The organism is Kitasatospora sp. NPDC001660, assembly GCF_053596725.1.
In genome coordinates, this window is record NZ_JBSFGU010000021.1 from 55,068 (window position 1) to 112,738 (window position 57,671).

Consider the following 57,671-nt stretch of genomic DNA (forward strand, 5'->3'; position numbering starts at 1 on the left):
CGCCGCTCACCCCGCGACGACATGCTCTCCGCGATGGCCGCCGGCCACGGACCGGACGGCCGGATGTCACCGGTCGAAATGGTCAGCACCTCGATCCTGCTGCTGATCGCCGGCCACGAGACCACGGTCAACCTCATCACCAACGGGATGCTCACCCTGCTGCGCAACCCCGACGTCCTCCAGCGGCTGCGTGACGACCCCGACCTGGTCGTGCCGCTGGTGGAAGAGCTGCTGCGCTACGAGCCGCCCGTGCACCTGCTGCCGCAGAAGACCACGCTGGCCGACATCGAGATCGCCGGGACCACCATCCCCAAGGGCGCTTCCCTCTGGCTGGTGCTCGCCTCCGGCAACCGGGACCCCCAGAGGTTCCTCGACCCCGACCGCTTCATCCCCGACCGTCCCGACAACCAGCACCTCGGTTTCAGCAGTGGCGTGCACAGCTGCTTCGGCGCTCCCCTCGCCCGGCTGGAGGCCCAGCTCGCCCTGGCCGAACTCGTCCGCCGACTCGACAACCCCCGCCTGGTCGAGGACCCGCCCCCGTACCGCCGCAACGCGGTCCTCAGGGGCCCCCAGCACCTGGGCATCGCCTTCGACGGCGTCCGGCAGTAGTCCGACCCCACTCCGTCACGCCTCGGCCCGCCGCACGTGAGCGGCGGGCCGAGACGCACGGGACCTCCGGTCAGCGGTCGCGCTGCCGGTCGAGGGCGTCGTCGAGGGTGGTGGCCGCCATGATCAGCGACAGATGGGTGAACGCCTGCGGGAAGTTGCCCAACTGCTCGCCGCTGGGGCCGATCTCCTCGGCGAAGAGGCCGACGTGGTTGGCATACGTCTGCATCTTCTCGAAGGCGTAGCGCGCCGGGCGCAGGCGCCCGGCGCGGGCGAGGGCGTCCACGTAGAGGAAGGTGCAGAGGCTGAAGGTGCCCTCCGAGCCACGCAGACCGTCGGGAGAAGCCTCGGGGTCGTAGCGGTAGACGAGGCTGTCGGAGACGAGGGTGCGCTCCATCGCGTCCAGGGTCGACAGCCAGCTCTCCGTCCGGGGGGCCATGAACCCGACCCGGGGGATCAGCAGCAGCGAGGCGTCGAGGACATCGCCTCCGTAGTACTGGACGAGGGCCTGCTCCTTCGCGTTCCAGCCGCGCTGCATCACCTGTTCGAGGATGGTGTCGCGAGCGGCGGTCCAGCGGACGGTGTCGGCAGGACGGCTGAACTCGGCTGCCAGGCGCAGGCCACGGTCGAAGGCCACCCAGGACATGATCCGGCTGAAGGTGAAGTCGTTGCGTCCGCCGCGGGTCTCCCATATACCCTCGTCGGGGCGGTCCCAGGAGTCGGCGAGCCAGTCCAGCGTCCGGGCGAGGTTCTTCCAGCCGTGGTAGCCGGCCCGCATGCCGATCTCGCGGCCCTCCGCCAGGGCGTACAGCGCCTCGCCGTAGATGTCGAGCTGGAGCTGATCGGCGGCGGCGTTCCCGGCCCGCACCGGGTACGAGCCGCGGTAGCCCTCCAGGTGTTCGAGGACCTCCTCCGTCAGCTCGGGGTCTCCGTCGACCCGGTACATGATCTGGAGCGGTTCGCCACCGGCGCCCTCGTGGCTCCACAGGCGGTCCCCCAGCCAGCGGGTGAACTGCGCCGCCTCCTCGGTGAACCCGAGGTCCAGCAGTGCCCGTACGGACAGTGAGCCGTCGCGGACCCAGGTGTACCGGTAGTCCCAGTTCCGCTCGCCGCCGACCTGCTCGGGCAGACCCATGGTGGCCGCGGCGATGGGGGCACCCGTAGGAGCGTAGGTGAGCAGTTTGAGCGTGATGGCGGAGCGGTTCACCGCGCCCGGCCACCGGCCTCGATACCGGGAACCGCGTACCCACTGCTGCCAGAAGTCCACGGTCTGCCACAGCAGCTCGGTCACGCCGTCCGGGGTCGGGGGCGGCGGCAGTTCCCCGTCCGGTCCGTCGACGGTGAAGACGGCGCCGGCCACCTCCCCGGCGTTCAGGGTGACCGCACCCCGTATGTCGGCGGCGTCCCGGCCGTCCACCTGCAGGGGAAAGGTGCTCTGCAAATGGGCGGTGACCCCCGGCGCCCGGAAGACGGCGGTGCCGTCCCGCAGGTCGAGTTCATGGGTGGCCCGGCCGTAGTCGAACCGCGGCCGGCACTCCAGGGCGAAGCGGACCGTTCCGCGTACGACCCGCACCCCGCGGACCAGAACGTGCCGTTCGGAGGGTGTTCCCATCCGGTCCGTCGGCATGAAGTCGAAGACCTCGCCGACCCCCTCCGGCGACATGAACCGCGTCACCAACACCGCCGTGTCCGGATAGTAGAGCTGTTTGCAGACGGTGGACCGGTCCTCGGGGGCGAGGAGGAAATAGCCGCCGCGATCGTGGCTCAGCAAGGCGGCGAAGACACTGGGCGAGTCGAACCGGGGAGCCGCGAACCAGTCGACAACCCCCTGGGACGAGACCAGGGCCGCAGTCTGCAGGTCGCCGACGAGCCCGTGGTCAGCGATGGGCGGATACCGATCCATGACCATCACGCCTCCCTTGAAGCCCTCCTATCCACTTTCCGCCCGGTCCGACGGCATCGCGAGAGGGAGACGAGTGTCCTGCGCCACCGTCACGAGGAGGTGAGGACCGCGATGCCGTCCCCCAACAGCTCAAGGCGACCGGGCTGACCTCCCGGGCGGTCGCGGCCGCCTTGAGCGGGCGTCGAGGAGGCTTCCCCCGGTCGGCGAGCGGGCCCATCATGGGGCTCCCCAGGAGAGCCCCCCAGGAGGCAGAGATGACGATTCCACTCCCCGTCCGGATCCAGGCCGCCGTCGTCCGGGGCGCGTACGCGCTGCCGGAGGGGGTGCGGCGGGCGATCGCGGGGGCGCCGGTCGTGCGGGACGGGCAGACGCTCGCGCTGGACGCGCAGCTGATCCTCAAGCTGCAGCGGCTGTCGAAGGCGACCCTGGTGATGCCGGGTGGGGTCGGGCCGTCGCGGGTGGCGATGGAGTACGCGCGGTACCTGGTGGGCGGGCCGGCGATCGGGCCGGTGGCCGTCCGGGAGGTCGAAATCCCGTCGGATCAAGGGGAGTTGGCGTCGACGCTGTACACCCCGGCCGGGCTGGGGGAGCGGTCCGGGCTGCTCGTGTACTTCCACGGCGGCGGCTGGGTGGTGGGCTCCCGGGCGAGCCACGACCACGTCTCGCGGTTCCTGGCGAAGCAGGCCGGGGTGCGGGTGCTGTCGGTGGAGTACCGCCTCGCGCCCGAGCACACGTACCCGGCGGCGGCCGACGACGCCCTGGCCGCAGTGGACTTCGCGCTCGCCAAGGCGGGCGACCTGGGCGCGGACCCGGAGCGGATCGCCGTCGGCGGCGACAGCGCGGGCGGCAACGTCGCCGCCGTCGCCGCCCGGCGGGCCGTGCGCAGGGGCGGTCCCGCGCCCGTCTTCCAGCTGCTGCTGTACCCCGCGACGGACGCGTCCGTGCGCCGGCCGTCCCGGGACCTCTTCGCCGACGGGTTCTTCCTCACCAGCGCCGACATGGACTGGTTCTTGGACCGCTACGCCCCCGAGCCGGTCGACCGGACCGACCCGGGCGTTTCGCCGCTGCTCGCCGAGGACCTGGCCGGCCTGCCACCCGCGTACGTCGGCACGGCGGGCTTCGACCCGCTGCGGGACGAGGGCGAGGCGTACGCGGAGGCGCTGCGGGCGGCGGGGGTCGCGGTGGAGCTGAGCCGGCAGTCGGACCTGATCCACGGGTACGCCAACTACATCGGGATCGGGCACCGGTTCCGCGAGGCGATGGCGGAGGCGGCGCAGGCGTTGCGGGCGGCACTCCGGTAGGTGCTTCGGCAGGCACTCCGGTAGAAGACGCATCGCGCCATGGGCCCGCGGCCCCGGGATCCGCTCCCGGGGGCGCGGGCCTTTCGCTGTGCGCCCCCACCGTCGCACGGGGGGTTCTCGGGGGCGGGCTCTTATTGTACTGTCCGTCTAATAAGCGGGTGAGCGGGAACCCGCAGGAGCAGGCACCTGGAGGCAGCCATGGCTCTCACCGGTCCGGTGGCCCGGAGACACGACCGCGGCGACCGTCACCCCCACGGCCACACGGCGGCGGACGACGACGTCTCGAAGCGGCTGCTGGAGTCGGCCGCCATGCTCTCCTACGATCCGTCGACCGAGATCGACTGGGACGCCCCCCTCCCCGACGGCCACTACGGCCTCAACCCCGAGTGGAGCACCCTCTACGGCACCCGGCTGTGGGACGAGATGACCGAGCGGCAGCGGGTGACCCTCACCCGGCACGAGGTCTGCTCGATCATGAACACCGGGATCTGGTTCGAGCTGATCCTCCAGCAGATGGTGCTCCGCGACCAGTACCTCAAGAACCCCGCCGGCGCCGAGTTCCAGTTCGCGCTCACCGAGATCGCCGACGAGTGCCGGCACTCGATCATGTTCGCGCGCGCCTGCCAGAAGATGGGCGTCCCGGCGTACCGCCCGAACAAGCTGATCGCACACGCCGGCCGGGCCTTCAAGTCGCTCGCGAAGGGCGAACTCGCCTACGGCGGCATCCTCGTGGCCGAGGAGGTGCTCGACGTCATGCAGCGCGACTGGATGCGCGGCGAGAACGTCCTGGACATCGTCCGCGGCACCTCCCGGATCCACGTCGTCGAGGAGTCCCGGCACATGAAGTTCGCCCGGCAGGAGATCCGCGAACGGATGCGGCACGCGGGCCCCGTCCGCCGGCGCACCTCCGCGACGGGCATCGCCATGGGCGCGTACGTCATCGTCACCAGCATGGTGCACCCCGGGGTGTACAAGGCCGCCGGGCTCGACGTCGCGCGGGCGCTCGCCGAAGTGCGGGGCAACGAGCACCGCAAGGCCATGATGCGCACCAGCTCCCGGCACCTGATGGCCTTCCTCGCCGAGACCGGGCTGCTCACGCAGCGCTCGGCGGCCGTCTACCGCCGCGTCGACATGCTCTGACGTCCCTTCCTCAGACCTCTCCCGTCCAGTGAGGACCCACCCCCGGCCATGGCCTACGCGATCACCCGTACCTGCTGCAACGACGCCTCGTGCGTGTCCGTCTGCCCGGTCAACTGCATCCACCCGACCCCGGACGAACCGGAGTTCGGCACGACCGACATGCTGTACATCGACCCGGCGGCGTGCATCGACTGCGGCGCGTGCGCGGACGCCTGCCCGGTGGACGCGGTCTTCCCGGTCGACCGGCTGCGCGGGCCCGACACCGTGTTCGGCGAGCTCAACCGGGACTGGTACCGCGAGCACCCGAGCGACCACGCCTGGGGCGCGCCCAGCTTCCCGCGCAGCCTGCCCGACGGCCTCGGGCCGCTGCGGGTCGCCGTGGTCGGCACCGGGCCGTCCGCCGGGTACACCGCGCAGGAACTGCTGCGCACCACCGGCGCCGAGATCACCATGATCGACCGGCTGCCCGTCACCGGCGGCCTGCTGCGGCACGGCGTCGCGCCCGACCACCAGTCGACCAAGCGCATCGCGGAGAGCTTCGCCGGCGTCTTCCACGACCCGCGACTGCGGATGTACCTCAACGTGGAGGTCGGGACGGACGTCACGCACGACGAACTCGCCGCCCACCACCACGCGGTGGTGTACGCGGTCGGCGCGGCGGCCGACCGGCGGCTCGGCGTACCCGGCGAGGACCTGCCCGGCAGCCTGCCCGCCACGACCTTCGTGGGCTGGTACAACGCCGAACCGACCGTGCCGGCCGACGCGGTGTCGCCGGCCTCCGCCGGCGGGCGGGTGGTCGTGGTCGGGAACGGGAACGTCGCCCTCGACATCGCGCGGATCCTGCTGACGGACCCCGACCGGCTCGCCGCCACCGACATCGCCGACCACGCGCTGGCGGCACTGCGCGGGAGCGGTGTCCGCGAGGTCGTGCTGCTCGCGCGGCGCGGGCCGGCGCAGGCGGCGTGGACGCGACCGGAATTCCTCGCGCTGCGCCGACTGCCGGGCGTGGACGTGGTGGTGGACGACCACCCGCAGGTGCGGGCCGCGCTGGACTCGCCGCACTCGCCGCATGCATCGCTGCTCGCCGGACTCCCGCTGGAACGGCTCGACGGCGAGACGGAACCGGGGGGCTCGGGGCGGCGGATCGTGCTGCGCTTCTTCTCGTCCCCCGTGGCGCTGACGGGGGACGGCGACGGCGTGACGGCGATGTCCGTCCGGCGGACGACCGGGGAGGAGGACGTGATCCGGACCGGCCTGGTCGTGCGCTCCATCGGCCACCGGGGCGTCCCCGTGCCCGGCCTCCCGTTCGACGAGGCGGCGCAGACGGTCGCCCACCACGGCAGCCGCGTCGACGGCCTGCCCGGCACGTACGTGGTCGGCTGGGCCAAGCGCGGCCCGTCCGGCGGCATCGGCGCCAACCGCGCCTGCGCCCGCGAGACCGTCGACGCCCTCCTGGACGACGCCACCGCCCGCACCCTGCCCGCCCCGTCCGCGACCCGCAAGGACTTCGACCGCCTCGTCCACCGCCGCCGCCCCGACGCGGTGGGCCTGAAGGAACTACGGGCGGTCGACCGCACCGAACGCACCCGGGGCGAAGCCGAAGGCCGGCCCCGGGTCAAGCTCGCCACCGTCCCGGACCTGCTGGCCGCCGGCCGGCGAAAGGCGTAGGCGACAAGCGGACAATCCCCTGTGGCCGTGGCCTCGCGCAGGAGATCGACCAGGTCGACTTCCTGCGCGACGTGGGGTGGGGGCGTGACGGAGGCTCACCTCGGCGGCTTGACGGCGGTGTGGACGTACCAGGCGACGTATTCCCGCACGGCGTACATCTCCACGGTGGAGCGGAGGTTGAGCCACCGGGCCGGATCGCCGAGCCGGCGCAGCAGCGCCCACGGCAGCCGGAAGTACGCGTGCACGGCCTCCGTCGTGGGCGTGTAGTACGGGGTCGCGTCCAGCGCCTCCTCGACCTCGAACCCGGCCTCGGCGAGCATGCGCGGGAGGTTCCGGGCGTGGTACACCTTCGCGCCCGTCATCACCATCGCGTCCAGGTACGGTTCGAGCAACGCCCTTGCGTCCGCGGCCATTTCGTCCAGCGGAACGGTGCTCATCGGGCCGAGCAGCACCAGCCGTCCGCCCGGGCGCAGCACCCGGTGGAACTCGGCGAGGGCGCGCGCCGGGTCGTAGGAGTGGACGAGCGTCTCCATCGAGTAGGCGCCGTCGAACGTGTCCTCGTGGAACGGGAGTCGGTGGTAGTCGCCCCGTGAGAAGGAGGTGCGGTCCGCCAGCCCCGCGCGGGCGCTCAGCCGGTTCGCCGCGTCGACGTGGAAGTCCAGCACGTCGACGCCGGTGACCGCGAGCCCGAACCGGGCGGCCATCGCCCGCGCCACCACGCCCGCCCCGGAGCCCGCGTCGAGCACCCGGGAGCCGGGCGGGAGCGCCAGCTTGCGGCCGAGCACGTCCTCCAGCTGCCGCTGCGCCCGCCAGAGGCGCCACTTCGACTGCCCGGGCTCGGTCCACCCCCAGTGCCGGGCGTTGCGGGCCACCCGGGTGTAGAACAGCCGGCTTCCCCTGCGGCCGTAGACCCGGCGCAGCCCGGTGAGGTCGAGTTCCTGAGCGCCCATGCGGACAAGCTAGCTCCGGGCGTGAGGCGCCGACTCGCGCGCCACGCACGGGGCTTGGTCGTAGGACAACCCGATCGGTCGACCGGCGTGTTCCGCCGCCAGGCCGTGACGGGCCCCGTCGCGTCGCCGAGCCGCGGGATCGCGCGGTGGCCGGTTCCGGGGCCGGGTGCACCTCGGCGACCGGGAGCCTTGCGCCCGCACCCTTGTCCGGGTTCGCCTCACGGCCCGCACGGTCGCGGTGCGTCCGGCCCCGGCTCGCGGAAGTGCAGGACGAACCGGGCGCTGCTGCCGTCGATCCGCCGCCGCACGTACAGCGCCGGGGCGCCGTCCGGGGTGCAACTGACGCCCTCGCGCACCAGCAGTGGCGTGCCCGCGGGGACGCCCAGCAGCTCGGCGTCCGCGAGGTCCGCGCCGATCGCGCCGAACGCCCGCCAGTCGTACTCCAGCTCCACCCCGGCCGCCCGGGCGAGGTCCAGCACCAGGTTGCCGGGGCGGCCCGGGCGTACCAGCTCCGCCGGCAGCGGCCCGAACGCCACCCAGTAGCTGCACGCCGCCCGCGCCCGCCCGCCGAGGCGGATCACCGTGTCGACCCGCGACAGCTCGCCCGGCCCGCGGCCCAGCTGCCGGGCCGCCTCCTCGTCCTGCGCCGAGCCGGCCACCGGCGGCGCGCCCACGACGAACTCGCCGTCGGACCCGCCCCCCGGCAGGGCGCCGTGCACGCTGCCCAGGTCGAACCGCTGGCTGCGCGGGTCCACCGCGATCGAGACGCGCACCGCCGGCGGCCGGACGAACGTGCCCACCCCGCGCCGGATCTCCACCACGGCCGCGCGCTCCAGCTCCGCCACCGCCTGCCGCACCGTGAGCCGGTTCACACCGAACTCGGCGCTCAGCTCCGGCTCGCTCGGCAGTCGCGCGCCCGCCGGGTACGCGCCGGAGTCGATCCGCTCCTGGAGCTGCCGCGCCAGGCGGCGGTAGACGGGGGTGTCGGGAGGGTTGGTCGCCACAGGCTCGATCCTACGAAGGCTTCCGGGTCGACGATTCCCGTCCGCAGCGGTGCCATGGAAGGAAGCACAGGAGGCGGCGGCTTGCCCGCGACCCCCCGGAGCGGCTAGACATCCGGACGACACATCTAGACGTCTAGATGTCCTGCACAGCCGCTCGAAAGGCCTCGCATGTCCCTGCTCAACTTCCGCGACTCCGCCGTCCTCGGCGACCCCGAGGGCCGGCGGGTGCGCCCCGGTGTGCTCTACCGCTCCGCCCAGCCGTTCCCGGCCGCCGACGCCGCCACCGTCGAGCAGCTGCGGACCCGCGACATCCGCACCATCGTCGACCTGCGCGACGGCTTCGAGACCGACCCGGCCGACTGGGCCGCCGCCGGGTCCGCCGGGATAGCCGTCGTCGCCGCCCCAGTGAACCCCGCCACCGACGGCCTCGCCGAGCGCATGCGCACCATGACCACCGCCGCCGACCTCGGCCACTTCTACGTGCTGATGGCCGAGTCCGCCCCCGCGGCCGTCGTCGCCGCCGTCGAGGCCGCCGCCCGTCCGGGCGCCGTCCTGCTGCACTGCGCCGCCGGCAAGGACCGCACCGGCCTGCTCACCGCGCTGCTGCTCGACCTGCTGGACGTCCCGGCCGAGCGCATCGTCGCCGACTACGTCCGCACCGCCGACGCCCTGCCGCAGATCTTCGCGGGCCTCGCCGAGCGCCACCGCACCGCCCTCAACGACCGCCGCGACCTGCACATCCCGGCCCCGCTGCTGCAGGCCCCGGCCGAGGCGATGGCCGTCTTCCTCGACCTCGTCCGCACCCGCCACGGCGGCGCCGCCGCCTTCCTCCCCGCCTGCGGCGTCACCCCGGAGACCCTCGCCGCCTTCCGGGCCAAGGCCGCCGCCGCCCGCTGACCCGCCGTCGGCCCGCCAATTCGGTTGCCGCCGGACCACCCGCCCTGGCAACGTCCCCCGGTATGACCGCGCTGCGCGAGATCCGGGCCGACCACGACGAGCGGACGATCGTCCTCTACCAGGCGTACGCCCCCGCCGTCGCCGAACCGGCGCTGGCGGCGGGCCGGTTCACGGCGCCGTTCTCGTTCCACCGGATGACGTGGATCAAGCCGTCGTTCCGCTGGCTCATGCACCGCAGCAACTGGGCGCGCAAGCCCGGCCAGACACGGGTGCTGGCGGTCCGGATCACCCGGGCCGGCTGGGAGGAGGCGCTGTCCCGGGCCGTCCTGACGACGGCGCACCCGGACGAGGTCGCGGGTGCGGACGTGCACGTCCAGTGGGACCCGGAGCGGACGCTGCGCGGGGGAGCGCTCAACCACTACAGCATCCAGGTGGGCGTCGGCCGTTCGCTGATCCGGACCTTCGCCGAGGAGTGGGTGGTCGGCCTCACCGACCTCACCCCGCAGGTGCACCGGATCGCCGACCTGGTCCGCGCAGGCCGGGCGGCGCAGGCCCAGCGCCTGCTGCCGCCCGAGCGTCCGTACCCGCTGCCGGCCGCGATCGCGCGCCGTCTCGACCCTTGCCGGCGCCGTTGAGGCCGAGGAAGCCGGTGACGGTGCCCGCCCGGACGGTGCAGGACAGGTCGTCGACGGCGAGCTTGTCGCCGTACCAGTTGTTGAGCCGCTCGATCTCGATCACGGGGACAACGGTGGCGGTCGGGCCCGCACCCGGGCATCGGGCGACGGGACACAACGCGCGGTCACCGCACTGGCCCCGGGGCTTAGGCCCGCGGACCAATGTGCCGCCGGGCGGGTGATCGATACGATCGGGCGATGATCACCGAACCCCGCCCGCCCCTGCTCCGGCGCCTGCCCCCGGGCGTGTGGGTGGCGGCGTTCTGGGTGTCCGTCGTCGTCTTCCGGTTCTTCACCCGCGACGACGAACTGCGCCACCTCCTCACCTACAACGGCAACCCCGAGGACATGCCGCTGGTGGTCACGGCGGTGGTCACCACGGCCGTCGCGGCGTTGCTGGTCCGCCTGCCGCCGGCCGCCATCGCGGTGGCGCTCGCGGGCAGCCTCTTCTCGCTCGGGATGTGGCGGGTCCCCGAGGCGACGGTCGTGCAGTTCCTGATCGCCGACGCGGTCGTCGGCTACTGCGCGGCCACCCGCTCCCGGCTCGTCTCCGTGTGCGCCGCGGGGATGCCGGTCGCCATGCTCGTCGGCCTGTTCCTCTGGGGCGCCCTCAACGGCTACCCCGTCAACCCGATGGCCTACGGCGGCCTCGCCGCGACCGTCGCGATCGCCTGGCTCGTCGGCAACACCGTCCACCAGAGCCGCAGCCACGCCGAGGCTCTGCGCGGGCGCGCCACCGAACAGGCCGTCACCGCCGAACGGCTGCGCATTGCCCGCGAGCTGCACGACATGGTCGCCCACAGCATCGGCATCATCGCGATCCAGGCCGGCATGGGCAGCCGGGTCATGGACACCCAGCCCGCCGAGACCCGCAACGCGCTCGACGCCATCGAGGCCACCAGCCGCGAGACCCTCGCCGGGCTGCGCCGGATGCTCGGCGCGCTGCGGCAGGGCGAGGGCGAGTCCGCACCGCTCGAAGTCGCCCCCGGGCTGGCCGAGCTGGACCGGCTCGTGGAGAAGACCGCGGGCGCCGGCGTCCGCGTCGTGCTCACCCGCACCGGCGAGCAGCGCCACCTGCCCGCCGACGTCGACCTCGCCGCCTTCCGGATCGTCCAGGAGGCCGTGACCAACGTGGTCAAGCACTCCGGCACCCGGGACTGCCACGTCACCGTCGCGTACGAGCCGGACTCCGTCACCGTCACCGTCGTCGACCTGGGCTCCGGCGCCGGTCCGGACACCGGGTCCGGCTACGGCATCGCCGGCATGCGCGAGCGGGTCGGCCTGCTGCACGGCGAGTTCAGCGCCGGCCCGCGCCCCGAAGGCGGCTTCCGCGTCGCCGCCCGACTGCCGCTCCCCGTGGAGGTGGGACCGTGATCCGTGTCGTCCTGGTCGACGACCAGCCGCTCATCCGCACCGGCCTGCGCGTGCTCATCGCCGACACCCCCGACCTGGAGGTGGTCGGCGAGGCCGGCGACGGCGCCGAGGCCGTCGAACTGGTCACCCGGCTGCGCCCGGACGTCGCCGTCATGGACATCCGCATGCCCGGCGTCGACGGCATCGAGGCCACCCGCCGCATCGTCGCCGACCCCGGCACGGCCACCCACGTGCTCGTCCTCACCACCTTCGACGACGACGACTACGTGTACGGCGCGCTGCGCGCCGGCGCGAGCGGCTTCCTCGTCAAGGACCTCGCCCTGGAGACCATCCTCGACGGCATCCGCGTGGTCGCCGCCGGGGACGCCCTGATCGCGCCGAGCATCACCCGCCGCCTGATCGGCGAGTTCGCCGCCCGCCCGCAGTCCGCGCCGTCGCGCCGCCCGGTCGCGCAGAACATCACCGAGCGCGAGCGCGAGGTGCTGACGCTGGTCGGGCGCGGGCTCTCCAACGCCGAGATCGCCGAGCAGCTCGTCATCAGCGTGGCCACGGCGAAGGCGCACGTCGCCCGGCTGTTCACCAAGCTCGACGCCCGCGACCGGGTCCACCTGGTCATCCAGGCCTACGAGTTCGGGCTGGTCGCGCCGTAGCCGAAAGGCACGGGCGCCGGGGTGGGCCCACACGGCCCACCCCGGCGCCCGCTTTCCGGCGGCCGTCAGTTGGTCCGGTTGGTTCAGGGGACGACCGGGTGCGAGACCTCGCAGCCGCCCGCACCGCCGTTGTAGTCGTTCGCCCAGGTGCCCTGCATCGCGAACGAGCCGGTCGCGAACGTCACGTTCTGCGCGCCGCCGACGCCGCCGGTGCCCTTCCAGGCGCACTTGTCGGCGTTCTCGGAACCGGACGAGTCGGTCCAGCCGCCCGCCGGGTTCTGGTCGGTGACGGTCTCGGCGTACTCGTGGCCGTACACCATCGTCACGCCGTCCAGCAGGCCCGCGCTGCCGGTGTTGACGTAGTTCTGGCCGCACGAGGTGCCCATGTCGGTGACGTACGGGTCGTTGGTGAAGGCGAGGTCGCCGTACGGGGACGCGGCCGCGCCGCCGCTCAGGGTGGTGTCGCCGTTCCAGTCGTGCCAGGCGCAGAAGTTGCCGCTGGTGGTGTTGAAGCCGTCCGGGTGGGTGCCGGTGGGGGAGAGCACCACGTACTGGACGTTGCGGTTGGCCGCGGAGGTGGTGTTGCCGAAGTGACCGGCCGCGGCGATGGCCTCGTTGGCGATCTGGTTGCCGGTGGCCTGCCCCGGAGCGGTGGCCGACGAGTCGACCCAGACGCCGGCCAGCGCGCCGCCGGTCGGGTAGCCGACGTGGGCGGCCGTGGACGGGCAGGAGGTCGCGCCCTTGGCGATCCCCTGGCAGTACTGCGTCATGACGCCGGACCAGGTCTCGTTGTTCGTCCCCAGGCCCTTGAACAGCTGCTGCGCGCGGACGGCGATGCCGCTCGGGTCACCGGAGAGCGTGGTGTAGCCGTTGGCGTCGGTGCCCTGGGTGCCCCACTGGGAGCCCCAGAAGACCAGGTACACCTTGGGCGCGCCGGTGGTGACGCCGATGCCGTCGACGCCGCCGCCGTAGTTCAGGTTCGACGTGCGCTTGCCGGCCGAGGCGGCGCCGGCCTCCTTGGTCGGGACGACGCCGTGCCGGTAGGGGTGGGTGTGCCCGGCGAACTCGCTGCTCGGCTGGTCCGCCTGGGCGGGCGTGGCGGCGGCGAAGCCCGCGGCGGCGAGCACCAGCGAGGACAGACCGGTCAGGACTCTGGACGTGGGGGACATGCCCATCGTGAGGGTTCCTCTCTCCTGCCGGCACAAAGGTGTGGGGAGCGCCGGCAGTTCACTGGGACGAAGGGAAGGCCCGAAGCAAAGCAGAGCCGCTGAAAGCGGGTCAACGAGATCGGAAGCAAAGGAAACCCAGCCGTACCGTAGCGAAGTTCAAAAGGTCGCAGCTCAGAGCGCATTGATGCGCGTAGCGAAGCCGTCTATCAACATTCGGAGGGGAATTCCTGAACAGTATGGAGACCGTCCGCACAACACACCGCGGCCCCGGCCGGGTCGTCCCGGCCGGGGCTCGCTTTTGCCCGGTCAGCCCGCTGCCGGAGGCTCGACGGCGGTGTTCTGGCCTGCGACGATCCGGGCTGCGCCCGGCGCCCCTTCCTCCAGGCTCTTGAGCCGGTCGGCGAGCGCGAGCAGCATGTCCAGGCTGTTGTCGGACAGTCCCGAGGCGCGCTTGACCAGACTGACCACCCCGGAGTTGCCGAGGGCCTGCTGCAGGTCGCCGAACTTCTCCAGGCGGTCGAGATGCTCGTCGACCTCGGCGGTCCTCCGGTCGTCCAGGAAGTAGGCCGCGCCCTGCCGGATGCCGAAGCCGCGGCCGAGCCAGTCGAGGGTGTCGACGGTCGGGTTGGGGCTCTGCCCCTTCTGCGTCACGCCGTGGTGGAGGTTGCGGATGGTGTCCTTGGAGATGACGTCGCGGCCGGCCAGGGTGTTGATGCGGTCGGCGAGTTCGCGGTAGGTGGGGGTGCGTCCGCCGGCCCGGGCGGCCTCGCGGGAGATCAGGTGGTCGATCTTGCCGGCGATGGCGCGGGCGCGGCCGGGCGAGCGCTCGGGCGAGGGGCAACGGTCCGCCGCTCCCCCCGCGCCGCCCGGCTCGTGTGCACGCACGTCGCCCGCTCCTCCGAATCTCCTGGGGCGCCAACCTATCGCGAGGGGCGGGCCCCGGGAACACTCGCCCAAAGGCACCGAGGCCCTACGGACGGGCGAGTTCGGTGATCCGCATGATGCGCCCGTGCGAGTCGAGGACGACGTCGTACGTGTTGCCGTAGCAGCCGTACGGGGCGTCGGGAGCGCGGGAGGCGAGGCAGTCGTCGAGGTGGTTGAGCAACGCGGGCAGCGGCACCGGCTTGGCGGGGTCGCCCTGCTGCTGGTCGACGAGGGAGGCATCGACGAGGGCGGCGTCGACGCCGGCCGCGGCGAAGGAGTAGCGCACCGGGTCGCCCGCGGGCTCGAAGCGGTTCGGCCCGCAGACGTACCGGGTGGCCCGGGCGGTGAGTTCGGCGGGGTCGACGGTGTCCGCGGCGACGACGCGCAGCACGCTGTGCCCGGGGCGCTCGCCGGCCGGCGAGCAGTGGGCGGCGGAGGACGACGGCGCGGGCGGGGCGGCCTCGACGGCGTCGTCGGACGCGTCCGTCGGGTCGCCGGGGTCGTCGGGGTCGTCGTTCGAGCCGCCGAGCTCGCCGGACGCGCTCATGACCGTGGGGTTCTCGTCCGCCGGGGTGCAGGACGCCAGGCCGACGACGGTGATGGCCGCGGCGGTGCAGGAGAGCAGGGCGGTGAGCAGGATTCGGGGCGCGGCCATGGCACCAGTCTCCCCGGCGGTGTGGCGGACGCGGACATCCGGGTACACGTGTGCCGGTCGGGGCCCGGTTCCCGCCCCCGTCGGATGTGCGGACCCGACGGGGACGGGAGGTTCACGCAGCGGCCTACGCCGCGACCGGCCGCGAGGCCTCGTACGCCTCCCGCAGCCGGGCCTGCGCCCCGGCGCCGGCCCCCAGGTGGTCGAGTCCGAGCAGCGCCGCCCCGAGCACCGGCGGCGCGACGACGACCCGCGGCTCGGCCAGCGGCGCGGCCTGCGCGAGCCGCGCGGTGAGGTTGTCGAGCAGCAGCGGCTGCCGGGAGGCGAGCACCCCGCCGCCGAGCACGACCGGGGTCGGCGCGTCCAGCAGCTCCAGCCGGGTGAGCGCGACGACGGCGAGCCGCACGATCTCGTCGGCCTGCCGGTCGATGAGCTCCAGCGCGACGGGGTCCCCCCCGCCGGCGACGGCGAACAGCACCCGGACGATCTCGTGCAGGCGCACCGCCGGCAGGTGACCGAGGTGGACGGCCTCGGCGACGGCGCCGGCGCTGGGCAGGCCGTAGTGCTCGGCGATGGCCCGGGCGAGGGCGGTGGGCCCGCCGCGCCCGTCCTCGGCGCGCACGGCGTGCCACATGCTGTTGCCGGCGAGGCTCGCGCCGCCGCCCCAGTCGCCGGTGAGCTCGCCGAGGGCGGGGAAGCGCGCGGTGCGGCCGTCCGGCAGGAGCCCGACGCAGTTGATGCCGGCGCCGCAGACGACGGCGACGCCGCGCGGGCCGTCGGTGCCGGCGCGCAGCAGGCCGAAGGTGTCGTTGACGACGGTGTTGCTGGCGCCCCAGGGGTGGGACTCCAGCGCGGTGCGCAGCGCCTCCTCCTCGACCGGGAGGTCGGCGTTGGCGAGGCACGCGCTGACGTGGCTGGTCAGCCTGCCGCTCCAGGACGGGTACCCGGCCGCGGCGGCGGCCTGCTCGACCAGCGGGGCGAGGCCGGCGACGGCCGCCGCGCCGCCGATCCTCTGCGGCGCGAAGCCGCCGCCGCGGGCGGTGCCGCGGACGGTGCCGTCCGCGCCGATCAGGGCGACGTCGGTCTTGGAGTTGCCCGCGTCGATGGCGAGTACGCCGGGCAGGAGTGGTTCGGGCTGGTGGGTCATCAGGTCCCTGCGACTCGTACGTGGCCCGGCCGATGGGTTCCGGCCGGGGGTGGGCGGTCCGCTCGCGGAGCCCGGCCCGCGACACCCTCACATCGCGGGCCGGGCCGTCCACGGCGACGTCAGGCCCAGGCGAGGTGCTCGCGGTTGTGGGCGAGCAGCCGGTCCGTCAGCCGGTCGGCGAGGTCGAATCGGCCGACCAGGGGGTGGGCGAGCAGGGCGTCGTACACACGGTCGCGTCCGCCGTGCAGGGCGGCGGCGAGGGCGAGGTGCTCGTACGAGGTGACGGCCGCGACGAGGCCGGCGTACAGCGGCTCGACGGGCCGCTGCGGCAGCGGGCGGACGCCGGCGGCGTCGACCTCGGCCGGCACCTCGATGACGGCGTCGTCGGGCAGGAACGGCAGCACGCCGTCGTTGCGGGTGTTGACGACCTGCACGGACGTTCCCCCGCCCGTGCCGAGCAGGGCCGCGATGAGCTGCACGGCGGCCTCGGAGTAGAACGCGCCGCCACGCTCGCCGAGCAGCTCGGGCTTGGTGTCGAGGGCCGGGTCGGCGTACAGCTCCAGCAGCCGCCGCTCGATCTCGGCGACCTGCGCGGCGCGCGAGCCCTGCGCCTTGAGCTCCTCGACGACCTCGTCGTGCTGGTAGTAGTACCGCAGGTAGTAGGACGGGACGACGCCGAGCCGCTGGATGACGTTCCGCGGCAGGTGCAGGTCCTCGGCGATCTCCTTGCCGAAGTCGCGGAGCAGCTCCGGCAGCACCTCCCGCCCGCTCGCCGCCCCCGGCGCGTCGAGCAGGGTGACGCCGCGCTCCCAGGTGAGGTGGTTGAGCCCGACGTGGTCGAGCCGGACGAGCTCCGGGTCCACGCCGAGGTGCGCCGCGAACTTCCGCTGGAAGCCGATCGCGACGTTGCACAGGCCGACGGCCCTGTGCCCGGCGTTCTGCAGGGCACGGGTGACGATGCCGACCGGGTTGGTGAAGTCGACGATCCAGGCGTCCGGGTTGGCCCGGCGGACGGTCTCGGCGATGTCCAGGACGACCGGGACGGTGCGCAGCGCCTTGGCGAGCCCGCCGGCGCCGGTGGTCTCCTGGCCCACGCAGCCGCACTCCAGCGGCCACGTCTCGTCCTGGTTGCGGGCGGCCTGCCCGCCGACGCGCAGCTGGAGCAGGACGGCGTCGGCGTCCGTCACGCCCGACGGGACGTCCGTCGTGAGGGACACGGCCGCCGGGTGCCCCTGCTTCGCGAAGATGCGTCGCGCCAGCCCGCCGATCAGCTCCAGCCGTTCGGCGGCCGGGTCGATCAGCACGAGCTCGCCGATCGGCAGGGTGTCCCGCAGCCGGGCGAAGCCGTCGACCAGTTCCGGGGTGTACGTCGAACCGCCGCCGACGATCGCCAGCTTGAGAGCGGACCCGGCGGACTTGAGTGCGGACATCAGCCCTTGACCCCTGTCAGTGTCACGCCTTCGATGAAGGCCTTCTGTGCGAAGAAGAAGAGGATGATCACCGGCGCCATCACGAGGAGGGTGGCGGCCATGGTGAGGTTCCAGTTGGTGTGGTGCGCGCCCTTGAAGGACTCCAGGCCGTAGGCGAGGGTCCAGGCGGCGTGGTTCTCGCTCGCGTAGATCTGCGGGCCGAAGTAGTCGTTCCAGCAGGAGAAGAACTGGAACAGGGCGACGGCGGCGACGGCCGGCCTGGCCATCGGCAGCACGACGCGCAGCAGGGTGCGCACGTCGCCGCAGCCGTCGATCCGGGCCGCCTCGACGTACTCCTTGGGGATGGTGGTCAGGAACTGGCGCAGCAGGAAGATGGAGAAGGCGTCGCCGAAGGCCATCGGGACGATCAGCGGCCACAGCGTGCCGGTGAGGTGCATCTGCTTCGCCCAGAACAGGTACATCGGGATGATGGTGACCTGCGGCGGCAGCATCATCATCGAGATGACCGCCATGAGCGCCAGTCTGCGGCCCCGGAAGCGGAACTTGGCGAGCGCGTAGGCGACCGGCAGGCTGGAGACGACGGTCAGCAGCGTGCCGGCGCCGGCGTAGACCAGGGTGTTGCGCCACCAGGTGAGGAACCCGGGTGCCTCCCACACCTTGGTGTAGTTGCCCCACTGCCAGGAGGTGGGCCAGTAGTTCGTCGTGAGCGCCTGGCCGTCCGTCATGACGGAGGTCAGGAAGGCGAAGACGAACGGGAGGACGAAGAACAGCGCGGCGGCGATGCCCAGCGCGTGGACGGCCACCCAGTTGAGCGCGGCGCGCCGCCGGGCGGCCCGCAGCGCGGTCCCGGCCAGGGCTGAACCGCCGGGCGAGGAGGGCGACTTGGTGAGTGTGGGGGTGCTGGTGGTCATGGAAGGGTCCTCACTGGTCCGCTGTGTCCGCGGGACACGCGCTAGTCCTCGCTCGCCATGAAGCCGGAGCGGCGGCGCAGCAGGAGGGAGGTGACGGCCATCGCGATGGCGAACAGGACCAGGGCGACGACGCAGGCCGAGCCGGTGTCGAAGCGCTGGAAGCCGAGGTTGTACACCATCTGCGGCAGGGTCCAGGTGGAGCCCTGCGGGAAGCCGGGCTCGAACTGCTGCCCGGAGTTGCCGGCGATGCCGCTGGCGACCCGCCCGGCGACGATCGCCTGGGTGTAGTACTGCATCGTCTGGATCACGCCGGTGACCACGGCGAACGTGATGATCGGCGCGATGTTCGGCAGCGTGACGTACCGGAAGCGCTGGAGCGGTCCGGCGCCGTCGAGTTCGGCCGCCTCGTACTGCTCCTTGGGCACGTCCAGCAGGGCGGCCATGAAGATGACCATCAGGTCGCCGATGCCCCACACGGCGAGCATGGTGAGCGCGGGCTTGGACCAGTTCGGGTCGGCGAACCAGCCGGGCTGCGGGAGCCCGAGCTCGCCGAGGAAGTGGTCGACCGGGCCGGTGCCGGGGTTGAGCAGGAAGGCGAAGGAGACCGTCGCGGCCACCGGCGGGGCCAGGTAGGGCAGGTAGAAGGCGGTGCGGAAGAAGCCGACGCCGCTCTTGATCTTCGTGATGAGCAGCCCGGTGCCGAGCCCGAACACCACCCGCAGGGACACCATGACGACGACCAGCCAGAGGGTGTTGCCGAGGCCCTGCCAGAAGAAGGGGTAGTGGTTGAAGACGTAGTCCCAGTTCTTCAGGCCGTCGAAGGTGGGGGCCGAGAACCCGTCGTACTTCATGAAGGAGAAGTAGACGGTGGAGATCAGCGGGTACAGGAAGAAGACGCCGAAGCCGATCAGCCAGGGGGAGAGGAACGCGAGGGTGCGGGCCGCCTCCCGGCGGCGCTTCCGGCGCAGCAGGTGCTGCGTGGAGGGCGCCGCCGGGTCGGCGGGTCCGGTGCCCCTGCGGGTGCCGAACGCGAGTGCCATGGGGTGCTCCGAGGTTCTGCTGCGAAGTTCTGCCGGCGAAGCGCTACTTCGCCTGGGCGATGGCGGCGTCGATCTCCTTGGCGGTGGCGGCGAGGCCGGCCGCGAGGTCGGTCTGCTTGCCGGACTCGTACGCGTAGCCGAGGTTCTGCAGCGACACGAGGTAGGCGCCGCCGTTGGCGCTGGCCGGGGTGGTGCCGGAGTTCGGGTTCTTCGCGATGTCCAGGAAGGTCTTGAAGTTCGGGTCGCTGGTGAGCTTCGGCGAGTTGAGCGCGTCGAAGGTGCTCGGCACGTTGTGGATCGCGTTGGCGAAGCCGACGACCGCGTCGGTGTCGGTGGTCAGGTACTTGACCAGCTCCCAGGCGGCGGCCTGCTTCCTGCTGCTGCGGGTGATGCCGATGACGGTGCCGGTCTGGTAGCCGCGGCCGTAGGTGGCGGCCTGGTCGTCCGGCACCGGGAACGGGGCGGTGGCCCAGTCGAAGTCGGGCTTGCTCCCGGCGAGCGAGTCGGTGCGCCACTCGCCGTCGATGGCCATCGCGACCTGGCCGGTGTGGAAGGGGTTCTTCCCGCTGAACTCCTCGCCGAAGGCCGAGCGGTACTTCTCCAGCTTGTCGAAGCCGCCGAGCTTGTCGGTGAGGTCCTTCTGCCACGTGAGCATCGCGGCGACCTTCGGGTCGGTGGCGATGGTCGACTTGCCGTCGGCGCCGAAGTAGGTCGGGCCGTACTGGCCGAGGAAGTGCTCGGTGGTGGACTCGTAGCCGTGGTAGTTCGGCATGAAGCCGAGCTGCTTGAAGCCGTCGCCGTCCGGGACGGTGAGCTTGGCGGCGGCGTCGGCGAACTCGCTGAAGGTCTTCGGCGGGGAGGTGATGCCGGCCGCGGCGAAGGCCTTCTTGTTGTAGTAGAGGCCGTAGGCGTCGCCGAGCAGCGGCAGGGTGCACTGGTTGCCCTGGAACTGCGTGTAGTTGAGCATCGCCGACGGGAAGGTCCTGGCGGCGTCGATGCCGCTCTTCTCCAGCAGCGGCTTGAGGTCGATGAAGGCCTTGGTCGAGCAGAACATGCCGACGTTGTTGGTGGTGAAGGAGGAGACCACGTCCGGCGCGTCGTCGCCGCCGGCCCGCAGGGCCTGGTTGACCTTGTCGTCCGCGATGTTGCCCACGGCCTTGACGTGGATGCCGGGGTGGGCCTTCTCGAACGCGGCGATGTTGTCGTTGATCGCCTTCACCTCGTTGTCCTGGCTCCAGCCGTGCCAGAAGGTGATGGTGACGTCCTTGCCGCTCGCCGAGTCGTCGCTGCCGCCGGCGCCGTTGCTGCCGGTGCAGGCGGTCGCGAGCAGGGCCAGGACGGCGCTGCCGGTGACGGCGGCGATCGTGCGGCGGCCTCTGCGGGGAGTGGTGGGGTGCACTTCGGGGTCCTCCTGGGGGTGCGCGGGCAGGCGTCATCGCCTCGTCGCCCGCGGTCGGGGTTGGGGGAGAGGTGTGCAGGGGCGTTCAGGTGGCAAGGGGAGCGGTCGGTGGGTGGCTCAGTGGATGGCTCAGTGGGTGGAGAAGACCGCCTCGCGGGCGGCGGCCAGGGCGCGCTGGAGCGCGCCGAGCAGGACGGGTGAACCGGACAGGGCGCTGCTGCGGACCTCCGGCCGGGCGATCGAGAGCCGGGCCAGTTCCTCCTGGACGAGGGCGCGCAGCCGTTCGCCGCCCGCGCTCGGCACGCCGCCGGAGAGGATCACCAGCTCGGGGTCGACGACGGCGACGATCACGGCCAGCCCGACGGCGAGCCGGCCGGCCAGTTCGCGGAGGAACTCGTCGCCGGCGCCCGGGGTCACCAGGGCCTTGGCGATCGTCTCCTCGGCGGTGGGCGCGCCGAGCCCGTGCTCGCGGGCCAGCGCCCGGACGGCGGGTGCGCCGACCAGGTCCTGGAACCCGCCGAAGTTGCGGCGGCGCACGTCCCGCACGACCGGTGAGCCGGGCACCGGCATGTAGCCGACCTCCCCGGCGCCGCCGGTGAAGCCGCGGTGCAGCCGCCCGGCGATCACGATCGCGGCGCCGGTGCCCGCACCGGCCCAGAGCAGGACGAAGTCCTCGGAGCCCCGCGCCGCGCCGGAGGCCTGCTCGGCGACGGCGGCGAGGTTCACGTCGTTCTCGATCGACACCGGCGCGCCGATCTCCCCGGACAGCTCCTCGACGAGTCGCGGCGAGTGCCAGCCGGGCAGGTGGGAGGCGTAGCGCAGCTTGCCGGTGACGGGGTCGGGCGCGCCGCTGACGCCGATCACGACGGTGTGCAGCGCGTCCGCGGCGATCCCGGCCGCCCGCGTCGCGTCGGCGACCGCCGCGGCGACCCGGGGTACGGTCCCGGCGGCCGGGGCGCCCTTCACCGGTACGACGTGCTCGGCGAGCGTGCTGCCGGTGATGTCGGCGATCGCGACCCGGATCTCGGCAGTGGTGACGTCCAGCCCGGCGACGTACCCGGCGGCCGGATTCACCTGGTACAGCTGCGCGTTGGGACCGGGGCCGCCCGCGGTGGTGCCGACCGGCAGGACCAGCCCGGCCGCCTCCAGGCGGGCCAGCAGCTGGGAGGCGGTGGGCTTGGAGAGCCCGGTGAGGGTGCCGATCTGGGTGCGGGAGAGCGGTCCGTTCTCCAGCAGCAGTTCGAGGGCGGCGCGGTCGTTGATGGCGCGCAGGAGGCTGGGGGTGCCGGCGAGGGGGGCCTTGGCGGTGGTCTTGGTCACGCGCAGAATCCTCCTCTTCCGGCAGGTGAAGGAGTACCAGGGGGACTCCCGAGGGCGGTGCGGGTGGCGTGGCGACCGTGAACTGTTAGGAAACTTTCCAGTCGCTTGGGAAGGACCGTACGGTCCGCGTCGGCGAGTGTCAATGGCCCGCCGAGCGGTGGATGCCGAAGCGTTACCGGACAGCACGAAGCCCCGCCCCCACGTGGTGGGAGCGGGGCTCTCGTCCGTGCTTGCGAACGCTTCCCGGCGGGCGCTACGGCCGGGTGAGGTCGTCCGCCGGCGGCTTCGGCAGCGGTATCGGCTCGGTCGCCTTGTACCGCGCCGAGGTCGGATCGGCCAGCGAGGACGGCGGCGACGGGTCCGGCGCCGCGGCGATCGCCACGCCCGTGGCCGTCGCCTCCTCCTTCACCTTGATCCCGGCCACGTCGAAGGCCGCCTTCAGGCGCTGGCGCATCGCCCGCGCCACCGTCGACGCCTTGCCCGGCGCCGTCCTGGCCTCGACCCGCACCACCACCGAGTCCGCCGCGACCGACTCCACGCCGAGCACCGACACCGGCTCCCAGATCAGCTCGTCGTACGGAGGCTCCTTGGACATCGCCTCGGCCGTCTCCTGGATCAGGTCCTCGGCCCGGACGAGGTCCTCCTTGTACCCGACCTGGACGTCCACGGTGGCCGTCGACCAGCCCTGGCTCATGTTGGCGATCCGCTTCACCTCGCCGTTGCGGATGTACCAGATCTCGCCGTTCGCGCCGCGCAGCTTGGTCACCCGCAGGCCGACCTCCAGCACCGTGCCGGAGGCCACCCCGGTGTCGATCTCGTCGCCGACGCCGTACTGGTCCTCCATGATCATGAAGACCCCGGAGAGGAAGTCCGTGACCAGGTTGCGGGCGCCGAAACCGATCGCCACACCGGCCACACCGGCACTGGCCAGCAGCGGTGCCAGGTTCACCCCCAGCGCGGAGAGCACCATCAGCGCCGCCGTGCCCATGATCGTGAAGGACGCGACGCTGCGCAGCACCGAGCCGATCGCCTCCGAGCGCTGCTGGCGCCGCTCCGGGTTGACCACCCCGGTGTTGGCGAGCAGCCCGGTGATCCGGCCGTGCTCCTCGTGGGCCTCGTGCGCCCGCGCCATCCGCGTTATCAGCTGCGTTATCAGCTTGCGCACCACCGCGCGCAGCAGCAGCGCCAGGACGATGACGAAGACGATCCGCGCCCCGGTGGCCAGCCAGGACTGCCAGTGCGTGTCGAACCAGCTGGCGGCCTGCTTGGTGGTGTCGGAGACCTCCTGCGTGCTGGTCGGGATCCGCAGGTCCAGTTGGGGCAGCTGCGGCGCGGTCGGACTGGGGGACGGCGTCGCCGGGTGGGTGGACGCGTCGGCGAGGCCGAGGGCGCCGGAGCGGAACACGTGCGGGACCTTCCTTGCAGGGGGCATCACCGGTCCCGTGCCGCAGCGAGCCCGGCCCGCGGACCGTCGGCCTAGCCTAGCGGGCACCGGGCACCCGGCTGGACCGACCGAACGGCGCGAGGGCCACCCCGGACGCCCCGTCAACGCCCCGGTGCGCTCCTGCGCGTACGCGTCCCTGCAGCGCTGCGCCACTGCTCCCCACGGCCTCACCGCTGCTCCGACCGGCCGAGCCGTCCCCCAGGAGGGCGCGCGGGGGCACCGGCCGGGCACCCGGGTGCAATCCGACCTTCCCCCGGGCATATCGGGTATGACGGAAACCACACCCGGAGATCACGTCAGGTCCGTTACACAGGAGTGGTGGCGCCGTACAAAGGCGTAAGGCGACACTGGGGGAGATCACTCACCCGTTGGGTGATCCAACCGCTCGTCCCGGCGCGAGCCACGCGCCGCAGGCGTCCAAGGAGGCATCCGTGCCGCATGTCCTGGTCCTCAACGCGTCCTACGAGCCACTCGGCGTCGTATCGATGCGCCGCGCACTCATCCTGCTCCTCAACCACAAGGCGGTCAGCCTGGAGGATTCGGGAGTCACTCTGCACAGCGCCACCAGCGCCCTTCCGGCGCCGTCCGTCGTCCGTCTGACCCGCTTCGTCCGGGTCCCGTTCTGCGGGCCCGTCCCGCTCACCCGCCGGGCGCTGTTCGCCCGCGACCACGGCCGCTGCGTCTACTGCGGGGCCGCCGCCACCAGCGTCGACCACGTCATCCCGCGCAGCCGGGGCGGCCAGCACCGGTGGGACAACGTCGTGGCGGCCTGCCGCCGCTGCAACCACACCAAGGCCGACCGCCACCTCACCGAACTCGGCTGGCGCATGAAGCGCCCGCCGGCGCCGCCCTCCGGGCTCGCCTGGCGGATCATCGGTACCGGCATCAAGGACCCGCGCTGGCGGCCCTACCTGGAGCCGTACGGCGGTGCCGACCAGCTGCGCGCCCCGCAGTGGGGCGAGTACGAGCACCACGACCATACCGAGCCCAACCACTCCGTCCCGATCGGCCGGGCGCACGGCGCCCACACAGCCCCCGTCCGCCGCGGCGAGCGTCCGGAACCGCTCTCCGCCTGACCCCGCTCCACAAGGGCCTGCCCCGTCACATCTCGGTACGCCTCATGGGCCGCCGCGCACCCCACCGGGGAGCGCGGCGGCCCGCCGTGTGCCCCGGTGGGGTACGCGGCGGCCGCTACTGCTTGGGCGGCGTCCCGGCGGCCGGCGCCTGCTGGCCCGGGGCCTGTTGCCCCGGCTGCTGCTGCGCCGGCGTGGTGCCCGTGGTGCCCGGGGTGCCCGGGGTGCCCGGCTGCGCCGGGGGAGCCACCGGGGCCTGCGGCTGCGCGGGCGGGGTCACGGCGTACAGCTCGACGCCCCACAGCGAGTAGCCGTACTTGGTGGCCCGGGACACGCCCTGCACCCGAACGAACTTGGTGTTCGGGGCGTCGAAGCGCACCGTCTCGTCGCCGCCCTTGCCGCTGTCCACGCTCGCCGCGGTCGTCCAGGTGACCCCGTCCGCCGAGGTCTGGACCTTGTACGACGCGGCGTACGCGGCCTGCCAGTGCAGCACGGCGGCGCCCAGGTCGACGGCCCGCGGCAGCTCCAGCTGCACCCAGGCGTCGTCCTGCGCGGGCGAGGACCAACGGGTCTTCGGGTCGCCGTCGGCGATGTTCGAGGCCGGGAAGTTCGGCGTCTCGTTGCCCGAGGAGGTGGCCTTCGCGCCGACCGCCAGGTCCGGCCCGCCGGTCGGCGGCACCACGTGCACCTGCAGGACCTGCTTGACGACGGTCGAGCCGGCCACGTACTGCACCGGCACCTGGTACGTCCCGGACGGCGTCCCGGCGGCGGCGCTGACCAGCAGCGGCACCCCGACCTTCCCGCCGCGCGGCACCGTCACCCCGGCCGCCGGCACCACCGTCAGGCCCTTCGCCGCCGCGGGCACGGCGGCCTGCAGGGCGCCCGAGGTGCCCTCGGGGCGGCCGGCCGTCACCGTCGCCTGGGTCTGGACGGGCGCGGTCACGCCGGTCACCACGTCCAGGGACGGGTCGGCCAGGGTGAGCCGGGCCGCGGGGGCGTCCGCGTACCAGGGGATCACCTGGTTGACGACCGGCGGGTCGCCGCCCGGCTTCCAGGTCAGGCGGAACGCGTCGGCGGGCTGCCCGCCGGCCGGCAGCTCGTTGTAGCCGGGGTTGACCGTCCCGATGTCGAACCAGGTGCCGTCCGGGCGCCGCAGCGAGACGGTCGCGGTGGCCTTCACGTTCGGGTCGGTCAGCACGGTGAGCCGGTCCACCGGGCGGGCGGAGCCCAGCTCGACGGTCAGCGGCTCGTCCTGCGCGGTCGGCGCGCTGGCCGCCCGGTACGCGGTGTCCGGGTTGCCGTCCAGCACGGCGGCCGGCGAGGAGCCCGGCAGCGCGGCCGGGCCGCCGCTGACGCTGGCCGGGGCCTCGTCCGGCGCCGTCACGGTGAACTCGCGCACCGCCACCGCGGTCTTCTGGGCGGCGGTGGCGCGCAGCCGCACCGCCCGCACCACCGTGCCGGCGGGCACCTGGGCGCTGACCGTCTTCTGGTTCTTCACCACGGCCAGCTGCTTCCAGCCGCCCTCGCCGGTGGAGTACTCCAGCACGCCGTCGCGGATGTAGTCGTCCACCGCGGTCTGGGCGTCCGGGCCGTCGCCCCACCCGCCCATCAGGACGGTGACGCCGCTGACCGGGCGCCCGGAGCCGAGGTCCACCCCGACCGAGTCGCCCGGCTGCGGGGGAGCGGAGCTCCAGTAGAAGGTGTCGGCCTGGCCGTCGGTCATCAGGGCCGGCACGTGGTCGTGCGCGGAGCCCATCGTCGTCGTCGGGGTGATGCCGCCGTTGACCACGCCCGCCCAGTTGTCGGCGGCCCGCAGCGCGTGCTCCAGGAACGGGCCGAGCACGCCCGCGCCGATCGTCGCCGGGTTCTGGGCCAGCTTCTCGCGCAGCCGGTTCAGCTCCACCCGGGCCTTCCACGCGGCGGCGCCGTCGCCGCCGTGCTGGGCCAGCAGCATGTCCAGCGCGGCCTGCCCGGCCAGCCCGTAGTCGTGCAGCGGCGCCAGCCACGGCGCGGCCTCGGCGGCCAGCGCGGACGTCGCCTGGGTGCCGGCCAGCGTCTGCTGGGCCGTGGCCATCGCGCCGAACGCGTCCCGCAGCGGCCCCGCCGCGTCTATCAGCTTGGTGAGGTCGGGCGTCGCGCCCGAGGTGGGCTCGGCCGTCGCCCAGAACTTGTCCAGCAGCGGGGTCAGATAGCCCGACTCCTGCTTGGACAGCGGCGAGGACACGCTGTTCCCGGCCAGCGCGGTGACCGCCGACAGCGCCGACCCGGCCGGGGTGGCCGAGGCGCCGGTCGGCCCGGCCAGCGCGCGCAGCGCGGCCTGCCAGGACTCGTCCGGCTTGTACGCGGCCGGGTTCCAGGCGAAGTCGCCCGCCGTCGACAGGGCTATCCGGGAGGCCACCGGCTGCTGCATCGCGCCGGTCAGCATCAGCGCCGAACGGCTCGCCACCTCCGGGTCGCGCCCGGTGTAGGCGCCGAGGTAGAGGCGGTCCGGGGTGGCGTCGTTGACCGGGTAGTTGTCCATGGTGACCAGCGGGTGCCCGTACAGGCCCGCGGTGTCCGCCGCCTGAGCGCCCGTGATCTTGTCCGGGATCACCCCGACCCCGCTCCACGCCACCTGCACCCCGGCCGGCAGCGCGTCCGCGAGCGCCTTGCGGTACGGAGTCGACCCCGACTGGTGGTACTCGGTCGGGACTATCGACAGCGGTGCCAGGCCCGGGTTCTTCGAGATCAGCCGGTCCTGCACCTTCGCGGCCAGCGCCGCCTGTGCCTTGGCCGCCGCGGCCGGGCCGGTGCCGTACGCCGAACGGTCGTCGGAGCAGTGCCACTCGTCGTAGCTCACGTCCAGGAACTGCAGCTGGAACGCGGTGAAGCCGAGTGCGCGCAGCCCGTCCAGCTTGGCCACCAGCGCGTCCACGTCCTTGCCCGAGCTGAAGCAGAACGACTGCCCCGGGTCGACGGCGTACCCGAGCGTGACGTGGTTCACCGCCGCCCGGCTGCCCAGCTCGCGCAGCTCGGCCACCTGCTCCGCCGGGTACGCGTCGCGCCAGCGGGACAGCCGGAACGGGTCGTCACCGGGCGCGTAGAGGTAGAAGTTCTGCTTCGACCGGCCGAGGAAATCCACCTGGTCCAGCCGCTGCTGCGCGGTCCACGGCGTGCCGTAGAACGCCTCCGCGGTGCCGCGCACCGGCGCCCCGGACGGCCAGTCGCGCAGCGTGATGCCCGGCAGGCCGAGCCCCGACGCGCCCGGCGCCTGGTTCTGCCCCTGCCCGGCCGGCACCGCGGCCAGCAGCTGCCGCAGGCTCTGCGCCGCGTAGAAGGTGCCCGCCGCGTCCGCGCCCGCCAGCACCACCGCGCCGTACGTCCCGCCGCCCTGCGCGGGCAGCTGACCGGCCGCCAGCACGTAGCCGCCGATCGGCAGCCCGATCAGCGACGGCGCGGCGCCGTCCTTCGCTCCGGCCGCGGCGGCCAGGTCGCGCAGCGCCCGGTCCACCGCGCTGCCCGCGCCCTCGGAGGGCCCGCCGACGTACACCACGAGAGAGCCCGCGGCCGGGGGGGCGTTCAGGTCCGGCTGCGGGGTGACGTCCGTCGCCCCGGCGATCCCGAGCACCTCGTGGACGGCGTCCACCGCGCCGTGGTCCGCCTTCGGCGCCGTCACGAGCGTCACCGCCGCCGGCACCACGACCGGCTTCCCGGCCACCGTCTGCTCCTGGGGCCGCGGGAACACCTGCGGGTTCGTCACGCTCCCCAGCGGCGTCTGCGGCGCGGTGCTCACCACGTCCGGACCCGGCGCCGCCGAGTAGGCCGCCGCCGCGGGCACCGGCCCCGCGAGCAGACCGCCGACCACGGCCGCCGCGGCGACCCCCGCCGCGATCTGCATCGCCCGCCGCCCCGGCTGCCTGCCTCCGGCCGCCCGCTCCGCCCGGACGGCCGCCAGCAGCGGCTCCGTCCCCTTGAGGTCGGCGATCAGCCGGTCCGCCGTCTTCGGCGCCAGCTGACGGCACGTCCGCGCGGTCGCCCGCCGGGCCGCCAGCGCCGCAGGGTGGTACAGCACGTCCCGCAACGCAGGGCTCTGTTCCAACTGGTGCCGCAGCCGCCGCCCGGCCACAACGGAAACTCGGGCTTGCACAGGAGCCTCCTCGCCAGGCCTGGACCACATCGCCGCAACCCCACCAGCTACCCAACCCGGTGTCAACGCCGTCGTCGCGTATGTCTAGTTTGCCCCGTTGATCATCTACTGATCGTCTGCCGCCCGCACCCGCTCCACACCTCACCCGCCACGCCCCCGCACCAGCCCACCCCCGCAGTCGCCCCCATGCCGGCCGCGCGCTCCCACCCTTCTTTCCCTCTCCCTCCCCCTCACCCGGCAACCGATCGACCAGTCGTCCTCGTGTCGCGCAGGGTCATCGGGTCGTCACGCGGGTAGGACTGTGGTCGTCCTGAACTGGCGTTGCCGAGACATCGCAGGAGCCGCGAGTGGCCGCTTATCTCGACCGTGACGGAGCCGAAGGGCTCAAGGTGCCGGCGCAGGACGCTCCGGCCCCGCCGCCCGAACTGATGGCGCTGGCGCAGGCGTACGGGGTGGACCCGCGGGATCCGGGGCCCGGCGGGGTGCCGGTCGGAGCGCGGACCCTCATCGCGGTCCTGCGGGCGCTCGGGGTCGAGGCGGGGACGCCGGAGGAGGCGCGGGAGGCGCTGGAGCGCCACCGGGCCGAACTCCAGGCCCGGTTGCTGCCGCCCTGCGTCGTCGTGCGCCAAGGACGCCGCACCGCGCTGGACGTTCCCGCCGACGCCCGCCTCCGCGTCGAGCTCGAGGACGGCGGCGTGTGGGAGCTGCCCAGCGGCCACTCCCACTGGCTCCCGGCCGACCTTCCCCTCGGCCGTCACGTCCTCAAGGCCGAGACCGGCAGCGGCAGAGCGCGGGCGGCCCTCATCGTCGCCCCCGACAAGCTGCCCGAACTCCCCACCCGCAGCTGGGGTTTCCTCGCCCAGCTGTACTCCCTCCTGTCCGACCGCTCCTGGGGCATGGGCGACCTCGGCGACCTCGCCGACCTCGCCCAGTGGGCGGGCGCCGACCTCGGCGCGGGCTTCGTCCAGATCAACCCCCTCCACGCCGGCCTCCCCGGGGCGCCCTCCGACCCGTCCCCCTACCGCCCCTCCTCCCGCCGCTTCGCCGACCCCGTCCACCTGCGCGTCGAGGCCGTCCCCGAGTACGCCTACCTCACCGGTGAGCAGCGCGCCGAGGCCGAGGAGCTGGGCCGCCGGGCCGCCCGGCTCCGCGCCGAGGTGCTGGTGCACGACGGCCTGATCGACCGGGACGCCGTCTGGGCGCTCAAACGCGAGGCGCTGGAGCTGCTGCACGAGGTGCCGCGCGGCGTCGGCCGCGACGCCGCGTACCGGGCGTACCTGCGCCGCGAGGGCGAGTGGCTGGAGCGGTACGCGCTGTGGAACGCGCTCGCCGAGGAGCACGGCCCGGACTGGCACGGCTGGCCGAAGGGCCTGCGCCACCCGGACGGTCCGGGGGTCGAGCGGGCCCGGAAGGAGCTCGCCGACCGGGTCGAGTTCCACCGCTGGCTCGCCTGGCAGGCCGACCAGCAGCTGGCCGCCGCCCAGGCGGCCGCCGCCGGGGCGGGCATGCCGGTCGGCCTGATCCACGACCTCGCCGTCGGCGTCCACCCGGACGGCGCCGACGCCTGGGCGCTGCAGGACGTGCTGGCCGGCGGCATCTCGGTCGGCGCCCCGCCTGACGCGTTCAACGCGCACGGCCAGGACTGGGGCCTGCCGCCCTGGCGCCCGGACGCGCTCGCCGCCGCCGGCTACGCCCCGTACGCGGAGCTGCTGCGGGCCGCGGCCCGGCACGCGGGGGCGGTCCGGATCGACCACGTGATGGGGCTGTTCCGGCTGTGGTGGGTGCCGGAGGGGCACGCGCCGACGGAGGGCGCGTACGTCCGCTACGACGCCGAGGCGATGCTGGGCGTGCTGGCGCTGGAGGCGCACCGGGCCGGGACGGCGGTGATCGGGGAGGACCTGGGCACGGTGGAGCCGGGCGTCCGGGAGGAGCTGGCGGAGCGCGGGATCCTCGGGACGTCCGTGCTGTGGTTCGAACGGGACTGGACGGCGGGCGGGGAGGTTCTGGCGCCGGACCGCTGGCGAAAGGGCTGCCTGGCCACCCTCACCACCCACGACCTGCCGAGCACGGCGGCCCGGCTCTCCGGCGAGCACGTCGAGCTGCGGCACCGGCTGGGGCTGCTGGCCCGGCCGCTGGGGGAGGAGCAGGCGGAGGCGGCGGGGGAGCTGGCCGAGTGGCGGACGGCGCTGACGCGGCTGGGGCTGCTGGCGCCGGGGGATCCGCTGTCGATGCCGGTGCTGTACCGCTTCCTGGGCGCCACCGGGGCGGGGCTGGTGGGCGTGTGGCTGCCGGACCTGGTCGGCGACCCGCGCCCGCAGAACCTCCCCGGCACGTGGGACCAGTACCCGAACTGGCGCCTTCCGATCGCCGACGGCACCGGCCACCCGGTCACCCTGGAAACCCTGGCCACCAACCCCACCGCCCTCTTCCTGGCCGGCCTCCTGGCCCCCACCCCGCAACGCCGCCCCAACTGACCCCCACCCGCCGGGAGGGCGCCCCTGACCCGGGCGCCCCGTCAGGTCCACCCCGACGCGCGCCACCCCACCGGAGCCCCACCTGTCCCTGCCGCCACTCCCGCCCGGAGGGCACCCTCATCCCCGCAGTCCCGTCAGGCCCACCCCGACGCGCGCCACCCCGTAAGCCCCGGGTAAGTTGGAAAACGTGGACAAGAGGAACGCTTTGCGAGCCGGCGCGGTCTCCGCAACGGTCACGCTGATGATGCTGCTGTCGTCGCCCGCCATGGCCCTCACCCGGGACGACGGCGACGACCCGGGCCATGGCCTGAGCATCGGCCAGACCATCGGCCTGTACGTGCTGGTCCCGATCGCGGCCTTCGCGATCATCGCCGCCCTCGCGGGCATGCCGTACGGCAAGGGCAAGAAGAAGTAGCCCGACGGTCCGCAGGCCGTCCACCGAAGACCCGCACGACCCCGAAGGGGCGCCGGACCGAGTCCGGCGCCCCTTCGGGCGTTCCCAGCGGTGGCGTCAGCGCGCCCCCGCCGCCCGGTCGGCGTCCTGCGCCCGGAGCGCCCGCTCGATCCCGGCCTTCGCCTCGACGACCTGGCGCCGCAGTGCCGGCGCCGGGTCGGCCGAGGCCAGCCACGCGTCGGTCGCGTCGACCGTCGCCTGCGACACCTGCAGCGCCGGGTACAGCCCGCCGATGATCTGCTGCGAGATCTCGTGGCTGCGCGTCTCCCAGACGCCCTTCACGGCCGCGAAGTACTTCGCCGCGTACGGTTCGAGCAGCTCCCGCTGGTCGGCCTGCTGGAAGCCGGCGATCGTCGCCTCCTGCACGTAGTTGGTGAGCGTGTCGGATTCGACGACCGCCGCCCACGCCTGCGCCTTGGCCTCGGCGGTGGGCCGCGCCGCGCGGCAGGTGGCGGCGTGCTCCTGGCCGGCCGCGGTGTTGTCGCGCTCCAGCTCGGCGGCGATCGCCGCCTCGTCGGCGCGCCCGGTGGCCGCGAGCCGGACCAGCAGGGTCCACCGCAGCTCGGTGTCGACCGCCAGGCCCTTGATCTCGGCGGAGCCGTCCAGCAGCCCGGCGAGCAGGCCGAGCTGCCCGTCGGTGCGGGCGACGGCCGCGAGCGTCCGGGCCCAGGCCAGCTGGTGGTCGCTGCCCGCCTCGGCCGTCCGCAGGTGCTCCTCGGCGGCGGCGGCCCAGCGGCCGAGGCCTTCCTCGCGCCACGCGGGGTCGGTGTAGGCGTCGAGGGCGAGCTTGACCTGCCGCTGCACGGACTGGACGACGCCGATGTCGCTCTCGCGCCCGATGCCGGACAGGGCGAGCGACAGGTAGTCGCGGGCGGCGAGTTCGCCGTCGCGGGTCATGTCCCAGGCGGAGGCCCAGCACAGGGCGCGCGGCAGCGACTCGGTGAAGCCGCCGAGGTTCTCGGTGACGACGGCGAGCGAGTCCTCGTCGAGCCGGATCTTGGCGTACGAGAGGTCGTCGTCGTTCAGCAGGACGACGGCCGGCCGGTGCCGCCCGACGAGCTCGGGCACCTCGGTGCGCGGCCCGTCGACGTCGAGCTCGATCCGGTCGGTCCGCACCAGCGAGCCGTCCACCAGCTCGTAGCACCCGATCGCGATCCGGTGCGGTCGCAGCACGGCCTCGCCCTTGGCGCCGGCCGGGAGCGCGGGGGCCTCCTGGAGCACGGTGAAGGACTCGATCTCACCGTCCGTGTTCAGCACGATCGACGGCCGCAGCACGTTGATGCCGGCGGTCTCCAGCCAGGCCGTGGACCACGCCTTGAGGTCGCGTCCGCTGGCCTGCTCCAGTGCGCCGAGCAGGTCGCTGAGCCGGGTGTTGCCCCAGGCGTGGCGCCTGAAGTAGGCCTGCACGCCCTGGAAGAAGGCGTCCTGGCCGACGTAGGCGACGAGCTGCTTGAGCACCGAGGCGCCCTTGGCGTACGTGATGCCGTCGAAGTTGACCTGGACGTCCTCCAGGTCGTTGATGTCGGCCATGATCGGGTGGGTGGACGGCAGCTGGTCCTGCCGGTACGCCCAGGTCTTCATCTGGTTGGCGAAGGTGGTCCAGGAGTGCGGCCACCGGGAGCCGGGCGCCTCGGCCTGGCAGACGGCCTCGGCGAAGGTGGCGAAGGACTCGTTCAGCCAGAGGTCGTTCCACCACTCCATGGTGACGAGGTCGCCGAACCACATGTGGGCGAGCTCGTGCAGGATCGTCGCGGCGCGGGCCTCGTACGCGGCGTCGGTGACCTTGGAGCGGAACACGTACTGGTCGCGCAGGGTGACGGCGCCCGCGTTCTCCATCGCGCCGGCGTTGAACTCCGGGACGAACAGCTGGTCGTACTTCGCGAACGGGTAGGGGAAGTCGAACTTCTCCTGGAAGTAGTCGAATCCCTGCTTGGTGACCTCGAACACGGCCTCGGCGTCGAGGAATTCGCGCAGCGAGGGCCGGCAGTAGACGCCGAGCGGCACCTTCTGGTCGCCGTTCTCGTAGCTGTCGAAGACGCCGACGTACGGGCCGGCGATCAGCGCGGTGATGTAGGTGGAGATGCGGCCGGTCGGCTCGAAGGCCCACACCCGGGTGTCCCCGTCGCCGGTCGGCTGCGGCGTCGGCGAGTTGGAGACGACGACCCAGCCCTCGGGGGCGGTGACGGTGAAGGTGAACGAGGCCTTCAGGTCGGGCTGTTCGAAGGAGGCGAAGACGCGGCGGGCGTCCGGCACCTCGAACTGGGTGTACAGGTAGGTCTCGCCGTCGACCGGGTCGACGAACCGGTGCAGGCCCTCGCCGGTGTTGGTGTAGGCGCAGTTCGCGACGACGCGCAGCTCGTTCTCGGCCGCGAGGTCCGGCAGCGGGATGCGGCTGTCGGCGAAGCTCGCGGGGTCGAGCGGGGCGCCGTTGAGGGTGATCTCCTCGACGCTCGGGGCGACGAGGTCGATGAACGTGTCCGCGCCGGGGGTGGTGGCGGTGAACCGGACCACGGTGGTGGACCGGAAGGTCCCGCCCTCGCGGGCGGTGCCCAGGTCGAGCTCGATGTCGTACGCGTCCACGTGCAGGAGGTCGGCCCGGGTGCGGGCCTCCTCGCGGGTCAGGTTGGTGCCGGGCACTCGCTGAACTCCTTCGTCGGGCTGGTGTTGCGCATCTTCCCATGCCCAACGCGCGAGCCCGCCGAATAATCGCAGGCGGACGAGCCCTTGCGCGCAACGACGGACGACCCCTGTACGCGCAACGACGGGAGGGGCGGGCCCGGGCCGAAGCCCGTGCCCGCCCCTCCCGCGAGAGAGCGTCAGCGCGACGTCACTTCTTCGTCCACTTGGTGAGCGGCGAGTCCGAGCTGTACCGCGAGAAGCTGAGGACCGCGCTGGCGTCCTGCGCCATCACGTACTCGTTCAGGCTGGCGGCGATGTCGAGACCGCCCGGCATCGCAAGGGTCCCGAGGTCGGTCATCGATCCGTCGTTCGGCGAGAGGGTCACCAGCCGCGCGGGCTTCTTGTAGCCCTGGGTGAGGATCGCCCGGACCTTGCCGTCCTTGTCGTAGCCGGAGACGAGCCGGATGTCCTGGTTGGCCGTGGAGTTGGTGGCCGACCAGATCCGCTTGCCGGTGGTCAGGTCGTACGCGTTGACGGCCGACTTGGTGCCGCTGGCCTGCACGTACAGGATGTTGCCGCTGACCACGTTCTGGCTGATCGCGTCGCCCTGGCCGGACAGGCGAAGGCTGTCCGAGCCGGGCTCCTTGACCGACATCGGGGTGCCCGGCTTGTTGCTCTTGTCGAACGGCAGGACGTAGTCGCCGTTCGTGCCGTTGGTGATGAGCGCCACCAGCGGCTGGTCGGAGACGATCTTGTCGACCCCCTCGATGCTGCCGGCGAGCGCGAGCGGAGTGCTCTTCTGCGCGCCGGTCTCGGCGTCCACGACGTACAGCTGCGACTTCGGGCTGCTCTCGTAGCAGCGGTCGCTGACCACGATCTGGGCGCCGGCCGCGCGGCCCGCCACGCTGCAGCTGCTGTCGCGCGGCTTCCACGACCAGATGGTGCTGCCGTTGTCGATGTTCACCGCGCCGACCACCCGGCCGCCGATGGCGAGCACCTTGTCGGTGACGCTCAGGGTCGGGTCGGAGACCCGGTCGTTGGAGACCTTGGCGCTCCAGAGCATCTTGCCCGTGGTCAGGTCGACGGCACCCATGGTGGAGCAGTCGCTGTCGCCGGTGTTGAAGGCGACGGCGCCGACGTTCTTGGAGTTGGGGCTGTACGACGCGGCGCACAGCTCCTTGGCTCCGGTCGGCACGGGGACGGACCACGCGGGCTTGCCGTCCGACAGGTTGTACGCGCGGATGCCGCTGGAGTCCACGCGCACGGTGAGCTTGTCGGTGCCCCAGATGCCGAGCATCTGGTTGCTGCCGTCCGAGTCGGTGCCCTTGGGGACGCTCCAGGCGACGTTGTAGCTGGCGCCGCCGCCGTTGTTGCCGCCGTTGTTGCCGCCCGCGGAGCTCGTGTCACCGCTGGTGCCGCTGCTGGTGGAGCCACCGGCGGTGGTGGTCCCGCCGTTGTCGGCGACCGGGTTGCTGGGCTTGTCCGGCAGGGTGAACAGCACGATCAGGCTGGCGACGATGGCGACCGCCAGCACGCCGCCGATGATGCTGCCCCACACCATCACGGGGTTGCGCTGCTTGGGTACGGCCGGCACCGGCGCGGTCGGGTGGGCGTACCCGCCCTGCTGCTCCTGCGGGTAGCCGTAGCCGCCGTAGGTCTGGCCGGCGTCGGGCGCCGCGTACGCGGCGCCGGGCACCGGGTCGTACGGCCCGACGGGCGCGCCGGCCGGGGGCGGCGGCGGGGCCTGGGAGGGGAAGGCGGCGGCGGTCGGCGCGTAGGCCGGGCCGGCCGGCGGTGCGGCGGGCGGAACCGGCGGCGGGCCCGCGGGTGCGGCCGGGCCCGGGATCGCCGAGCCGTCGAGCTGTGTCATCTGGTCGGCGACGGCGGCCGGATCCATGCCGGGCTGGCGCCCGAACGAGACGCCCCGGTTGTCCTGCGGGCCGCTGCCGGGCGTTTCGCCTGTCCCCGGCGTAGGGTGATCCCCTGCCATCTGATTCCCCGTCATGTCTGGACTTGTCCCCCTGCCGGTACCGTCCGCGGTCCGGTGGGACGCGTGAGATTGGGCACCATGCTAGTGGTGACCGGTTTTCGGCCGCTGGCAGGAGCCCGAAAGCCCCCCGGGACCCCCTCGGGATCCCCCCACCGTCTCAATGCCACCGTGACCTGACGGCCCCAACCCCCACCCGGAGCCGTAGGCTTCAGGAGTTGAAGGGGACGCCCAATGGAGGGGTCCCCGCCCCCTTGGGATGGTGGATCATGGCGACGGACACACCGGGCTCGCAGTCATCGCTGCACCGGGCGAACCTGGAGCGCGTGCTGCGGGCCGTACGGATGGCCGGCTCGCTGACCCAGGCCGAGATCGCCCGCGGCACCGGCCTCTCGGCGGCCACCGTCTCCAACATCGTGCGGGAACTGAAGGAGAGCGGCACCGTCGTCGTCGCCGACACCTCCTCCGGCGGCCGCCGCGCCCGCAGCGTCTCGCTCAGCGGCGACGCCGGCATCGTCGTGGGCATCGATTTCGGCCACACCCACCTGCGGGTCGCCGTCGGCAACCTCGCGCACCGCGTGCTCACCGAGGAGAGCGCCCCGATCGACGTCGACGTCTCGGCGGCCCAGGGCTTCGACCGCGCCGAGGCCATGGTCGAGCGGCTCCTGGAGCAGGCCGGCTTCCGCCCGGACAAGGTGATCGGCGTCGGCCTCGGCGTGCCGGGACCGATCGACGTGGAGACCGGTGCGCTCGGCTCCACCGCGATCCTGCCCGGCTGGACGGGCATCGCCCCCGGCCGCGAGCTGGCCGAGCGGCTCGGCATGCCGGTGCACGTCGACAACGACGCCAACCTCGGCGCGCTCGGCGAACTGGTCTGGGGCGCCGGCCGCGGCCTGAGCGACCTCGCCTACATCAAGATCGCCAGCGGCGTCGGCGCCGGCCTGGTGGTCAACGGCCAGATCTACCGCGGCCCGGGCGGCACCGCCGGTGAGATCGGGCACATCACCCTGGACGAGGCCGGCCCGGTCTGCCGCTGCGGCAACCGCGGCTGTCTGGAGACCTTCGTCGGCTCCCGCTACCTGCTCTCCCTGCTCACCTCCACCCTCGGCCCCGACCTCACCCTGCCCCGGGTGGTCGAGCTGGCCCACCAGGGTGACCTGGGCTGCCGCCGGGTGATCGCCGACGCCGGCCGGCAGATCGGCACCGGCGTCGCCACCCTGTGCAACCTGCTCAACCCGCGCCGGGTGATCCTCGGCGGCGACCTGGCCGAGGCCGGCGAGCTGGTGCTGGCCCCGATCCGCGACTCGGTCGCCCGCTACGCGATCCCGAGCGCCGCCCGCCAGCTGTCCGTGGTGCCCGGCACCCTGGGCGGCCGCGCGGAAGTGCTGGGCGCGCTGGCGCTCGTGATGAGCGAGATGGGGGAGTCGGGCGCCCTCGCCGCCGCTTCCGTCAACCGGGGATGACGCAACCGCGTCCCGCCCGGACCCCCGTCACCTCGGGGATCGTCCATGACCGGCCGGTGGCACCGGGCGCGCCGCTCGGTGTCCGGCAGGCGGACATTAGACTCGACCGGTCGGCACCGACCACGACCGTCGAAGCGGACCGTCGAGGCGCACCGGCACACCGGGCAGCGACGCCCGTCGGACCGGCCGCGGTCCGCGAACACTGAACGAGGAGGAACGGGTGGCCCTGCTGACCCGCATTCGGGGACCGCGCGATCTCGACCGGCTCACGCCCGGACAGCTGGCCGCACTGGCGCAGGAGATCCGGACCTTCCTGGTGACGGAGGTCTCCAAGACGGGCGGCCACCTCGGCCCCAACCTCGGTGTGGTGGAGCTCACCATCGCGCTGCACCGGGTCTTCGACTCCCCGCGCGACCGCATCCTCTTCGACACCGGCCACCAGAGCTACGTCCACAAGCTGCTCACCGGCCGCCAGGACTTCTCGATGCTGCGGATGAAGGGCGGCCTGTCCGGCTACCCGTCCCGCGCCGAGTCCGAGCACGACGTGATCGAGAACTCGCACGCCTCCACCGTGCTCTCCTACGCCGACGGCCTGGCCAAGGCGAACCAGCTCCGGGGCGGCAACGACCCGGTCGTCGCGGTGATCGGCGACGGCGCGCTCACCGGCGGCATGGCCTGGGAGGCGATCAACAACATCGCCGACGCCAAGGACCGCCCGGTCGTCATCGTCGTCAACGACAACGAGCGCTCCTACTCGCCGACCATCGGCGGCATGGCCAACCACCTCGCCACGCTGCGCACCACCCAGGGCTACGAACGCTTCCTCTCCTGGGGCAAGGACGCGCTGCAGCGCACCCCGGTGGTCGGCCAGCAGCTGTTCGAGACGCTGCACGGCGCCAAGAAGGGCCTCAAGGACTTCATCGCCCCGCAGGGCATGTTCGAGGACCTCGGCCTCAAGTACATCGGCCCGATCGACGGCCACGACCTCACCGCCCTGGAGTCCGCGCTGACCAAGGCGCGCGGCTTCGGCGGCCCGGTGATCGTGCACTGCCTCACCGAGAAGGGCCGCGGCTACCACGCCGCCGAGAACAACGACGAGGACCGTTTCCACGCGGTCGGCGTGATCCACCCGGAGACCGGCCTGCCGATCAAGAGCGCGGGCAAGGACTGGACCTCGGTCTTCGCCGAGGAGATGGTCGCGCTCGGCCACGAGCGCGAGGACATCGTCGGCATCACCGCCGCCATGCTGCACCCGGTCGGCCTGGCCCCGTTCGCGGAGGCCTTCCCGCAGCGCATCTTCGACGTCGGCATCGCCGAGCAGCACGCCGTCACCAGCGCGGCGGGCCTGGCCACCGGCGGCCTGCACCCGGTCGTCGCCGTCTACGCGACCTTCCTGAACCGCGCCTTCGACCAGGTCCTGATGGACGTCGCCCTGCACAAGCTGGGCGTCACCTTCGTCCTGGACCGGGCGGGCGTCACCGGCAACGACGGCGCCTCGCACAACGGCATGTGGGACATGTCGATCCTGCAGGTCGTCCCGACCCTGCGCCTGGCCGCCCCGCGCGACGCCGACCAGCTGCGCGCCCAGCTGCGCGAGGCCGTCGAGGTCAAGGACGCGCCGACGGTCGTGCGCTACTCCAAGGGCACGGTCGGCCCGGCCGTCCCCGCCGTCGGCCGGATCGGCGGCATGGACGTGCTGCGCGCGGCCGGGGAGCCGACCGGGGCGCACCGCGCCGACGTCCTGATCGTCTCGGTCGGCGCGATGGCCGGCACCAGCCTGGAGGTCGCCGACCTGCTGGCCGCCCAGGGCATCACCGCGACCGTCGTGGACCCGCGCTGGGTCAAGCCGGTGGACCCGGCCCTGCCGGGCCTGGCCGCCGAGCACCGGGTCGTCGTCACGATCGAGGACAACGGCCGTGTGGGCGGCGTCGGCGCCGCGGTGGCGCAGGCGCTGCGCGACGCCGAGGTGGACCTGCCGGTGCGCGACTTCGGCATCCCGCAGGAGTTCCTCGACCACGCGACCCGGAACGAGATCCTGGCGGAGATCGGCCTCAACGCCCCCGACATCGCCCGCAAGGTGACCGCTCTGGTGGCCGGCCTGGACAAGGCCGACACGGAGGCCCGCGTCGAGGCCTGAGCCCCGCCGCCGGGGGCCGACTGCCCCAACTCTGTAACAGCTCGTAACAGGACGAGCCGATTATCGCACCGAAGGCGGGACCGGCGCTGCCCGCGCCGATCCCGCCCGGTAGGTTGTGTTCGTGCCGACCACCCCCACCCACCCCCGCCTCGCCCGGCTGGCCCAGCGCCTGCCCGAGCGCGTCCGGGCCGCCGTCCTCACTGGGCCCCTCCTGCCCGTTGGCGGGCAAGGAGGGCGGTACTGGACCAGGCTGGTGCCGGTGCTGGCGATGGTGGCGCTGCTCACCCACATCCCCTCCTTCGCCCGGCCGGTGTGGAGCCCCGACGAGGGCTTCCTGGCCACCCAGGCCCGGATGCTGGCCGACGGAGGGGTCCTGTACGACACCGTGGTCGACCGCAAGCCGCCGCTGCTGCCCTGGCTCTACCAGGCCTGCTTCGCCGTCTTCGGCTCGGCCTCGCTGTGGCCGCTGCGCACCCTCGCGGTGGCCGCCCACCTGGTCACCGCGATCCTGCTGGCCTCCATCGCCCGCGGCCGCTGGGGCAACCGGGCCGGCGCCGGCGCCGGGCTGCTCTACCTGCTGGTCTCCATCGGCCTCTCCCCGGAGGACACCCAGGCGGCGACCTTCGAGGTCTTCATGCTGCCCGCCATGGTGGCCGCCTTCCGCTACGCCGAGCGCCGTCGCTGGCTGGCCGCCGGCATCGCGGTCGCGCTCTGCTCGCTGACCAAGCAGACCGGCGGTGCGGTGCTGCTCCCGGTGCTGTGGATGCTCCTCCAGGACGCCCGCCGCCGCGGGGTGCGCTGGCCGCCCGCCCTGTTCAAGATCGGCTTCGGCTTCGCGCTGCCGATAGTCCTCGTCGCGGTCATCCTGACCAAGCCCAAGGGCTTCCTCTTCTGGGTGGTCACCGGCAGCGGCGACTACGCCTCCTTCGGCGGCGACTGGCTGCAGATGATCGGCCGTGCGCTCGGCAACTCGGCCATCCTGGTCGCCGCCGGTCTGGGCTTCCTGCTCCCGGTCGGCCGACGCCTGTGGCTCAGGCACCGCCACCGCCCGCTGCCGGTCGCCGGCGAGGAGCACGGCTCCACGGCGGACCTGTGGGTGTGGCTGCTCTCCTCGGTCGTCGCGGTCAGTGTGGGCTTCCACTTCTTCGGCCACTACTACCTCCAGCTGATCCCCCCGCTGGTGCTCCTGGGCACCGGCGCGGTGGCCACGTCGGCGATCCGCTGGAAGCCCGTCCTCGTGTACACGACGGTGGCCTCGACGTTCTTCTGGGGCCTCGCCCTGGCCTGGCCGGGGGAGCGGCTCAGCCGCACCACCGAGGTCGCCACCGCCGTCGCCGCCCAGACCACCCCCAAGGACACCGTGCTGGTCTGGGGCATGCACCCCGAGCTGTACTGGCTGGCCGACCGCAAGCCCGCCACCCGCTACCTGACCGCCGGCTTCCTCACCAACTACAGCGGCGGCAAGGACGGCAGCCAGAACGTGGGCGAGCAGTTCAGCGTCTCCAACGCCTGGCAGACCTTCGACAAGGAGCTGGCCAACGGCCTGCCCGAGGTCTTCGTGGACGATTCCGGCATCGCCCCGTACCAGCCCGTGCTGGTCCCCCGGATCGAGAACCTGCTGGACACCCACTACGAGATGATCGGCGTCATCGGCGACACCGTCTTCTACCGCCTCAAGCACTGACACCGCCTCAAGCACTGACCCCGTCCGGCCCGCCCCGGACGCGAGGGAGCCCCGGTGACCGTCCAGGTCACCGGGGCTCCCCCGTTCGTACGGGCTACGCCTTACGCGGGCACCGAGGCCACGCCGGGGGCGAGGAACTTCTTGCCGTTCACCCGCTCCGAGACGCCCTCACGGTCCAGGTACGGGGTGATCCCGCCCAGGTGGAAGGGCCAGCCGGCACCGGTGATCATGCAGAGGTCGATGTCCTGCGCCTCGGCGACGACACCCTCCTCCAGCATCAGGCCGATCTCCTGCGCCACGGCCTCCAGGGCGCGGCTCAGGACCTGCTCCTCGGTGAGCACCGAGTCGCCGAAGGTCAGCAGCTCCAGCACCTCGGGGTCGAGGACCTGCTTGCCGTCCACCCAGGTGTAGAAGCCGCGCTTGCCGGCCTTGACCACCTTGCCGAGGTTCTCGGAGACGGTGAACCGCTCCGGGAACGCGCCGTGCAGGGTCTCCGAGACGTGCAGCGCGATGGCCGGGCCGACCAGCTCCAGCAGCATGATCGGGGACATCGGCAGGCCGAGCGGCTCGACGGCCTTCTCGACCGTGGCGATCGGGGTGCCCTCGTCGATGATGTTCTGGATCTCGCCCATGAAGCGGGTCAGGATCCGGTTCACCACGAACGCCGGGGCGTCCTTGACCAGCACCGAGGTCTTCTTCAGCTTCTTCGACACGGCGAAGGCGGTGGCCAGCGACGCGTCGTCGGTCTGCTCGCCGCGGACGATCTCCAGCAGCGGCAGGATCGCGACCGGGTTGAAGAAGTGGAAGCCGACGACCCGCTCGGGGTGCTTCAGCTTCGAGGCCATCTCGGTGACCGACAGCGAGGAGGTGTTGGTCGCCAGCACACAGGTCGGCGAGACCACGTTCTCCAGGTCGGCGAAGACGGTCTGCTTGACGCCCATCTCCTCGAACACGGCCTCGATGACGAAGTCCGCGTCGCCGAAGGCGGCGGCCTTGTCGAGCGAGCCGGTGACCAGGCCCTTGAGGCGGTTGGCCTTGTCCTGGCCGATGCGGCCCTTGCCGAGCAGCTTGTCGATCTCGGCGTGGACGTAGCCGACGCCCTTGTCGACGCGCTCCTGGTCGATGTCGGTGAGGACCACCGGCACCTCCAGACGGCGGGCGAACAGCAGCGCCAGCTGCGAGGCCATCAGACCGGCGCCGACGACGCCGACCTTGGAGACCGGGCGGGCCAGCGACTTGTCCGGCGCGCCGACCGGGCGCTTGGCCCGGCGCTGCACCAGGTTGAAGGCGTAGATGCCGCTGCGCAGCTCGCCGCCCATGATCAGGTCGGCCAGGGCCGCGTCCTCGGCGTCGAAGCCGGCCTGCAGGTCCTGGTCCTTGACCTGGGCGATGATGTCCAGCGCCCGGTAGGCGGCCGGGGCCGCGCCGTGGACCTTGCCGTCGGCGACCAGACGGCCCCAGGCGACGGCGTCGTCCCAGGCCTTGCCGCGGTCGATCTCCTCGCGCTCGACGACCAGGTCGCCCTTGACGACCTTGGCGGCCCACAGCAGCGACTGCTCCAGGAAGTCGGCCGGCTCGAAGATCGCGTCGGCGATCCCCAGCTCGAACACGTCCTTGCCCTTGAGCTGCTTGTTCTGCGCCATCGAGTTCTCGACGATGACCTTGACGGCCTTCGCGGCGCCGATCAGGTTCGGCAGGATGGTGCAGCCGCCCCAGCCGGGGACGAGGCCCAGGAAGACCTCGGGCAGCGAGAACGCCGGGACGCCCGCCGACACGGTGCGGTAGTCGCAGTGCAGGCCGACCTCGACGCCGCCGCCCATCGCCGCGCCGTTGTAGAAGGCGAAGGTGGGCACGGGCAGCGCGGCGATCCGCTTGAAGACCTCGTGGCCGCCCTTGCCGATGGCCAGTGCGTCCGCGTGCTCCTTGAGCAGCTCGACGCCCTTGAGGTCGGCGCCGACGGCGAAGATGAACGGCTTGCCGGTGATCGCGGCACCGATGATCGTGCCCTCGGCGGCCTCCGCCTCGACCTGGTCCAGCGCCTCGCTCAGCTTCAGCAGCGAGCCCGGGCCGAAGGTGGTCGGCTTGGTGTGGTCGAAGCCGTTGTCCAGGGTGATCAGGGCCAGCTTGCCGGCCTGCAGCGGCAGGTCCAGGTGGCGCACGTGCGCGGTCGTGACGACCTCGCCCGGGAACAGCTCGGCGCCGTGCTGGAGCAGCTCAGTGGTGTTGGTCATGCTCACTTACCACCCTCGAAGTGGGGGTTCTCCCAGATGATGGTGCCGCCCATGCCGAAGCCGATGCACATCGTGGTGAGGCCGTAGCGGACGTCCGGGCGCTGCTCGAAGCGGCGGGCCAGCTGGTTCATCAGGCGGACGCCGGAGGAGGCCAGCGGGTGACCGAAGGCGATCGCACCGCCGAACGGGTTGACGCGCTCGTCGTCGTCCGCGATGCCGTAGTGGTCGAGGAAGGACAGCACCTGGACGGCGAAGGCCTCGTTGATCTCGAAGGCCTGGATGTCGTCGATGGTGAGGCCGGCCTTGGCCAGTGCCTTCTCGGTGGCCGGCACCGGGCCGATGCCCATGACCTCGGGCTCGACGCCGGCGAAGGCGTACGAGACCAGGCGCATCTTGACCGGGAGACCGAGCTCCTCGGCGACGTCCTCGGCGGCCAGCAGCGAGGCGGTGGCACCGTCGTTCAGACCGGCCGAGTTGCCCGCGGTGATGTTGCCGTGCGGGCGGAACGGGGTCTTCAGGTTGGCCAGCGACTCCATCGTGGTGCCCGGGCGCAGCGGCTCGTCCACGGTGGCCAGGCCCCAGCCGGTCTCGCCGACCCCGGGGTTGGTGTTGCGGATCGAGATCGGCACCAGGTCGGGCTGGATGTCGCCGTTGGCGTACGCCTTGGCGGCCTTCTCCTGGGAGCGCACGGCGTAGGCGTCGCAGCGCTCCTTGGTGATGTGCGGGAAGCGGTCGTGCAGGTTCTCCGCGGTCATGCCCATGAACAGGGCGGACTCGTCGACCAGCTTCTCGGAGACGAAGCGCGGGTTCGGGTCGACGCCCTCACCCATCGGGTGGCGGCCCATGTGCTCGACGCCACCGGCGACGACCACGTCGTACGCGCCGAAGGCGATGCCGCCGGCGGTGGTGGTGACGGCGGTCAGCGCACCGGCGCACATGCGGTCGATCGCGTAGCCGGGCACGGACTTGGGCAGGCCGGACAGCAGGGCGGCGGTGCGCCCGATGGTCAGACCCTGGTCGCCGATCTGCGTGGTGGCCGCGATCGCGACCTCGTCGATGCGCTCGACGGGCAGGTTCGGGTTACGGCGCACGAGCTCCCGGATGCACTTGACGACCAGGTCGTCGGCGCGCGTCTCGTGGTAGATGCCCTTCGGGCCGGCCTTGCCGAACGGGGTGCGGACGCCATCGACGAAGACGACGTCCCTCGCGGTACGAGGCACGGGGGCTCTCCTCCCAGGGACCAACAGTTCGAGGTGGGCAGGCTGCCGCCGGTGAAGTCCCGAGCGGCGCCGCTTCACGGTCATGCTACCGGTCGGTAACCAGCCTGCCCAGGCCCCTCGGAGGGTTCACCGGGTGTGTCCCGCGACACGTCCCACCAGGACGGCGACTGTCGGACGCCCCGGATGCGCCAAAAAGGGGATGCCGTCCGTCCGGACGGCATCCCCTTCGGTGAACGTGCGGGGTCAGCCCTGCGCGGCCGTCGCCGCGGCGAACGCGGCGGCCACCACCGGGGCCACCAGGTCGACCTGCCACTGCCGGGCGCCGAGGCCGCGCAGCGCGGCGGCCAACCCGGCCGCGCTCACGTCGGCCGGCGGCTCCCAGGAGACCCGGCGGACCAGGTCGGGGGTGATCAGGTTCTCGGCCGGCAGGTTGTGCCGCTCGGCCAGCTCGCTGACCGCGGTGCGGGCGCCGGACAGCCGGGCGGCGGCGACCGGGTCCTTCTCGGCCCAGGCGCGCGGCGGCGGCGGTCCGTCGTGCGGTGCGGCGGCCGGCGGCAGCTGGTTCTCCGGCACCTCCCGGCCCCGCTGCACGGCGGCCAGCCACTGCTCCAGCTGGCGCCGGTGCACGCGCGGACCGAAGCCCTGGACGGTCTGGAGCGCGGCGATGTTCAGCGGCATGGCCAGCGCGGCGTTGACGATCGCGGCGTCCGACAGGACGCGGCCCGGCGAGACGTCGCGCTCCTGCGCCATCCGGTCCCGGGCCAGCCAGAGCTCGCGCACCACGGCCAGCTGGCGGCGCCGGCGGACCTTGTGCAGCTGCGAGGTGCGCCGCCACGGGTCGGTGCGCGGGGCCGGGCGGGGTGCGGCGGCGATCGCGGCGAACTCCTCCAGGGCCCAGCCGAGTTTGCCCTGGGCGTCCAGCTCCTGTTCGAGTGCGTCCCGCAGCTCGACCAGCACCTCGACGTCCAGGGCGGCGTAGCGCAGCCACGGCTCGGGCAGCGGGCGGGTGGACCAGTCGACCGCGGAGTGCTCCTTGGCCAGGCTCAGGCCGAGCACGCTCTCGGTCATCGGTCCGAGGCCGACCCGGGCGAAGCCGGCGATCCGCCCGGCCAGCTCGGTGTCGAACAGCCGCCGCGGTCTCATGCCGACCTCGGCCAGGCAGGGGAGGTCCTGGGTGGCGGCGTGCACCACCCATTCGGCGTCCGCCAGGGCGGTGCCGAGCCCGCTGAGGTCGGGGCAGGCGATCGGGTCGATCAGCGCGGTGCCGGCGCCCGCGCGGCGCAGCTGGATGAGGTACGCGCGCTGCCCGTAGCGGTAGCCGGAGGCCCGCTCGGCGTCGACGGCGACCGGTCCGGTGCCCGCGGCGAAGGCGGCGACGGTGGCTGCCAGCGCCCGCTCGTCCGCCACGACGGGCGGGATCCCCTCCTTGGGCTCAAGGAGCGGGACCGGGGCTGCTTCTTCTGGGATGGCTGCTACGGCGTCGGTCACTCACCAAGGGTACGACGGTCCTCGGAACCGGGAGTGTTGTCGGACTGGTCAGACCGGGTAGCCGACTATGCCGCCGGGGCCTCAGGGGGTTGCTGCGGCGGCTCAGGAGGAAACGTTCCTCCTGAGCCGCCGCGGTGGTTCGACCAGCAACACGGCCCCGATCGGCTCAGTGGATGATCCCGGTGCGCAGCGCGACCGCGACCATGCCGGCCCGGTCGCCGGTGCCGAGCTTGCGCGCGATGCGGGCGAGGTGGCTCTTGACGGTCAGTGCGGAAAGGCCCATCGCGACGCCGATCGCCTTGTTGGACTGGCCCTCGGCCACCAGCCGCAGCACCTCGACCTCGCGGCCGGACAGCTCGCGGTAGGCGGCCGGCTGCGCGCCCGGGGCACCGGGAGCGCCCGGGGCACCCGGTGCCCCGGCCGTGCCCGGCACGCCCGGCATGCCGGGGCGGCGCATCCGCCCGGCCAGCCCGGCGGCGCCGAGCGGCAGGCCCGGGCGGCCGGGCATGGCGACGTTGGTGCGGGTGCCGGTGACGACGTATCCCTTGACGCCGCCGGCCAGCGCGCTGCGGACGGCGCCGATGTCGTCGGCGGCGGAGAGTGCGAGGCCGTTGGGCCAGCCCGCGGCACGGGTCTCGGCCAGGATGGTCAGCCCGGAGCCGTCCGGCAGGTGTACGTCGGCGACGCAGATGTCGCGGGGCGTGGAGACCCGGGGGCGGGCCTCGGCGATCGAGGACACCTCGATCACGTCGCGGACACCGAGCGCCCAGAGGTGGCGGGTGACGGTGTTTCGGACGCGCGGATCGGCGATGACCACCATGGCGGTGGGCTTGGTCGGGCGGTAGGCGACCACGTTTGCGGGGTGCTCAAGAAGGACCGACACCAGGTCTCCTGCGGGGAGTGGCGGACGGAACCCCGATGGGGGCGGTCGGAGTGTTCCGCGTTCGGAAAGGGTCACAGTCTGCTTCGGCAGCTACCGTGTCCGGCTTTAGCGAAAGATCACGATCTAGTGAGTAACAATACGGACAAATCGCGCAAATGATTGATGCGACATGCCTGGTATTCGCACAAAATCGATCAGATTCGTCACCGATTGGGTCGGGATCGGTCGCTTTTGAGCGGCGAATTGACGTAGAGCGGGTCCGAAGCCACACTCCGTCAGCCCTGGGGGTGGCGTCGGGCCGGTCGGTGCCGCGAAGCCCGGACGCCACTCCTCAGTGCGAGCGCGGGCGCCGCCGGGCGGGCATCGGGACCACCCCACCGAGTGACGGGGCGTCGGCGGGCGCCTGCGGGGCCGGTGCGGCCGGCGGCAGGCCCGCGCTGATGCACAGCAGGTCCCCCCAGGCCGCCAGGTGCCGCTCGAAGCGGCCGTCGGCCGGCGTCCAGGAGGCCCGGATCTCGATCTCGGTCGAGGACGGACGGTCCGCGAGCGCGCCGAAGTACTGCGAGGCGCACCTGGTCACCGTGCCGGACGGCTCCGCGTACCCGGCGCCGTGCGCCTGCAGCGCGTCCAGCAGCCAGGCCCAGCCGACCTCGGAAAGCATCGGGTCGCCGGCCATCTCCGGCTCCAGCTCGGCCCGGGTCATCGTCACCACCCGGAACTCCCCGTTCCAGGCCTCCTGCCCGGCCGGGTCGTACAGCAGCACCAGCCGGCCGTCCGCCAGCTCCTCGCCGTCGACCTCGACCGAGGCGGTCACCGCGAACGCGTGCGGGGCCAGTCGGCGCGGGGCCGGCGCGGGGGACAGCTGCACCTCGGGCCGCAGCCGTGCCGCGTCGAATGCCGCCACGGCGGCCCGGAACTCGCTCGGCACCCCCTCCCGACCCGTTCCGCCACCTGCTCCGCCACCCTGTGCGGGGTGCCCGCCGACCGCTGCCATGACCCGAAGACTAGGTCGAAAACCCGGGTTATCGCCGCAACTTCCGTCCGAGCGGCGTGCCGGAACGGCAAACGCGGCCAGATCTTGGAGGAACCGACGAGACCGGTCGGGGAGTGCGGTCCGGGGCGCGTGCGAAGATTTGAACCGTGAGCGAGACAACGGCAGACACCACGGCGGCCACCCACGGCCGGCCCATCCCCGCGCGCCGCGGCGCCGCGTACGACTCCGCGTTCCTGCGCGCCTGCCGGCACGAGCCGGTGCCGCACACCCCGGTGTGGTTCATGCGCCAGGCCGGCCGCTCGCTGCCCGAGTACCTGAAGGTCCGCGAGGGCATCCCCATGCTGGAGTCCTGCATGCGGCCCGAGCTGGTCAAGGAGATCACCCTGCAGCCGGTGCGCCGGCACAAGGTGGACGCCGCGATCTTCTTCAGCGACATCGTGGTGCCGCTCAAGGCGGTCGGCATCGACGTTGAGATTAAGCCGAACGTCGGCCCGGTCATCGCCGACCCGATCCGCACCGCCGAGGACCTCAAGCGGCTGCGCCCGCTGGAGCCGGACGACGTCCCGTACATCACCGAGGCCGTCGGCCTGCTCGTCGACGAGCTCGGCGGGACCCCGCTGATCGGCTTCGCCGGTGCCCCGTACACGCTCGCCAGCTACCTGGTCGAGGGCGGGCCGTCCAAGAACCACGAGAACACCAAGGCCATGATGTACGGGCAGCCCGAGCTGTGGGCCGCCCTCGTCGACCGGCTCGCCGACATCACCGCCGCCTTCCTGAAGGTGCAGATCGAGGCCGGCGCCTCGGCGGTCCAGCTGTTCGACTCCTGGGTCGGCTCGCTCGCCCCCGACGACTACCGCCGCTCGGTCATGCCGTCCAGCGCCAAGGTCTTCGACGCCGTCGCCCGCTACGGCGTGCCGCGGATCCACTTCGGCGTCGGCACCGGTGAGCTGCTCGGCCTGATGGGCCAGGCCGGCGCGGACATCGTCGGTGTCGACTGGCGGGTGCCGCTGAACGTCGCCGCCGAGCGGGTCGGCCCCGGCAAGGGCCTGCAGGGCAACCTCGACCCGGCCGTGCTGTTCGCCCCCACCAAGGTCGTCGAGACCAAGGCCCGCGAGGTGCTGCACGCCGCCCAGGCGCTCGGCACCAGCGGCCACATCTTCAACCTCGGCCACGGCGTCCTGCCCAGCATGGACCCGGACGCGCTCAGCCGGCTCGTCGCCTTCGTGCACGAGGCCAGCGCCCGCTGACGGCCCCCGGTGGCGGGCCCCTCCCGGCGAGGGGCCCGCCACCGGTGCGTTCAGTCCACTCCGTCCGGATCGGGGGCGGGCACGGCCGGTACGACGGGCACGGGCGCGGGCCGGGTGACGGGGCCGTGGTCGCGGCGCCACCACCAGTACGCCGCCGCGGCCGGAAGGCCCAGCACCAGCAGGAACGGCGCCACCGCGGCCAGCGCGACGACCAGCCCGCGCAGGATCGTCAGCAGCACGTGCCAGCCGCCGGCGAGGGCCGAACCCGCCGAGGCCCAGAAGCCCTTCGCCTCCGCCTTCGGCGCGGGCGGCGGGGTCGGCACCGGCGGCACCTCGCGGTGCACCTCCAGCGTGATCGTCGAGAGCGACGTCTTGCCGGACAGCTCCTTCTGCTGCTTCTGCAGCGACTCCAGGTCCGACTCCCGGCGGCTCAGTTCCGCCTCCAGCGCGGTGACCTCGCTCAGCGACTTGGCCTGCCCCATCAGCGCGCGCACCCGCTCCACGCTCGCCTGCTGGGACTGCACCCGGCTCGACACGTCCGCGACCTGCTGCGTCAGGTCGTCCGCCTGGCTCTTGCGGGACACCACCTCGCCGAGCCCGGCCAGCCGGTCCAGCGTCTGCTGGAACGCCGCCGACGGCACCTTCAGCGTGAGCTGACCGCCCGCGTCGCCGTCACCGCCTCCGGCCATCGACTCGCCACCGACGTAGCCACCCGCGGAGTCGGCCATCTCCCGGGCCATGGCGAGCAGTTGGCCGACGTCCTTGGTGCGCAGGGACAGCTGCGCCGTGTACGCGATCAGCCGGTTGTCCGCCACCGGCGCGGCACTCGCCGCACCGTTCGCCGCACTGCCGCCCGCCGACGCCTGGGCGGTCGGCGGCGCACTGGGCACCGCCGCGGCAGCCGGCCCCTTGGCCGCGGGCGCCGCCGCGGAATCCCCCCTCCCCCCGTCGGCCGCACTGCACCCGGCCCCCAACAACACCACCACGGCAGCCAGCGCCGCCACCACCCCCGCACGTCTCTCCCTCATCGGGATCCTCCCCAAGTCCGTTGTCAGGTCTCCCCATTGGACGGAAAACGCGCACGGACGGACCCCACCGGGAGATCGCAACTCCATCACAGCTCGGACGCGGCCCGGACTCGCTATCTCGGGACCATGAGCGAGCTGCCGGACTGGATGTACGCGCCCAGAGCCGAGGGTTGGTTCGCGGACGACCTCGACCACCTGCCGCAGGCGCCGCGGCACACCGAACTGATCGATGGAGCCCTGGTTTTCATGATCTCCCCCAGTGCTGGTGGCACGGCGCCTTGCGCCGCCAGGTGCCGGAGGGGCACAGGGTCGGGCGGGAGATGACGATCAAGCCGGGATCTTCCGGGGCACGCTGGAGCGGCCGGTGCCCTTCCCGCTCGCGATCGATCTCGCCGGGCTGGTGCCGAGGGGTGGGAAGAGTGCAGGGGATTGAGGCATTCGTGTAAGGACCTGCGAGACTGCGAGGCATGTCGGATGCACATGTCGTCGTCATCGGTGGCGGGATCGCGGGGTTGGCCGCGGCCGCGTTCCTCAGTGGGGCGGCCGGTGGGGGGCCTGCGCGGGCGCGGGTGACGTTGGTGGAGGCGTCGGAGCGGTTCGGGGGGAAGCTGCGCGGGGGTGAGGTCGGCGGGGTCCGGGTGGACCTCGGGGCCGAGTCGATGCTGGCGCGGCGGCCGGAGGCGGTCGAGCTCGCGCGGGCCGTCGGCCTGGGGGCGGAACTGGAGCCGCCGACCACGGCGAAGGCCGCCATCTGGACCCGGGGCGCGCTGCGCCCGCTGCCGGGCGGGCAGGTCATGGGCGTGCCCGGCGACCTGGACGCGCTGGCCGCCTCCCGGGTGCTGTCCGCCGAGGGGCTGGAGCGGGTGCGGTACGAGGGCGCCACCGAGGTCGGCGAGGACGTCGCGATCGGCAAGTACGTCGCCGACCGGCTGGGCCGCGAGGTGGTGGACCGGCTCGTCGAGCCGCTGCTGGGCGGCGTCTACGCCGGCCACGCGGACGACATCTCGCTGCGCGCCGCCGTACCGCAGCTGCTGCCGATCGCCCGGGGCGGCGGTTCGCTGGTCGAAGGGGTGCACGAACTCGCCTCCCGGCCCACGACCGTCGGGGCGCCCGTCTTCCAGGGGCTGCGCGGGGGCCTCGGCACCCTCCCGGAGGCCGTCGCCGCGGCCTGCGCCAAGGCCGGCGTGGCCCTGCGCACCCGGACCCCCGTCGACGAACTGCGCCGCACCCCCGAGGGCTGGCGCGTCGTGGCCGGCGGCGAGGCGCTCGCCGCGGACGCCGTCGTCCTGGCCGTCCCGGCGCCCGCCGCCGCCCGGCTGCTGCGCGCGGACGTGCCCGCGGCCGCCGCCGAGCTGGACACCGTCGAGTACGCGGGCATGGCGCTCGTCACCCTCGCGTTCCGCCGGGCCGACCTCTCCGAGGTGCCGGCCGGCAGCGGCTTCCTGGTGCCGCCGGTGGACGGGCGGCGGATCAAGGCGTCGACCTTCTCCTCCAACAAGTGGGGCTGGCTGGAGCGCTCCGCCCCGGACGCGTTCCTGCTGCGCACCTCGCTGGGCCGGCACCGCGAGGAGGAGGCGCTGGAGCTGCCGGACGAGGAGCTGGTGGCCCTCTCGCTCGCCGATCTCGGCGAGGCGATCGGGCTCACCGCGCGCCCGTACGACACCGCCGTCTCACGCTTCACGGCCGGACTGCCGCAGTACCCGGTGGGCCACCTGGACCGGGTGGCCCGGATCCGGGCCGCGGTGGCCGGGGCGGGCGGGCTGGCGCTGTGCGGCGCCGCCTACGACGGTGTGGGGATCCCGGCGTGCATCGCCTCCGCGGCCTCGGCCGCCGCGGCGCTCGACAAGCTGTTGACCCCGGCGACCGGGGAAGGTTCCACGGAGAGGACAATGGGCGCATGACTGAGACCGTTGAGCGGCAGCCGGAGCAGCAGCCCGAGAAGAAGAAGGCGCGCGACCTGAACCAGGTCATCCGCTACACCATGTGGTCGGTGTTCAAGCTCAAGGGCGCCCTGCCCGAGGACCGCACCGCCCTGGCCGCCGAGGTGGACGAGCTGTTCGCCCAGCTGGCCGCGAAGGACGTGACCGTGCGCGGCACGTACGACGTGTCCGGTCTGCGCGCGGACGCCGACATCCTGGTCTGGTGGCACGCGAGCGACTCGGACGACCTGCAGGAGGCGTACAACCGCTTCCGCCGCACCGGTCTCGGCCGCCAGCTGGAGCCGGTCTGGTCGAACATGGCGCTGCACCGCCCGGCCGAGTTCAACAAGTCGCACATCCCGGCGTTCCTGGCCGACGAGCGCGCGCGCGACTACGTCTGCGTGTACCCGTTCGTCCGCTCCTACGAGTGGTACCTGCTGCCGGACGCCGAGCGGCGCGCGATGCTCGCCGAGCACGGCCAGATGGCCCGCGGCTACCCGGACGTCCGGGCCAACACGGTCGCCTCGTTCGCGCTCGGCGACTACGAGTGGCTGCTCGCCTTCGAGGCGGACGAGCTGCACCGCATCGTCGACCTGATGCGCGACCTGCGCCCGTCCCGCGCGCGCCTGCACGTGCGCGAGGAGGTGCCGTTCTTCACCGGCCGCCGCAAGCCGGTGAGCGAGCTGCTCAACGGCCTGGTGTGACAGGGGTTTTCACGGGGACGGGGCCTGCCGCGGCGGGCCCCGTCCGCTGTGTCAGGTGCGGTGGGGGCGCAGGGCTGCACGCAGGCGCGGGTCGGGGAGGGCGGCGGGGCCGTTCATGGCGACGGCGGTGAGGAGTTCGCGTTCCTCGTCGTCCGCGAGGCCGTGCTGGCGGGCCGGACGGACCTCGCGCAGGACCTCCTGGCCGATCGGCGAGGCCCAGCGGGTGTAGGGGTAGACGTCGACCCGGGCCATCAGCAGGGTGCCGGAGGTGAGCACCAGCGGCAGCGAGAACCAGGCGAGCGGGGCGAGGGTGTCGCCGCCGGTGAAGCAGCCGACGGCGAGCGCGGCGGCCATCAGGCCGAGGGTCAGCAGCAGCGCGTGCCGCACCTGGCGGACCACCACGACGGTGTTGCGCTGGATCAGGGCCGGGGTGGCCAGCCCGGCCAGCGAGAGCCGGGCGCCGATCTCCAGCACCGTGGGGTGCTCGGCCATGGCCCGGCGAAGCTCGTCGGTGCGGCACTGGCCGTCCGGGCCGACGGTGGCGATGATCGCGCGCTCCAGCCGACTGCGGCCCTTGGGGTCGACGACGGTGGTCCAGCCGGTGTGCGCGAGGTGCAGCCGGCCGCGGCCGGCCATCAGGACGAGGGCGAGCTCGATCACCCGGTCCGGGCCGCCGGCCAGGTATGCCGTCTCGTAGAGCCCGATCCCGACGGCCTCCGGCGGGCGCCGCCCTTCCGGCCCGCCGAGGGCGTCGGCGGCGGCGGTCATCCGGACGAGCCGGAGGCAGGAGAGCACCGCGGCCACGCACGCCGGTATGAGGAACAGCAACCACATGGCCCCGTTGTATGCCGCCGCCGACGGCGCGGGGAACGGCTTCCCGTGGCGCGATACCGAACTGTGACGTCAGGAACCGCAGCTGGAGCCGCAACCGGACCCACAGCTGGACGAGGATCCGCAGCTGTGGGACGAGCCGCAGCTGTGGGAGGACGAGGAACCACAGCTGTGCGAGGACGAGGACCCGCAGCTGTGCGAGGACGAGGACCCGCAGCTCGACGACCCGCACCCGGAGGACGTCCCGGTGTCCGAGAAACCGCCGCACCAGGACACGGTGCCGCCGCCGCACGAGGACGAGCCGGACGAGTCGGACGAGAACGACGACGAGCAGGACGAGCCCGAGCCCGACGAGGCGCCGAACGCGGCCCTCGCCGCCGCCTGTTGGGCCGCCGCGCCGACCAGCGCCTCCTGCAGCTCCGCGTCGGCCAGCTCCGCCCCCGCGACGGCCAGCCCGCCGAGCGCGAGCGCGCCGAGCACCGGGCCACTGGTCGTGCGCCCGTACACGCCGGAGCCGGGCGACCACGGCTTGCCCGTGTTCATGAGCGAGAGCTGGCGCTGCCCGGCCGGGGTGATCCGGCCCTTGGCCGGGCGGGTGGCGAGCAGCGTGACCAGGCCGAGTGCCAGCAGGACCACCGGGACCCACACGGCCGGCCGGTCGCCGCGCCCGTCGTCGTCCAGCAGGCCGGAGAGGACGAAGGAGAGCAGCACGCCGCCCAGCGCGAGCCAGAGCAGCCGGCGGGCCTTGCGGGCGGCCCGCAGCCGCTCGGGGTGGCGCAGCAGGCCGCGGTCGGCGAGCTCGTCGCCGAGGGCCTGGACGGCGGGGGAGCGCATCACGTCCGCGCGGAGCGGGCCGAGGTCGCGGCTGCCGGTCGGGCCGACGGCCCTGGTGATCGCCTCGTCCACGGCGTCGTACGGCTCGTCGTGGGTCAGGGTGACGGTGCCGCCGCGGCTGACCACCGCGCGCTCGGCCAGGTGCATCCGGACGAGCGCGGTGTCGAAGACCCGGCCCGGGCCGCCCGCCAGGAACGCGGCGCTCAGCAGCGGGAGGCCGCGGCCGGGCAGGCCCTTCGGGTGGGGGACGTGCCGGACGCGCCGCGCGGCGTGGTCCGCGTACAGGACGGCGGCGACCAGGAGGGCGGCGGGAATGACGAAGTAGGTGTTGTGCCACATGGGCGGTTCCCCCGAGGTGTGAAGAGAGTCACCGGCGCCGCAGGGCCCGGCGCAGGCGGGTGAGCGGTCCCGGCGGACGGGCCGGCAGCGGGTGCAGCCACTGCTCCAGGCCCCGGCGGCAGTCGGCGGCCAGCGGGCGGGCGTGGGTGAGCGCCCACGCGGTGAAGGCCCGGGCGTCGGTGCGGTAGCCGGCGGTCTGCGAGTGGGTGCGGGCGTAGGCGAGGAAGAGCGGCCCGTACCGCCGGCCGAGCAGCCGGGGCAGCTCGGGCGCGACGCGGGCGACGGTGTCCCGCCGCTTGGCGGCGAGGCCGGTGGACTGGGCGCGGACCTGCGCCGGGTCGAAGCCGGGCGGGACGGGACCGCCGGCCACCAGGGCGGCCAGCAGCTCCTCCTGGCGCCGCGCGAGCTCCTCCCGCGCTGTGGTGAGATCCTCCGCGAGTTGCTCGGTCATGGTCGGCTGCTCCCCTCCAGCACCCGGCGGATGGCGTCCAGTTCACCGGCCAGCTCGCTGGGCGGCGGGAAGGCCGCGTCCCGTTCGAGCAGGACGCCGGGCGGCGCGACCCGCGCGCACAGTTCGGCCAGCACCTCCAGCACCGGTTCGGTGACGGGGTGGGCGTGGGTGTCGTGCCAGACGCCGTCGACCATCGTGCCGCCCGCGACGTGCACGTAGGCGATCGCCTCCAGCGGCAGGCGGTCGAGTTCGGCGGCCGGGTCGACGCCGAGGTTGACCCGGTTGGTGTGCAGGTTGGCGACGTCTATCAGCAGCCGGACGCCGGTGCGCTCGACGAGTTCGGCGAGGAACTGCCCCTCGGTCAGCTCGTCGTCCGGCCAGACCAGCTGGGCGGCGATGTTCTCCAGCGCGAGCGGCACCGGGAGCTGGTCCTGGGCGATCCGGACGTTCTCGGCGATCACCCGCAGCGCGTCCCACGAGCGCGGGACGGGCAGCAGGTGGCCCGCCTCCAGGCCGCCGGCCCGGACGAACGCCAGGTGCTCGGTGACCAGCGGCGAGCCGAGCGCGGCGGCAGCTCCCGCGAGCCTGGCGAGGCGTTCGGGGGCGGGCCGCTCGGCGCCGCCGAGGCCGAGCGAGACCCCGTGCGGGACGACGGTGACACCGCGCTCGCGCAGCACCGTCAGAGAGGTGGGCAGGTGGTCGGCGCAGACGTTCTCCGCGACGACCTCGACCCAGTCCAGGCCGGGCTGGCGCTCCACCACGGTGTCGATCTCGCGGCGCCAGCCGAGGCCGACGCCGAGCCGGGGCGCGGGTGCCCTGCCGGCCGGGACGGAGGCACCGCCGGTCGCCCGCGCGGGCAGGTTCAGTGCAGGGGAAGTCATCGGTACGCCCCCTTCGGAGGGCTGGGTGGGGGGCCGTCGGGTGGTGCGGGCGCCGTCGCCGGGACCGCCCGTGGGCCGTGCTGCCGAGAATGTCCCCGGGCGGGGTGGCTGCCAAGCCCCATCCGGTCTTCTCAGAGCATTATTTGAGCTTGTCAGCCCGGCGATGAGGGACTCCAGCCCCTGCCCCGCCGCATTGACGCAGCTGGGGTGCCGGTTGGGTGGGAGAGTTCGGAGGCGGCCCGGGCCCGGGGGCCGGCGGGCCCGCACGCGGCGTACACCTCCAACGACGAGACCAACGCGCCGATGCTCGCGGTCAACGCCTGGCTCGGGTACGAGCGCGCACCGGGGAGTTCAAGGGCATCAAGCGGCTCGGTCGGTGAAGTCGCCCACCAGGATGGATTGTTGACGGAGCGTCGAAAGAATTCCCGATGGACGGACCCGGTGAACCGCGGGCGAGGGGGTATTTCCGGCCTCCGGCGGGGACTTACCTGACGGCACACAGTTCGTGGCCGAGTCTTCCCCCGGGGGATGATATGGAGATCCTGGTTCAGGTTCTGATCGCATCGGTTCCGGCCGTGATCGGTTTCCTCGCGGCCCGCTTCCTCGCCCGCACCCGGCTGTTCCTGCGGTACGGCTTCCTCCGGGCGCTGCTCGCACCGTACAGCCGGGTCCAGATCATCACCCCGAGCATCGAGGTCGCGGAGTTCGCCTTCGCCAAGGACGGCCTGCGGCTGACCGGACGGGCGCCGAGGAACGTGCTGTTCATGCCGATGGCCGAGGCCAGGGCGATAGCCCAGCTGATCGACCTGCTCCGGAAGGTCAACCGGAAGGCGACGATCGAGCTGGTCGCGGCCGGCGCGCAGGACCCGCGGATGCCGACCTTCTCGATCGGCGGCCCGAGCGTGAACCCGTACACCGCGGGCGTGCTGGGCACGGTATTCCCGGATTTCCGCATCGAGTACCCGGAGGCGGCGCGCGCCCGCTGGGGCGGAATGACCTTC

42 protein-coding genes and 2 pseudogenes (2 of these 44 cut by a window edge) are annotated in these 57,671 nt (G+C 73.2%); 19 read left to right on the forward strand and 25 right to left on the reverse strand.

Going from position 1 to position 57,671, the window contains the following annotated elements:
- Nucleotides 1-609, forward strand: partial view of a cytochrome P450 gene (locus ACWCXH_RS22715; protein ID WP_449803269.1) — the 3' end only. Its footprint begins 630 nt before the window's first position; 609 of the gene's 1,239 nt are visible here — the last part of the coding sequence; its start codon lies off the left edge, out of view; its stop codon occupies nucleotides 607-609.
- Nucleotides 610-679: 70 nt separating this feature from the next.
- On the opposite strand, the gene ACWCXH_RS22720 is transcribed toward ACWCXH_RS22715, so the two are convergent.
- Nucleotides 680-2,509: a glycoside hydrolase family 15 protein gene (locus ACWCXH_RS22720; RefSeq protein ID WP_449803270.1), complete on the reverse strand. Its 1,830-nt coding sequence runs from the start codon at nucleotides 2,507-2,509 to the stop codon at nucleotides 680-682.
- Between the two features lie 254 nt (nucleotides 2,510-2,763).
- On the opposite strand from ACWCXH_RS22720, the gene ACWCXH_RS22725 reads away from it, so the two are divergent.
- The 3 genes from ACWCXH_RS22725 to ACWCXH_RS22735 all read left to right on the forward strand — a co-directional run bounded on the left by ACWCXH_RS22725 (nucleotide 2,764) and on the right by ACWCXH_RS22735 (nucleotide 6,618).
- Complete coding sequence (locus ACWCXH_RS22725; RefSeq protein ID WP_449803271.1) at nucleotides 2,764-3,810, forward strand: alpha/beta hydrolase; 1,047 nt, start codon at nucleotides 2,764-2,766, stop codon at nucleotides 3,808-3,810.
- 198 nt (nucleotides 3,811-4,008) lie between these two features.
- Nucleotides 4,009-4,950 carry an AurF N-oxygenase family protein gene (locus ACWCXH_RS22730; protein ID WP_449803272.1) on the forward strand — a complete coding sequence of 314 codons (942 nt, stop codon included), beginning with the start codon at nucleotides 4,009-4,011 and terminating at the stop codon, nucleotides 4,948-4,950.
- 48 nt (nucleotides 4,951-4,998) lie between these two features.
- Nucleotides 4,999-6,618 (forward strand): FAD-dependent oxidoreductase, encoded by a 1,620-nt coding sequence (locus ACWCXH_RS22735; protein ID WP_449803273.1) that lies wholly within the window; start codon nucleotides 4,999-5,001, stop codon nucleotides 6,616-6,618.
- A 95-nt stretch (nucleotides 6,619-6,713) separates the two neighbouring features.
- Here the strand turns inward: ACWCXH_RS22735 and ACWCXH_RS22740 are convergent, their stop codons facing one another.
- Together ACWCXH_RS22740 and ACWCXH_RS22745 are read right to left on the reverse strand one after the other, a co-directional pair.
- Nucleotides 6,714-7,568, reverse strand: coding sequence for a methyltransferase domain-containing protein (locus tag ACWCXH_RS22740; protein WP_449803274.1), 855 nt, complete (start codon nucleotides 7,566-7,568; stop codon nucleotides 6,714-6,716).
- Between the two features lie 218 nt (nucleotides 7,569-7,786).
- Nucleotides 7,787-8,572: a GntR family transcriptional regulator gene (locus ACWCXH_RS22745; RefSeq protein ID WP_449803275.1), complete on the reverse strand. Its 786-nt coding sequence runs from the start codon at nucleotides 8,570-8,572 to the stop codon at nucleotides 7,787-7,789.
- A gap of 168 nt (nucleotides 8,573-8,740) precedes the next feature.
- On the opposite strand from ACWCXH_RS22745, the gene ACWCXH_RS22750 reads away from it, so the two are divergent.
- The 4 genes from ACWCXH_RS22750 (at nucleotide 8,741) to ACWCXH_RS22765 (ending at nucleotide 12,167) form a co-directional block, all read left to right on the forward strand.
- Nucleotides 8,741-9,469, forward strand: coding sequence for a tyrosine-protein phosphatase (locus ACWCXH_RS22750; RefSeq protein ID WP_449803276.1), 729 nt, complete (start codon nucleotides 8,741-8,743; stop codon nucleotides 9,467-9,469).
- Between the two features lie 62 nt (nucleotides 9,470-9,531).
- The gene (locus ACWCXH_RS22755) at nucleotides 9,532-10,104 is read left to right on the forward strand and encodes a DUF4291 domain-containing protein (RefSeq protein ID WP_449803277.1); all 573 of its coding nucleotides are present in this window, start codon (nucleotides 9,532-9,534) and stop codon (nucleotides 10,102-10,104) included.
- 237 nt (nucleotides 10,105-10,341) lie between these two features.
- Nucleotides 10,342-11,517, forward strand: coding sequence for a sensor histidine kinase (locus tag ACWCXH_RS22760; RefSeq protein WP_449803278.1), 1,176 nt, complete (start codon nucleotides 10,342-10,344; stop codon nucleotides 11,515-11,517).
- The gene (locus ACWCXH_RS22765; protein WP_449803279.1) at nucleotides 11,514-12,167 is read left to right on the forward strand and encodes a response regulator; all 654 of its coding nucleotides are present in this window, start codon (nucleotides 11,514-11,516) and stop codon (nucleotides 12,165-12,167) included. Before ACWCXH_RS22760 ends, ACWCXH_RS22765 begins: the two co-directional genes overlap by 4 nt.
- Before the next feature lie 83 nt (nucleotides 12,168-12,250).
- Here ACWCXH_RS22765 and ACWCXH_RS22770 read toward each other — a convergent pair whose 3' ends face one another.
- From ACWCXH_RS22770 to ACWCXH_RS22815, 10 genes are all read right to left on the reverse strand, one after another.
- Entirely contained in the window at nucleotides 12,251-13,342 is a 1,092-nt protein-coding gene (locus ACWCXH_RS22770) for a hypothetical protein (RefSeq protein ID WP_449803280.1), read from the reverse strand.
- Nucleotides 13,343-13,642: 300 nt separating this feature from the next.
- The gene (locus ACWCXH_RS22775; protein WP_449803281.1) at nucleotides 13,643-14,221 is read right to left on the reverse strand and encodes a hypothetical protein; all 579 of its coding nucleotides are present in this window, start codon (nucleotides 14,219-14,221) and stop codon (nucleotides 13,643-13,645) included.
- An 85-nt stretch (nucleotides 14,222-14,306) separates the two neighbouring features.
- Nucleotides 14,307-14,915: a hypothetical protein gene (locus ACWCXH_RS22780; protein WP_449803282.1), complete on the reverse strand. Its 609-nt coding sequence runs from the start codon at nucleotides 14,913-14,915 to the stop codon at nucleotides 14,307-14,309.
- 124 nt (nucleotides 14,916-15,039) lie between these two features.
- The gene (locus tag ACWCXH_RS22785; protein ID WP_449803283.1) at nucleotides 15,040-16,059 is read right to left on the reverse strand and encodes an N-acetylglucosamine kinase; all 1,020 of its coding nucleotides are present in this window, start codon (nucleotides 16,057-16,059) and stop codon (nucleotides 15,040-15,042) included.
- A gap of 119 nt (nucleotides 16,060-16,178) precedes the next feature.
- Complete coding sequence (locus ACWCXH_RS22790) at nucleotides 16,179-17,489, reverse strand: 6-phospho-beta-glucosidase (RefSeq protein WP_449803284.1); 1,311 nt, start codon at nucleotides 17,487-17,489, stop codon at nucleotides 16,179-16,181.
- A complete protein-coding gene (locus ACWCXH_RS22795; RefSeq protein WP_449803285.1) occupies nucleotides 17,489-18,400 on the reverse strand; it encodes a carbohydrate ABC transporter permease in 912 nt (303 codons plus the stop codon). The genes ACWCXH_RS22790 and ACWCXH_RS22795 overlap by 1 nt, the downstream gene beginning before the upstream one ends.
- Before the next feature lie 41 nt (nucleotides 18,401-18,441).
- Nucleotides 18,442-19,440 carry a carbohydrate ABC transporter permease gene (locus ACWCXH_RS22800; RefSeq protein ID WP_449803286.1) on the reverse strand — a complete coding sequence of 333 codons (999 nt, stop codon included), beginning with the start codon at nucleotides 19,438-19,440 and terminating at the stop codon, nucleotides 18,442-18,444.
- Between the two features lie 43 nt (nucleotides 19,441-19,483).
- Nucleotides 19,484-20,839 carry an ABC transporter substrate-binding protein gene (locus ACWCXH_RS22805; RefSeq protein ID WP_449803287.1) on the reverse strand — a complete coding sequence of 452 codons (1,356 nt, stop codon included), beginning with the start codon at nucleotides 20,837-20,839 and terminating at the stop codon, nucleotides 19,484-19,486.
- A 129-nt stretch (nucleotides 20,840-20,968) separates the two neighbouring features.
- Nucleotides 20,969-22,159 carry an ROK family transcriptional regulator gene (locus ACWCXH_RS22810; protein WP_449803288.1) on the reverse strand — a complete coding sequence of 397 codons (1,191 nt, stop codon included), beginning with the start codon at nucleotides 22,157-22,159 and terminating at the stop codon, nucleotides 20,969-20,971.
- Between the two features lie 253 nt (nucleotides 22,160-22,412).
- On the reverse strand, nucleotides 22,413-23,564 hold the full coding sequence (locus ACWCXH_RS22815; RefSeq protein WP_449803289.1) for a mechanosensitive ion channel family protein: 1,152 nt from the start codon (nucleotides 23,562-23,564) through the stop codon (nucleotides 22,413-22,415).
- A 470-nt stretch (nucleotides 23,565-24,034) separates the two neighbouring features.
- Between ACWCXH_RS22815 and ACWCXH_RS22820 the strand changes: the two genes are divergently transcribed.
- Nucleotides 24,035-24,679: an HNH endonuclease gene (locus ACWCXH_RS22820; protein ID WP_449803290.1), complete on the forward strand. Its 645-nt coding sequence runs from the start codon at nucleotides 24,035-24,037 to the stop codon at nucleotides 24,677-24,679.
- Nucleotides 24,680-24,794: 115 nt separating this feature from the next.
- Here the strand turns inward: ACWCXH_RS22820 and ACWCXH_RS22825 are convergent, their stop codons facing one another.
- Nucleotides 24,795-28,802 (reverse strand): beta-N-acetylglucosaminidase domain-containing protein, encoded by a 4,008-nt coding sequence (locus tag ACWCXH_RS22825; protein ID WP_449803291.1) that lies wholly within the window; start codon nucleotides 28,800-28,802, stop codon nucleotides 24,795-24,797.
- Between the two features lie 428 nt (nucleotides 28,803-29,230).
- Here ACWCXH_RS22825 and malQ point away from each other — a divergent pair, with 428 nt between their 5' ends.
- Both malQ and ACWCXH_RS22835 read left to right on the forward strand, forming a co-directional pair.
- The gene (gene malQ, locus ACWCXH_RS22830) at nucleotides 29,231-31,276 is read left to right on the forward strand and encodes a 4-alpha-glucanotransferase (RefSeq protein ID WP_449803325.1); all 2,046 of its coding nucleotides are present in this window, start codon (nucleotides 29,231-29,233) and stop codon (nucleotides 31,274-31,276) included.
- A gap of 187 nt (nucleotides 31,277-31,463) precedes the next feature.
- A complete protein-coding gene (locus ACWCXH_RS22835; RefSeq protein WP_449803292.1) occupies nucleotides 31,464-31,691 on the forward strand; it encodes a hypothetical protein in 228 nt (75 codons plus the stop codon).
- A 96-nt stretch (nucleotides 31,692-31,787) separates the two neighbouring features.
- On the opposite strand, the gene pepN is transcribed toward ACWCXH_RS22835, so the two are convergent.
- Together pepN and ACWCXH_RS22845 are read right to left on the reverse strand one after the other, a co-directional pair.
- The gene (gene pepN, locus ACWCXH_RS22840; protein ID WP_449803293.1) at nucleotides 31,788-34,367 is read right to left on the reverse strand and encodes an aminopeptidase N; all 2,580 of its coding nucleotides are present in this window, start codon (nucleotides 34,365-34,367) and stop codon (nucleotides 31,788-31,790) included.
- 190 nt (nucleotides 34,368-34,557) lie between these two features.
- Nucleotides 34,558-36,339, reverse strand: a complete 1,782-nt coding sequence (locus ACWCXH_RS22845; RefSeq protein WP_449803294.1) for an outer membrane protein assembly factor BamB family protein — start codon at nucleotides 36,337-36,339, stop codon at nucleotides 34,558-34,560.
- Nucleotides 36,340-36,605: 266 nt separating this feature from the next.
- Here ACWCXH_RS22845 and ACWCXH_RS22850 point away from each other — a divergent pair, with 266 nt between their 5' ends.
- From ACWCXH_RS22850 to ACWCXH_RS22860, 3 genes are all read left to right on the forward strand, one after another.
- Nucleotides 36,606-37,799: an ROK family transcriptional regulator gene (locus ACWCXH_RS22850; RefSeq protein WP_449803295.1), complete on the forward strand. Its 1,194-nt coding sequence runs from the start codon at nucleotides 36,606-36,608 to the stop codon at nucleotides 37,797-37,799.
- 220 nt (nucleotides 37,800-38,019) lie between these two features.
- A complete protein-coding gene (gene dxs, locus ACWCXH_RS22855) occupies nucleotides 38,020-39,936 on the forward strand; it encodes a 1-deoxy-D-xylulose-5-phosphate synthase (protein WP_449803296.1) in 1,917 nt (638 codons plus the stop codon).
- Nucleotides 39,937-40,057: 121 nt separating this feature from the next.
- Nucleotides 40,058-41,620 (forward strand): ArnT family glycosyltransferase, encoded by a 1,563-nt coding sequence (locus ACWCXH_RS22860; RefSeq protein WP_449803297.1) that lies wholly within the window; start codon nucleotides 40,058-40,060, stop codon nucleotides 41,618-41,620.
- A 101-nt stretch (nucleotides 41,621-41,721) separates the two neighbouring features.
- On the opposite strand, the gene ACWCXH_RS22865 is transcribed toward ACWCXH_RS22860, so the two are convergent.
- The 5 genes from ACWCXH_RS22865 to ACWCXH_RS22885 form a co-directional block, all read right to left on the reverse strand.
- Entirely contained in the window at nucleotides 41,722-43,851 is a 2,130-nt protein-coding gene (locus ACWCXH_RS22865; RefSeq protein WP_449803298.1) for a 3-hydroxyacyl-CoA dehydrogenase NAD-binding domain-containing protein, read from the reverse strand.
- Between the two features lie 2 nt (nucleotides 43,852-43,853).
- Nucleotides 43,854-45,071: a thiolase family protein gene (locus ACWCXH_RS22870; protein WP_449803299.1), complete on the reverse strand. Its 1,218-nt coding sequence runs from the start codon at nucleotides 45,069-45,071 to the stop codon at nucleotides 43,854-43,856.
- Nucleotides 45,072-45,314: 243 nt separating this feature from the next.
- Entirely contained in the window at nucleotides 45,315-46,559 is a 1,245-nt protein-coding gene (locus ACWCXH_RS22875; protein ID WP_449803300.1) for an HRDC domain-containing protein, read from the reverse strand.
- A gap of 166 nt (nucleotides 46,560-46,725) precedes the next feature.
- Entirely contained in the window at nucleotides 46,726-47,442 is a 717-nt protein-coding gene (locus ACWCXH_RS22880) for a LuxR C-terminal-related transcriptional regulator (RefSeq protein ID WP_449803301.1), read from the reverse strand.
- Between the two features lie 331 nt (nucleotides 47,443-47,773).
- Entirely contained in the window at nucleotides 47,774-48,436 is a 663-nt protein-coding gene (locus tag ACWCXH_RS22885) for a DUF3000 domain-containing protein (protein ID WP_449803302.1), read from the reverse strand.
- Between the two features lie 194 nt (nucleotides 48,437-48,630).
- Between ACWCXH_RS22885 and hemE the strand changes: the two genes are divergently transcribed.
- Nucleotides 48,631-49,683 carry a uroporphyrinogen decarboxylase gene (gene hemE, locus ACWCXH_RS22890; RefSeq protein ID WP_449803326.1) on the forward strand — a complete coding sequence of 351 codons (1,053 nt, stop codon included), beginning with the start codon at nucleotides 48,631-48,633 and terminating at the stop codon, nucleotides 49,681-49,683.
- Nucleotides 49,684-49,733: 50 nt separating this feature from the next.
- Here hemE and ACWCXH_RS22895 read toward each other — a convergent pair whose 3' ends face one another.
- Entirely contained in the window at nucleotides 49,734-50,711 is a 978-nt protein-coding gene (locus tag ACWCXH_RS22895; RefSeq protein ID WP_449803303.1) for a DUF4349 domain-containing protein, read from the reverse strand.
- A 126-nt stretch (nucleotides 50,712-50,837) separates the two neighbouring features.
- Between ACWCXH_RS22895 and ACWCXH_RS22900 the strand changes: the two are divergent.
- The 3 genes and pseudogenes from ACWCXH_RS22900 to hemQ form a co-directional block, all read left to right on the forward strand.
- Nucleotides 50,838-51,043 (forward strand): annotated as a pseudogene (locus ACWCXH_RS22900) (Uma2 family endonuclease); the annotation flags it as partial.
- A 135-nt stretch (nucleotides 51,044-51,178) separates the two neighbouring features.
- Nucleotides 51,179-52,612 (forward strand): protoporphyrinogen oxidase, encoded by a 1,434-nt coding sequence (gene hemG, locus ACWCXH_RS22905; RefSeq protein WP_449803304.1) that lies wholly within the window; start codon nucleotides 51,179-51,181, stop codon nucleotides 52,610-52,612.
- On the forward strand, nucleotides 52,609-53,334 hold the full coding sequence (gene hemQ, locus ACWCXH_RS22910) for a hydrogen peroxide-dependent heme synthase (protein ID WP_449803305.1): 726 nt from the start codon (nucleotides 52,609-52,611) through the stop codon (nucleotides 53,332-53,334). Before hemG ends, hemQ begins: the two co-directional genes overlap by 4 nt.
- Before the next feature lie 51 nt (nucleotides 53,335-53,385).
- On the opposite strand, the gene ACWCXH_RS22915 is transcribed toward hemQ, so the two are convergent.
- The 3 genes and pseudogenes from ACWCXH_RS22915 to ACWCXH_RS22925 all read right to left on the reverse strand — a co-directional run bounded on the left by ACWCXH_RS22915 (nucleotide 53,386) and on the right by ACWCXH_RS22925 (nucleotide 56,670).
- Nucleotides 53,386-54,168, reverse strand: coding sequence for a TIGR04222 domain-containing membrane protein (locus ACWCXH_RS22915; RefSeq protein WP_449803306.1), 783 nt, complete (start codon nucleotides 54,166-54,168; stop codon nucleotides 53,386-53,388).
- 69 nt (nucleotides 54,169-54,237) lie between these two features.
- Entirely contained in the window at nucleotides 54,238-55,338 is a 1,101-nt protein-coding gene (locus ACWCXH_RS22920) for a TIGR04222 domain-containing membrane protein (RefSeq protein ID WP_449803307.1), read from the reverse strand.
- Between the two features lie 28 nt (nucleotides 55,339-55,366).
- Nucleotides 55,367-56,670: pseudogene (locus tag ACWCXH_RS22925) on the reverse strand (multinuclear nonheme iron-dependent oxidase).
- Between the two features lie 575 nt (nucleotides 56,671-57,245).
- Between ACWCXH_RS22925 and ACWCXH_RS22930 the strand changes: the two are divergent.
- On the forward strand, nucleotides 57,246-57,671 hold the 5' portion of the coding sequence (locus tag ACWCXH_RS22930) for a hypothetical protein (RefSeq protein WP_449803308.1). 279 nt of this gene lie beyond the right edge of the window; the window shows 426 of its 705 coding nt (coding positions 1-426); the start codon lies at nucleotides 57,246-57,248; its stop codon lies beyond the right edge, outside the window.

What these genes read in the sequence shown, in the direction of transcription:
- ACWCXH_RS22780 (WP_449803282.1), bottom strand. Translation starts at nt 14,915, where the DNA reads ATGGCCGCGCCCCGAATCCTGCTCACCGCCCTGCTCTCCTGCACCGCC.
- ACWCXH_RS22720 (WP_449803270.1), bottom strand. Translation starts at nt 2,509, where the DNA reads ATGGATCGGTATCCGCCCATCGCTGACCACGGGCTCGTCGGCGACCTG.
- ACWCXH_RS22730 (WP_449803272.1), top strand. Translation starts at nt 4,009, where the DNA reads ATGGCTCTCACCGGTCCGGTGGCCCGGAGACACGACCGCGGCGACCGT.
- ACWCXH_RS22750 (WP_449803276.1), top strand. Translation starts at nt 8,741, where the DNA reads ATGTCCCTGCTCAACTTCCGCGACTCCGCCGTCCTCGGCGACCCCGAG.
- ACWCXH_RS22760 (WP_449803278.1), top strand. Translation starts at nt 10,342, where the DNA reads ATGATCACCGAACCCCGCCCGCCCCTGCTCCGGCGCCTGCCCCCGGGC.
- ACWCXH_RS22885 (WP_449803302.1), bottom strand. Translation starts at nt 48,436, where the DNA reads ATGGCAGCGGTCGGCGGGCACCCCGCACAGGGTGGCGGAGCAGGTGGC.
- ACWCXH_RS22915 (WP_449803306.1), bottom strand. Translation starts at nt 54,168, where the DNA reads ATGTGGTTGCTGTTCCTCATACCGGCGTGCGTGGCCGCGGTGCTCTCC.
- ACWCXH_RS22920 (WP_449803307.1), bottom strand. Translation starts at nt 55,338, where the DNA reads ATGTGGCACAACACCTACTTCGTCATTCCCGCCGCCCTCCTGGTCGCC.
- ACWCXH_RS22895 (WP_449803303.1), bottom strand. Translation starts at nt 50,711, where the DNA reads ATGAGGGAGAGACGTGCGGGGGTGGTGGCGGCGCTGGCTGCCGTGGTG.
- ACWCXH_RS22790 (WP_449803284.1), bottom strand. Translation starts at nt 17,489, where the DNA reads ATGTCCGCACTCAAGTCCGCCGGGTCCGCTCTCAAGCTGGCGATCGTC.
- ACWCXH_RS22850 (WP_449803295.1), top strand. Translation starts at nt 36,606, where the DNA reads ATGGCGACGGACACACCGGGCTCGCAGTCATCGCTGCACCGGGCGAAC.
- ACWCXH_RS22785 (WP_449803283.1), bottom strand. Translation starts at nt 16,059, where the DNA reads ATGACCCACCAGCCCGAACCACTCCTGCCCGGCGTACTCGCCATCGAC.
- ACWCXH_RS22770 (WP_449803280.1), bottom strand. Translation starts at nt 13,342, where the DNA reads ATGGGCATGTCCCCCACGTCCAGAGTCCTGACCGGTCTGTCCTCGCTG.
- ACWCXH_RS22735 (WP_449803273.1), top strand. Translation starts at nt 4,999, where the DNA reads ATGGCCTACGCGATCACCCGTACCTGCTGCAACGACGCCTCGTGCGTG.
- ACWCXH_RS22795 (WP_449803285.1), bottom strand. Translation starts at nt 18,400, where the DNA reads ATGACCACCAGCACCCCCACACTCACCAAGTCGCCCTCCTCGCCCGGC.
- ACWCXH_RS22755 (WP_449803277.1), top strand. Translation starts at nt 9,532, where the DNA reads ATGACCGCGCTGCGCGAGATCCGGGCCGACCACGACGAGCGGACGATC.
- hemG (WP_449803304.1), top strand. Translation starts at nt 51,179, where the DNA reads ATGTCGGATGCACATGTCGTCGTCATCGGTGGCGGGATCGCGGGGTTG.
- ACWCXH_RS22865 (WP_449803298.1), bottom strand. Translation starts at nt 43,851, where the DNA reads ATGACCAACACCACTGAGCTGCTCCAGCACGGCGCCGAGCTGTTCCCG.
- ACWCXH_RS22725 (WP_449803271.1), top strand. Translation starts at nt 2,764, where the DNA reads ATGACGATTCCACTCCCCGTCCGGATCCAGGCCGCCGTCGTCCGGGGC.
- malQ (WP_449803325.1), top strand. Translation starts at nt 29,231, where the DNA reads ATGGCGCTGGCGCAGGCGTACGGGGTGGACCCGCGGGATCCGGGGCCC.
- ACWCXH_RS22740 (WP_449803274.1), bottom strand. Translation starts at nt 7,568, where the DNA reads ATGGGCGCTCAGGAACTCGACCTCACCGGGCTGCGCCGGGTCTACGGC.
- hemQ (WP_449803305.1), top strand. Translation starts at nt 52,609, where the DNA reads ATGACTGAGACCGTTGAGCGGCAGCCGGAGCAGCAGCCCGAGAAGAAG.
- ACWCXH_RS22800 (WP_449803286.1), bottom strand. Translation starts at nt 19,440, where the DNA reads ATGGCACTCGCGTTCGGCACCCGCAGGGGCACCGGACCCGCCGACCCG.
- ACWCXH_RS22845 (WP_449803294.1), bottom strand. Translation starts at nt 36,339, where the DNA reads ATGGCAGGGGATCACCCTACGCCGGGGACAGGCGAAACGCCCGGCAGC.